Below are 54,589 nucleotides of genomic sequence, written 5' to 3'. Positions count from 1 at the left end.
CGATCGCCGTCTGCGCGCCAGTCTTCTCCTTCAGATAGTGAGCGGCGGAGAAGTGGTCGGCATGGGGATGGGTGTCGAGAATCCACTCGACGGTGAGCCCCTCCTTGCGGACGTAGTCGAGGATGGCGTCGGCGTTGATAGTTGCCGTCGCGCCGGCCTTCTCGTCGAAATCGAGCACAGGATCGATGATGGCGCACTTCCCCGTATCCGGATCCGAGACCACGTACTGGACGCTCCAGGTGCGCTTGTCGAAGAAGCCCTTCACCTGCGGCCTGCGTTCGGCGTGCTTCTGAAGCCATGCGTCGGCGGCGCCGGTGTCGAAGCCGCGGCTGCCTCCGAACTCGACCACCTCGTCGGCAGACATGCGACCGTCAAGGACTTCTCCGATGAGGTAGAGGATCAGCGACCGGGTGCCGGTCTTGCAGTGGGCGAAGACGGGGCCTTCAGATTCATCCACCGCGCGCTGGAATGCGCGCACGTCCGCCTCGGTGATGGTGGCTCCGGTTACCGGAATGAAGGCATAGGACAGGTTGCAGTGCTTTGCTTCCTGAGCTTCGGCCTCTGTTCCCGGCTGTCCGGACTCTTCGCCATCCGGCCGGTTGTTGATAAGCGTTGCGAACCCGTTTTCGTGCAGCGAGCGGATGTCTTCGGCGCTTGGCTGGGACGAGACCGAAAGCTTCTCGGATACTCTGGTTACAGGCATGACTGGCTCCGTGGTTATATCGGTATACGTTATAATATATTATATAACAATTGGGGTTCAAGGTCGGTGACGGAACTTTGTGTTCACCTCGTGGTTCCCGCGCAGAGGAGGCTAAAACCATGGCCACGACAGCAAACCGAGTCAGCGCCCAGACACCCACTGAGATTAACCGACATCTTCGCTGGGAGATGGAGAAAAGGCTCGCCTACTACGAAACCCACCCCGACCAGATCCCGACCCGGCTGGAAGAACTCGATCGCGAATGGGACATCGAGCGAACGCTCGAGGCGAATGCTTCCACCTTGGCATTCACGGGAACCATGCTGGCGGCGACGGTCGACAGGCGATGGCTTGCACTCCCGGCGATCGTGACTGGCTTCCTCTTCCAGCACGCCATGCAAGGCTGGTGCCCTCCGCTTCCGATCCTGCGCCGGCTGGGCTTCCGAACGGCGGAGGAGATCAATCAGGAGCGCTATGCGTTGAAGGCGCTCAAAGGTGATTTCGACGTCAAGGGCGGCAACAAGCTCGATACTGTCCTGCGAGCCGTCGGGATCAGGTGAGGCGGGGCATGACGGCAGCCATCAGACCGAACGAAAGTGACAAGCAGGGCTTCCCCGCGACACTAATATGGGCGGGTTATGCGCTTGGTTTCGGACTGGGCGGCTTCTTCGACGGAATACTGCTCCACCAGATCCTCCAATGGCATCATCTCCTAAGTGGGGTCGAAGAAGCACGTCAAGACATTCGCGTACTGATCCTGACAGACGGACTTTTCCACGCGCTGATGTACGTGGTCGCCGCGGCGGGGCTTTGGCTGCTGTGGCGGTCGAGACACTCTTTTGCTGCCCGCGGAGCAGACAGACTCCTCTTCGCAAGCGCGTTGATCGGCTTCGGCGTCTGGCACATTCTCGACAGCGTTCTTTCCCACTGGATACTCGGAATCCACCGGATCCGTATGGACGTGGAAAACCGCATGTTCTGGGATCTCCTTTGGTTCGTCGTTTTCGGCCTAGTGCCTCTCGCCCTGGGCGCCTACTTGCGCCGGAACGGCATGAGAGGCGACGGGCGCCGGATTTCGAAAGGGCCGGTCGGACTGGCCTTGGCAGTTCTGATCGCCGGGCCTCTCGCCGCGCTACCCGCGCCAAATGAGGGACCTATCATGATCGTATTCGGCCCTGGCTCCACCGCCGCACGGGCGATGCAAGGGCTCGAAGCAAGCGGCGGGCGCCTCCTGTGGTCCGATGCGTCCGACATGGTCTGGGCCGTCGACATGTCTGCTGGAGGCGATGTGAAGCTGTTCTACAAACATGGTGCGATCCTGATCAGCAACTCCATCTTCCCAGCCGGGTGCTTCAACTGGACGCGCGTCTGAGGCGGTCAGATTGGGAAGGAGGCTCTCGCGACGAACCATGTACCGCCTCTCTCAAACGTCAGGTTGCCGCCGAGACGATCGAGCGCCATCTGGACGATCGACAATCCGAGGCCGCTTCCATGACCAGAGGCCTTCGACCCTCTGAAAAAGCGTTCCGTCACCCGCGCCTCGTCGGCAACAGGAATCCCCGGCCCCTGGTCCAGGATCTCGACAACGACCTCGCTTTGACTTTCGCTGACCCGGCACCTGACCACTGCACCCTTCGGCGAGTGCTGAATTGCGTTCTCGAGCAGGTTTCGGATCGCCAGACGCAGGAGGATTCTGTCGGCCTCAAGAACTGCCGGCTGCGGGGTTCGATCTGCGTGCTCCATCGCGACGTGAACCTCGTTGGCCGCTAGCTGCGTCTCCAGTTCCGAAGCGATCTCGCCAACAAGTACTGCAACGTCGACTGGCTCATCCTTGGCGGCGCCCTGCGACGCATCGACGGCGGCAAGATCGATAAGCTGACGGACCATCCGGCTGGTTCGGTCGACACTTGTGGAGATGCGGGAGAGGGCCTCGCGCTGGATCGTGGAATCGTCGGTCCTGAGAGCGATCTGCGCCTGGGTCTTGAGACCAGCAAGCGGCGTCTTCAGTTCATGCGCAGCATAGGCGGTAAAGCTCTGCTCCCGGTCACGCGCTTCGGCCACCCGGCCGAACAGGCTGTTCAGCGCTCGAATGACCGGCCGCACTTCCCGCGGCACGGTTCCGTCATCGATCGGATGGAGTTCAGATGCGGAACGCCCGGCAAGTCCCTCGGCAATGCGCGTCAGTGGGGCAAGACCGCGGCCGACGCTGACCCAGATCAACACCGCCAAGACGGGGAGGATGACGATGCCGGGAACAAGAAGCCCCTTGATGACGTCGCCGATGAGTTGGTCCCGTATCTCAAGGCTGTCGCCGACCAGAACACGAACGCCGAGCGTCGGGTTGACGACCGCGTAGACACGCCACCGTTCTCCGTCGATCTCAGTTTCTTCGAAGCCATCCGTGTGGCTGGCAAGCGAAGTTTCGGGCGCACTCTCGGAGCGGCTGACGAGGCTGCCCTGAAGCGACCAGATCTGGCAGGAGAGCTGGCGGCTGTAGCTGCCGTCAGCTTGCTTGAACGGTGGAGGCGGAGCATTCGCGATTGCAGCGTCTACCGCCGCAGACGGCTCGATCCGGTGATCCGTGATGAGCGAGCTCACCATGCGTGCCGCTTCCATCAAACGGGCGTCCAGCACCCGCTCGACTTCGGCTTGTGTGCTTGCGTAGATCCAGGCCGCGGCGAGAAGCCAGACGGCGCCGGTCGTGGCCAGCAGGATCACAAACAGTCTGATCCGTATCGAATTCATTGCGATGTCCTCAACCGGTAGCCCGCGCCCCGCACGGTCTCGATGAACGACGCACCGAGCTTGGATCGCAGCTTGTGGATGTGAACCTCGACGGTATTGCTCTCGATTTCCTCCTGCCACCCATAAAGCTTCTCCTCGAGGTTCGACCGCGACAGGATGACGCCCGGCGTCTCCATCAACGCCTGGAGGATCACGAACTCCCGTCGGGAAAGGGAGATCGTGATCTCGTCACGCGATGCGGACATGCGTGCTGGGTCGAGGCTGACGTCCTTCCACTCGAGAAGCCCGGCCGCACGGCCGTGTCCACGGCGGACGATGGCGCGCAGACGGGCCGCAACCTCGTCGAGATCGAATGGCTTGCCGAGATAGTCGTCTGCCCCCGAATCCAGTCCAGTGATGCGATCCGCGACCTCGTCCTTTGCCGTCAGGAGGAGAACCGGCGTGCGATCGCCGGAGCGGCGCATCCGCGACAGCACATCGAGGCCTGATCCGTCAGGGAGCATGAGGTCGAGTATGATCGCGTCGAAGCGGTCGGCCTCGATGGCCGCGTCGGCGTCGGCAACCGATGTCACGGCGTCCACCGTAAAGCCGCACATCTGCAGCCCGACCTTCAAGCCGTCCAGCAGGATCTCGTCATCTTCCAGCACAAGTAGCCGCATCACATCCTCGTCTAGCTTCGCATCCTCCCTGCGCCCGCCACCTTAAGGCTGCCTTAAGGTTGGGAGGAGAGACCGCCGCTCCAACCCAACCAACGGAGCAGCCCTTTGCGTTTCTTCCTGTCGGCGTCATGTTTCCTCGCGACCATAGCTGTGTCGGCCGTGGCGTTAGCCATCGAACCGCCGCTCCCCATGGATCAGGCTTTCCGCATGGAGGCCGGCCGCGATGGTTCCGACATCGCAATAAGATGGCAGCTCGAGGACGGCTACTACCTCTACCGGGAATACCTGAGTGTGACCGGCGTCGGCGGCAAGCCACTCGAAATGGCAACTCCACCGGGTGTCATCAAGGAGGATCCAGGATACGGAAGCACCGAAGTCTACTACGGCACTGCCACGGCCACGGTCGCCGGGCCGGTCACGGGCTCTTTGAACGTGACCTACCAAGGCTGCCAGGATGGCGGACTTTGCTACCCGCCGACGACCGTCGAGATCGACGCCGCGACGCTTGAACCCAAGTCGGACACAGGAAAATCTGGTCTCCAGACTGCGCTTCGATCGCAGGCAGCCTTTCCTCTCGTGTCCAAAGGGCCGAAAGCCGCCGACAGCTCCAGCATCCGGATCTCGGATCCGTCAACCAACGGTGTGGTCAGTTCTCTCCTCGACCGCGGCGGCGTCCTCTTCCTGATTGTCGGCTTCCTTGGTCTTGGCGTCCTGCTGGCCTTTACGCCATGCGTGTTTCCCATGTACCCGATCCTGGCAGCGACACTGACGAGGGAAGGCGAGAGCCTGTCGACCGGACGTGGATTCGCCCTGTCATCGACTTACGTCCTCGCTCTTGCAGCGGCCTTCAGTCTCTTCGGCGTGGTCGCTGCATGGTGGGGTCAGAGCTTCCAGATCGCGTTGCAGTCTCCCGCTGCCACACTCATCGTTGCCGCCATCTTCGTAGCGCTGGCACTCTCCAGTTTCGGGCTGTTCGAACTGCAGCTTCCGTCCTTTCTCAGGAACCGGCTTACCGCGCGCCGCGGTTCAGGAGGTTCACTGGCGTCGTCGGCAGCACTCGGGTTTTCATCCGCTCTGGTCATTGGACCCTGCGTCACGGCTCCGTTGGCGGGCGCGCTTCTCTACATTGCGCAGACAGGAGACGTCGTCCTCGGCGCGACGGCCCTGTTTGCGCTCGGCGTCGGCAAGGGCATCCCGCTGATCCTGATGGGAACCTTCGGGTCGGGCCTCCTTCCCCGTGCAGGACAATGGATGGAACGCGTCCGGCAGGTCTTCGGCTTCCTCTTCTTCGCCACCGCCGTCTGGCTCGTGGACCGTCTGCTGCCTGCCGGAACTGGTCTTCTGTTGTGGTCCGTTCTGGCGATCACCTTCGCAGTCTTCATAGGAGCTTTCGATCAGATGCGACCCGAGGTCGGTGGCGCTGCACGGCTTGCCAAATCCGCGGGCATACTGGTCGGTCTCTACGGCGTCATCCTGGGGATTGGCGGCCTCTCCGGCGCGACGGACCCTTTGAAGCCTCTCGCGACGATTGCTGCCGCAAGCTCCGGAGACGCGACACCCGCGAGAGTGATCGGCAAGGACTCGTTCCAGTCCATCGCCTCGGCAGCCGATCTGTCCTCGTTGCTGAGAGCCGATGGGCCCGCCGCCCCCACGCTTGTCTACTTCACGGCCGACTGGTGCGTCACTTGCCGGGTGATCGAGCGGTCCGTTCTTCCGGACGCGACCGTGGCAGACGCGCTCGACGGCATCCGTCTGGTCTCGGTCGATCTCAGCGAGATCACCGAGGCAAACCAGTCGTTGATGAAGGAGCTGCAGGTCGTCGGGCCGCCGACGATGCTGTTTCTGGACCGGGACAACCAAGAAGTCCAAGACACTCGACTTGTGGGCGAGATCACTGCGGACACCGTTACGGTCTCGGCGTCGAGCGCGAAGGGGCAGCTCCGATGAACGCGGTGTCGCTTGGTCCATTTGCGTTCGATGCCGAGCGTTTCGCAGCAATCATCGGCATGGTCGCGTTCGTTGCCGTGGCCTCCGTTCTCGCACATCGAGTCGACGACAGGCTCGGCCGCTGGTCGTCGTGGACGGCGGTCGTCGCGCTTGCGGCGGCGCGCCTGGGGCATGTTCTGCAGCATGCATGGAGTTTTGCTCCAGAGCCTTGGCGGATCCTTTCTGTTTGGCAAGGCGGCTTCTCCTGGAGCGGAGGTGCCGCAGGCGTCGCCGTGATGCTGGTCGTCCTGTTCCTGAGGAGCCGAAAGCTTGTCGGATGGGCTGCGGCAAGCGTCGCGGCGGGAGCCGTCGCGACAACGGCGACGCTGGCATTCACCTATTCCGATACGCAGCTTCCGGCTGTTACCTCAACCTTCCGGACCCTTGACGGTGCAGAAAGCAGGATCGGTGACAACGGTCGCCCGACGGTTCTGAACCTATGGGCGACGTGGTGCCCACCTTGTCGCCGCGAGCTGCCGATGATGGCGGAACTTGCTGCAAGCACTGCCGATGTCGACTTTGTCTTCGCGAACCAGGGAGAGCCCTCGGCAAAGATCGCTGACTACCTCCGGAGCGAGAACCTCAACCTGGCGCAGGCGCTGCTCGATCCGCAACTTCTGCTCAGCCGCCATTACTCGGCAGTCGGCCTTCCCGCGACGCTCTTTCTCGCAGCCGACGGCACGCTTGCCGGCTCCCATCTTGGCGAGATCTCCCGCGAGGTACTCGCGCAGAAGATTCAGGAACTCAAATCTGAAGAAGGAATATCCGAATGACACCTTCCCGAGCGGCCGCTCTGTGGCGACCGTTGACCGCCTCGATTTTCGTCATGGGCCTGTCCGCCTGCGCGCAGACGGCCCCAGAGCCACCAAAGATCGAAGATCCGAAGGTGGATACGTCACTGGCCAGCATGTACGCCCCGATCAAGGATGGAGATGAGACCATCCCCGGCGTCGATGTCTCCAAGATGGACCCGAAGAACGTCCGCCAGGTCGTCGACTACAAGACCGGCTATTCGGCGGGCACGATCGTGGTCGATCCCCATTCCCGTTTTCTTTACCTCGTCATGGAGGGTGGCAAGGCGATGCGCTACGGCGTCGGCGTGGCCAAGGCGGGTATGGAGTTCGAGGGCGAAGCCGACATCTCGCGCAAGGCGCAATGGCCGGGCTGGGTGCCGACCCAGAACATGATCCAGCGCGATCCGGAGCGCTACGGCCCTTTAGCATCGGGCCTGGAGGGTGGCATCAAAAACCCTCTGGGAGCACGTGCCCTGTACCTCTACCAGGGGGGCAAGGACACGCTCTATCGCATCCACGGGACCAATGAACCCTGGAGCATCGGCAAGTCGGTCTCGTCCGGCTGCATCAGGCTGTTGAACCACGACATCATCGACCTCCACCGACGCGTGCCGAAGGGGTCGAAGGTCGTCGTGCTCGGACCCACAGAATCCGGAAAAGGAGAAGTATGACATGATCACTCGTAGAAACCTGCTCGCCGCCGCCGCCGGCACTGCCGCATTCGCCGCTATCTTGCCTCGGATGGCGTTCAGCCAGGAGATCACCGAAAAGTCAGTCTTCTACGACCCAGACGCGCCCGTTCTCGGAAACCCGAAGGGAGACGTCACGGTCGTCGAGTTCTTCGACTACCAATGCCCTTACTGCAAAAAAATCCATCCGATGGTCGAAAGGGTGGTTCGCGAGGACGGCAATGTCCGGCTGGTGCTGAAGGACTGGCCTGTCTTCGGCGGCGCATCGATCTTTGCCGCCCAGGCCGTCCTTGGAGCCGCACAGATGGGAAAGTACGAACCAGCCATGGAAGCGCTGATGAAGACGACGGGAAAGCTGACGGAGGAAGAGGTGGAAAAGGCGCTCACGAGCACCGGCCTCACCATGCAGGAGATTGCTGCCGCTGTGAACAAGCATAGTGCCAAGATCTCGGGGCTGCTCGACCGCAATTACAGTCAGGCACTGGCCTTCAACTTCGCAGGCACGCCCTCCTTTGTCATTGGGCGGACGACTTTCGCCGGCGTCCTCGACGAGAAAGGGCTGAAGGGCGCGATAGCAGAGGCCCGCGCGGCATGAGTGGACGGATTTTTGGAGCCGGTCTTGTTCTGCAAGAAGCACCGGCAGAGCCTTCAGGGTGCCTTAAGGCTGCCGGGCTTGGAAGAGGTCGAAGAAATCAACGAAGAGTCGCCGCATGACCAATGAGATCCAGACCAAAAGAAGAACTAGCTGCTCAACCGCGAGCCGCATTGGCGCAAGCTTGCCGAGGCGTTCATTTATCCTTGGGATTGGAGCAATCGCCGTTTCAGGCTGCGTCTCGACCGAGCCCCCGCCCGTTTTGGCGACGCTCCCGGAACCCCTGCCGGCGCCCACACCAGTGGTGCCGCCGATGTACTATGCCATGCCGAATGAGCGTTTTCCGGTCCCGGAAATCGATATCACTCAACTCGACCCGCAATTCTGGCGGACGGAGGTCGATTATCCTACGAGCGAGAGACCGGGAACCCTCGTAGTCGATACGCCAGGCAAGTATCTTTACCACGTCAAGGCCGATGGCCGTGCCATGCGGTACGGGATCGGGGTCGGACGTGAAGGATTTGCCTGGGCGGGACAGGCTATCATGGCCTACAGGCGGGAATGGCCGCGCTGGACGCCGCCCGATTCCATGGTCGCGCGGCAACCGGAACTGGAACCCTACAGCATTGCAAATGGCGGCATGCCTCCCGGACTGAAGAATCCGCTCGGCGCGCGGGCGCTCTACATCCATGAGGACGGGAGGGACACCTTATATCGAATCCACGGCACACCTGAGGCCTTCAGCATTGGGAAGGCCGTTTCCTCAGGTTGCATCCGGCTCATCAATCAGGACGTGATTCACCTTCACGACGAGGTAAGAGATGGCAGCCGCATCGTGGTCATTCCCGACCCGGCAATGAGCCATCTGCTCGTAGGTTGAACTTCAGGTTGATCCGCAGGTGACATCACCAGCGGGTTCACCCGTGATCCTGGGGCAGGAATGGCCGCGTTCGGCTCGCGAAACGGAGAGTGTCGCTTTAGAGATTGCCGCAACGCAGCCGTATGCGTTGGACTGCAATGTCCGCTGTTGGCGCGAAGCCGCCTTCTTGCCCTACGATGATGCGGCTTCTCTGAGGGCGCGATACACGCTTGCACGACCTATGTTCAGCGTCTTGGCAATTTCTGTTGGTCCCATCCCGTCGGATTTCAGTCGGCGGATCCCAGCAACATCAACATGAGGCTTCCTGCCTTTGTAGACCCCTCTGCTTTTTGCAGCGGCGATGCCTTCCATCTGTCTTTCTCTACGAAGGTTCGTCTCGAACTCAGCGAATACGCCGAGCATATCGAGGAAAGCCTTGCCGGCCGCCGAGCTCGTGTCGATCGGCTGTTCCGTCGCCTTCAGGGTCACCCCTTTCTGCTTAAGCAGCCGTATGATGTCCTGCAGATCTCCAACTGACCGCGCCAGCCGATCGACCCGCGTCACGACCAGGCTGTCGCCGTCGCGCATGAATTCTAGAAGCGTGTTAAGCTCCCTCCGATCCTGCTTAGTTGATCCGGATTTCTTTTCCGCCCGGATGACCGTGCACCCGGCCGCCTTCAAAGCCGCCTCTTGAATTGCCAGATCCTGATCGATGGTGCTGACACGCGCGTACCCGTAAATTGCCATGAAACGTCTCAATAGGTTCTAGACCTTTAATGGGTAGCGTCTCATAACTTCAAAATCAACCCAAATGATACACTGATATGTGTCTCACGCAGATTGTCTCAGAAGGTATACCTAAATGCTACATTCCCTGCGGCTTTGCACCAGCTGCGGCCATCAGGAATTTTCCTTTCAGGTCATGTCATGCAAATGGATGCTAGCCGGTTGGTCTGCCTTCAAAGGGCGCTGTTCATGCGGGTGAGCGATTTGTCGCTGATGACCTTTGAGGTGCGAACTGATCAATACGAGGAGAAGGAAGCCGTCCTACGGTACTGGTCAACCTTAGACTGCCACCACATCACCTGCCAGCATGATTACAGGACGGAATTCGCCGTCTGATAAACTGAAGATGCTCAACTGATCCTAGATGGACCAGCACACGCGGCTGTTGCAAATGCTCCAGGTGTCCGATCTGTGCCACCTAGGCAGTGCGACGAGTAAGTAGCTGATGCGCGGGATCTGATAGCGTGGCAGAGGAGTCGGTGACATCGATAGCCCACTTGTCCGGAGCTCATTCGCCGAGAGTCAATCTAGCGGTGCAAACTGCCGAGGCCAGTTGATTTGCCGGAAGCTGTTCCGCTTCTAGCTTTTCGTCCGAAACTCCTCGGGGCGCGGATCCGGCTCCACAATCAGAAGACGGCGCTGGCGACGTATTGCAAAAAGTGTCTGGCCTTAGCGCTGTCCGGGGACGACATGCAACCGTTCTGGAAACAGCGGTATCATACTCTTGAGGAAGCAGGAGGAAGAGCGGTTGGACCTCGGTAAGCCGACACTGCTGCATGTTCACGTCAGCAGAAAGAAGCTGCCGCGCAACGTTTTCCTAACGGGCTTGACTTGAAGTTAAAAATGGTTTAACATAGAAAAACCGACGTCTGCCCTAACGGCGTCGTCGTTATAACGGCATCCTGTGCCAAAGCAAGTTCGTTCTCTACGGTCTCTAACTTGCATATTGGGGCAGTCTTGTCAACAGCAACAGGAAACAAGGAAACCTAATATGGAAGCATGTAATGTCTGGTAATGCCCTCATGATCGAGTGGGGTGAAAATGCCCTCGAAGACGTCAACGAAATGGTTAATTTCATTAGTGAATTTAATCCACCGGCAGCAAGGAAGCTGGTTGATCAGATTGAGGAAAGCGTCGATCGCCTGCCGAACTTCCCTTTTAGCTACAGGGCTGGACGTGTAGCCGGAACTCGCGAAATGCCGGTTGGGAGCTATGTTGTAATCTATACTGTGAGCGAGAGTGAGATTCTCGTTCTCAGGGTTCTTCATTCTGCAAGGCAGTGGCCTTAAAAGATGGACCTCCGGAGCATGTTTGCTCCGGAGCTCTTTTCATTTTGTTTTCGTGTCGAGGTTGGCTCTGATCGCAGCCATAGCTTTAGCATGCGATATTTTTGGACGATCGTCCTCCATGGCTTCTTTGACTTTGTTGCGAAACCACTCATCGTACGCTTCAGGGTCAGTTGTCAGGCCTACAGGAAGAGCACCTTCTTTTTCGACTCGGGTAAGTAGAATCCTTACCGCGTCTGAAATTGTGAGGCCGAAGTTTGCTAGGATCGCTGCAGCATTTTGCTTCAACTGATCGTCAATACGCACATGAAGCATTGAACTTTGAGTGCTCATCTTAGTCTCCTTGTTGCCTAAGAATGTATCTCATTTGAGATACGAAGGCAAGGAGAAATGTCGAATAGCATCTAAAGGTTCCAAGCTGAAATGGTCGGCCTCAGCCTCAGACTGCGGCTCCATGTTGAAAGTAGGCCCTACTCCGCCAGCCCCGCGGGCGGAAGTGGCCGGATGGAATCGAAGCCGTTCCTGCATTGAAACGCCAAGCGAAGGAGGCGAGGGGAGGGTGTCTCACTACAAAGCTGACTTCCTCCGATCCGAGGTATGTAACAATTGGTGGATTTCGTACTAGCGGTATTGCACCAGTAATGGTGGAGTGCCCATATTTAGATCGACCTTCAGTATGCTTCCGCCGGCGGTATTGCCCAGTGACGGTCGCTTGGAGCTACTGCTAGTTCGAGACTACATGCCCGTAGATCTACTACAGAGGCCTCGGCAACCCGAGGCTCCTGTTTCTAATTTCGAACAGCACAGGACCCGGCTATGGCTGCAAATCTTACTTTCTATCCAGTAGGTAACGGGGATATGGCACTTGTCACCCTCGACAACGGCCAGAATATTCTCATCGATATCAATATTCGTGCGTCGGCGGATGGTGAGGACGAGGATGTTCATGACGTCGCGCAGGATCTTAAGGACCGGTTGCCACGAGACGATGAGGACCGGCCATACGTTGATGCCTTTCTCGTCTCGCATCCGGACGCGGACCACGTTAGCGGGTTGCGCAACCACTTCCATCTTGGGGCTCTAGACGAATATCCGGACGAAGAGGACAAAGACCGGATAGTGATCCGGGAAATGTGGTCTTCCCCGATCGTATTCCGCCGCGCGAATTCGCAGCACAAGCTATGTGATGACGCAAAGGCCTGGGCAACGGAGGCGAGGCGGCGCGTTAATTTGTTTAAGGAAAAAGGCATGGATGGTACGGATAGCGGCGACCGTATCCTGATCCTTGGCAAAGACCGTGACGGCAAGACAGACGACATCATGGATATCGTTGTACTACAGGACGAACTAATCACCGCCGCCAATCGAGAGGAAGACGGGCAGTTTGAGGCCCGTCTTCTGGCTCCCATCTATATTGATCCGGACCAGGAGGACGCCGAAGAACTGATTGATTTGCTCTCGAAGAACAACTCATCGGTGATCCTGCGGTTCGCGATCATGGCCGACGGAACGGAGGATGCGTGCCGATTCCTTTCTGGTGGGGATGCAAGCGTTGCGATCTGGGATCGCCTCTGGCAGCGGCACAAGGACAGCAACTCGGACTGGCTTAGCTATGACGTTATGGAGACACCGCATCATTGCTCCTGGCGGACACTGAGCCATGATCGATGGTCGGAAATGGGCGAGGATGTGAAGGTCTCGCCAGACGCTCGCAACGCGCTATCGCAGTGCCGGGAGGGCGCGCACATCGTGGCCAGCTCCAACCCGATCAAGAAAGAAGAGCCTAACCCTCCGCATGAGCGCGCCAAGCGCGAGTACGTCTCAATTACATCCGCCGACCGTTTCCATTGCACGGAAGAGTTCTGGGAGAAAAACTCACGCCCGATCGAGTTTACGATCTCCCATCAGGGCCCTTCATTTAGTCATCGGGTTGCGGCGAAGAAGGTCGCAGCGGCAATTGGTATTTCGGCAATTCCCACTGTGGCTCGAGGCCATGGCTCACGGGATGGCGAGTAATACGATATGGCAGAGGCTGATATGCGACGACACGCGGAGCATTTCCTGCGTGTCGTTGGCGGCTATCCCTACGTCAGCAATGCTGGCATAGCCTTTGTTGGCGAGAATGAGGCAGTTTTGGCTCTGGAGCTCGCGGTCGAGCTGCCCAATGGCGCCCGCCTTGCGGGTCGTAGCGAAACGGGCGTACGAGCGGTCGAACCAGTCGAGGTAGTACTGCAAACCGGCTATCCAGGACGATGCCCATCGTTTCGCCTTCGTCATGACTTCCCGGTCATGCCGCACTTGGCGCCGAGTGATGGCAAATCGCTGCCTGTGCCGTGCCTCGTCGACGGCTCACCTGACGAATTCTTTACCCAGCACGACCTAGTCGACGCGGGCATCATGGCGATCGTCGATCAGATGTGCATCTGGTTAAAACGAGCGGCTACTGGGCGCCTTGCCAATGCAAAGCACGGGTGGGAACCGCTCAATCGAGCTGCTGTACTGGGTACGATCTTTATCGACCGCGAACACATCCTTGGCGAGCGCATTCGCAAAGACGCAGGTTGCGTCTGGCTGCGCTCCCGCTATCTCGAAAAGCTTTACAGAGCTGAGGAGGAAACACCTGGATTTTGGGTCAGCAACGATTTGGCTCCCAGTCTTGCTGCCTTGGAACAAACATTCCCCTTCGAGTTCGAGACGCGGAAAGATCCCGGCCGCACTGTCGCTGCTGTGCTTTGGCCCAGTCAGAAAGCAGTTAGTAAGGATCTTTTAGCCGATGATGTCACCACCTTAGGTCAGCTTGAGGCTCGAGCTGACCTCTACGGCATGGGGGACCAGCTTCGCCACTTCGTAAAAGATCTTGAGCGGCGTTTCGAAGCTATGTGGGTTTCGGCGCCTCTCCCGGTAGCAGTAGTCCTCTGCGTACGCAGGCCTTTCGTGCTGATGGGTAGAAGCTCGAGCATCGAGTGCGTAGCGTACTCATTGAATGTCCACCGGCCGAGATCGGACAATCCCTCTCCAGCGTTGCGCCCAGACATCCCCGTCTTCCCTTTGCGGCAGGTTGACATGCCCTCCCAAGGGTTATTCCGGAGCATGAGCGGTGCATTGGCGATCCCGAATACGAGCATCATTGGCTGCGGGAGCGTTGGATCCAAAGTTGGGATGCACTTAGCGCGCACTGGAGCGCGCATCCTCGCCGTAACAGACAGCGCCTTTCTACAGCCGCATAACATGGCGCGTCATGCTCTGGCGCGAAGTCCGTTCCCGCAGTTCAAGGCACCTGAGCTCGCGTATGAGCTGGGGAGGCTTGGCGCTACCACCAGATCGTTCATAGGAGACATCATTCCTGCGCTCGACGAGCCGGATGACCTGCTTCGTGCCGTTCCAACCCAGTCGGGGCTACTGGTAAACACCACGGCCTCGCGTCTTGTGCGGGAAGCCTTGTCGGGCTGCGCCGGGGGAAGGATAAAAGCCAGGGTAGCCGAGGTAACACTGTTTGGCCGCGGCGACGGCGCGTTCGTTTTCGCAGAAGGTCCCTTAGGCAATCCTTCTCTGTCGCAGCTAGAGGCGAGCCTCTACGCTACCGTTACCAAGCGCGAACGGCAGCTGCTATTCGATCCAACACATGGGCTTACGCAGGTGCAGATCGGAGACGGATGTGGTTCCCTGACCATGCCTATGACAGATGCAAGGCTTTCAGCCATGACAGCCATGGCAACCGAAGAGCTTTGCCGGATGGTTGGGATTGAGGCGTCTGTTGGAGGGCAGATCGCGATCGGCGTCAGAGACCGTACCGGACTATCTACCAATTGGCGCAGGATAGCGGTTCCCGCCTTCCACAACGTCAAGGTTGAGGGGGGTGACTGGAGCCTCGATATTGCAGACGATGTCGTCCGCTTGATCCGCAAGGAGATCGCTACGTATCCCACTGCCGAAACCGGAGGTTTGCTCATCGGCACCTGCAACTCGCGCCTTCGCAAAATAACTGTCGTAGGTACTCTTCCGGCGCCCGAAGACAGCAAGCGTAGCGCTACCTCGTTCGTGCTCGGCACCAAAGGGCTGAAGAAGATGATCAGTCAGCGATTTCGCGACAGTGGCGGCAGTCTTTTCGACGTTGGCACGTGGCACAGCCATCTATCCGATCAGGGAGCATCTGCACTTGATTGGCACACCGCAAACTCACTCGCTCGAGAGCGGCCTCCGCCAGCGGTACTGCTTATTTCCACCCCACTTCGTTTCCTTGCCATAACAGGCACGAGCAGTCATTGACCATGGATTTTCTCGACATGTATGCCGTAAAGGCACGGCTCTTCCCAGCTATCCTCGCAGTGGCGCCAGCCCTCATACTATGCCTGCTCTGTGCAAGCTGGGTTGATCCCGGCCTGCCTGAAGCGCTCGCAACGGTGGCGGTAGGGGTTCTTTTTTTCGCTGGCGCGAATTTGGCAAGGCGATTTGGCATAGCTAAGGAACGGGAGATCTTTGCAAGCACTGGAGGACGTCCGCGGAATACGGAGCTTACGCATAGTGACTCTACACTGCCAGCTAGCCAGCGCGACCGTTACCGTACCTACGTAGCGGGCCAGCTTGGTCTTCCGGCCCCTACGAAGGAGGGCGAGGAGAAGGATCCTATCGCTTCGCAGGCCTTCTACGACCAAGCCTATACCTGGCTGCGTGAGAGCACGCGAGACACGCAGACTTTCAATCTGCTTTTCAACGAGTTGATCAGCTACGGCTACTACCGAAATCTTCTCGGTCTAAAGCCGGTTGGCATCGCCCTGAACCTTCTGTCGTTTGGGGCAGCTGCGGCGATCGTTTGGTATCAGCCTACTTTTGCCTCCCTTAGCACAGGCAAGCTAGTGTTTCTGTGCGCTCTGTCGGCGGTCCACCTCCTCTATTTCCTTTTTGGCGTGACAAGGAAGGCGATGTTGGACGCATCGGCGATATACGCTCGACAGTTGGTCTTGAGCACAGAGCTGCTCATTAAGCAGGGCTGAGCTTGCGATCAAAGCGCGTCCTTCAAGCTAGTGCGGCGACACAGGCCGGCTTGCACTCGGTCAAAGTGACGACGGGAGGAGGGAAGCCACATGAGAGAGCTATAGGCGAATACCATTAGCCGGCTAATGAAAATGGCGTAAGAGTTATTATGGAACTTGAAGACTGACCATCAGCCAAGCTTGTCCGTGAGGCTTTCTCCGTCCCTTGTTCATAAGCCCGTGCCATCTAAGCCAACACCAAGACGAAAAGGCAGATTGTCCTTGTCTGCTGCTTAAGGCGGCACAGATGGAACTCCCTGTCGGGAGCCATCTTCACGATCATCCTGGAAGGCAATCATCTCTCCAGTTTCCTTGATGACGCAACCATTACGACGGCTACGCATGCACCATGCCATGGGCTCGCAGTCCTTACCGCTGCAGCGGAGCTCGCGAAAAGAAAGGTTACGAACCGAGAGGTGGCTGCATGGGAGTCGAGGCTCCAGCCGCTTCCCGCTGTCGCTAGATTGCATGTGTCAGTCATTGCATCTCCTCTCGAAACACTGGCTACGTCGCTTGGAGTCCAAAATGGAAGCGACCCTGCATCACAACTCGGCGAACCCGGGACGCAGTGTAGATCAGGCTATTGACCTTCCCATTGCTGTAAGCCTCATGTTTGATTAGCAACACCCAGAGGAGATTTAGATGTACGAATTCGACATTCCGAACATGACCTGCGGCCATTGCGCCGGAACCGTGAAGAAGGCGATCGAGCAAGCCGATCCGGCCGCGAGTGCGATGATCGATGTCGGCAGCAAGAAGGTGAAGGTTGAGTCTTCTGTTGCGCCTGAAGCCATCGCCGCAGCCATCGTGGAAGCGGGCTATCCCACGACCTTCAAGTCGGTCTGACGGAGTAGCTCGACGGCTCTAACCCCTCCTTGCGCATTTTTCTAATATGGCGGGACGAAAGAAAACTTTCCGACTCAACCCGATGCTTGGTGCGCCATCGGGCCACCCTCCCCGAACACGACTGCCACGCGCGACACGCCGCCAGGCCAAACTTGCGTTTGTCGTCGTGGGCTTCATCATTGCCTGCGCGCTCGCACTCACGATGACGTTCGTCAGGGCGGTCCGGGGCATATAGGTCAGGGCTTCCTGTACTTCGCATGACAGCTCGTGCAGGTCTGAAGCATGAGATGGTAAGCGTGCTCAGCGGGCACCGCGGACGCGTCGTGGGATGGATCGAGCTTTCGTCCAAACGGACTGCCGATTAGCGTGCTGCTCATCCGCGTGTCTGGTCCAAGCTCGACCGCATTCTGATCTGCCGCGGAAGACAGGGCCGAAGCGTAGATCTGGAGATCATGGGCTAGCTTTTCGAACTCGCCGGCCGATGACGCAATCGCTCCCGCATTGGCTTTCGAGTCCGGCTGCTGCTCGCCTTGGAAGCTGTCGATAAGGTGGTCGCCCGCTCTTCTCCGGATGACTTCCGCCGCCGACTTGAACTCTTGCTGGCTGTAGGGCCGCTTGCCGCTGAACAGCTCTCCAATAGCCCTGGCCGCCTCCGCCATCGCCTTCATGTCGAGCTGCCGTTCCCATGCAGGTGCGGCCAAAACACCACCTGTCAGGATGAAGACGAACGCCGTTGCGAAGCACGTGATCCTGCACCAGGTCATGCCCGTTGCTCCTGTGGGAGCGTTTCGCGAAGCCGCCATCCCTTGACCACGCCGTAGACAGCCGGGATCACAGCGAGCGTCAGGACGGTCGACGAGATCATGCCCCCGATCATGGGGACTGCGATACGCTGCATGATCTCTGAGCCGGTCCCGGTGCTCCAGAGGATGGGCACGAGTCCGGCCATGATGGCGACGACGGTCATCATCTTGGGGCGAACCCGTTCGACCGCGCCGACGACGATGGCCCGGTGCAGGTCCCCGCGCGAAAGCGTTCGGCCTTCCTCCGCACAGCGACGGCGTTCCTCTTCCAAGGCTTGGTCGAGATAAATGAGCATGATCACTCCCGTTTCGGCGGCGACGCCCGCCAGCGCTATGAAGCCGACCGCGACGGCGACCGACAGGTTGAACCCGAGCCACCACATCATCCAGATTCCGCCGACGAGGGCGAAGGGCAGCGACAGCATGACGATGAGGGTTTCCGTCACGCGTCGGAAGTTGAGGTAGAGCAGCAGGAAGATGAGGGCCAGCGTCAGGGGCACGACGAGCGCGAGGCGGGCCTTGGCGCGCTCGAGGTATTCGAACTGGCCGCTCCATCCGAGCGAGTAGCCCGTCGGCATCGCGACGGACTTCTCGACGGCGGCCTTCGCGTCTGCGACGTATCCCCCGAGATCGCGTCCCGCGATGTCGACGAAGACGTAGACTGCGAGCTGGCCGTTCTCGGTCCTGATGGAGGTCGCTCCCCGGTTCCGCTCGACGCGGGCGACCTGGCCCAGGGGGACGGCGCCGCCGCCGGAAAGGTCGACCTGGACGTCGCGGGCGATCGCATCCGGATCGCTGCGGTAGTCACGCGGATAGCGTATGGCCACCGAATATCTCTCCCGGCCCTCCACGGTGGCCGTCAGCATCTGCGATCCGAGCGCCATGCCGACGACGTTCTGCACGCTGTCCACCGTCAGTCCGTAGCGGCCGAGGGCCGCCCTGTCGGGCACGATGTCGAGGTAGTATCCGCCGATGACGCGCTCGGCATATGCGGAGGACGTGCCCGGCACGGTCTTGAGAACGGTTTCGATCTGTCTTGCGATCTTCTCCATCTGCGTCAGGTCGCTGCCGAACACCTTGACGCCTACCGGCGTCCTGATCCCGGTCGAGAGCATGTCTATGCGAGCCCGGATCGGCATCGTCCATGCGTTCGAGACCCCCGGAAACTGCAGGGCGGCGTCCATCTCCTGCTTCAGCGTGTCCGCCGTGACACCGGGCCGCCATTGATTTTTGGGCTTCAGGGTGATGATGGTCTCGAACATTTCGGTCGGCGCGGGATCGGTCGCGGTGAGGGCCCTGCCCGCCTTCCCGAATACGGTCTCGACCTCTGGGAACGACTTGATGATCCTGTCCTGCACCTGCATGAGTTCGGCCGCCTTCGTGACGGAAAGTCCGGGCAACGTCGTCGGCATGTACATCAGCGTGCCCTCGTCGAGGCTGGGCATGAACTCGGTGCCGAGCTGGCGGGCCGGCCAGACCGTGACGGCGAGAGCGGCCACGGCGACCAGGATCGTCAGGGTCTTCGCTCGCAGCACGCCGCTTATGATCGGCCGGTAGAGCCAGATCAGCATGCGGTTCACCGGGTTCCTGTGCTCAGGCATGATCCTGCCGCGCACGAACACCACCATCAGAGCCGGGACCAGCGTCACCGACAGGATCGCGGCGGCCGCCATGGCGAATGTCTTGGTGAAGGCGAGAGGCCCGAACAGCCTGCCCTCCTGGGACTCCAGCGTGAAGATCGGCAGGAACGAGACGGTGATGATCAGGAGGCTGAAGAAGAGCGGAGGTCCGACTTCGGAGGCCGCCTCGATGAGGACGTCCACGCGGCTCTTCTCGGGCGGAGCACGTTCGAGATGCTTGTGGGCGTTCTCGATCATGACGATGGCGGCGTCGATCATCGCCCCGATGGCGATGGCAATCCCGCCCAGGCTCATGATGTTCGCGCCTATCCCCAGCAGCCGCATCGCCATGAATGCCATGAGGATGCCGACCGGCAGCATGATGATCGCCACCAGGGCGCTGCGGACATGCATCAGGAACACGATCGTCACCAGGGCGACGACGACGGATGCCTCCAGCAAGGTTCCCTTCAGCGTCTCGATCGCCGCCTCTATCAGGCGCGAGCGGTCGTAGACGGGGACGATTTCCGTGCCTTCCGGCAGGCTGGCCTTCGCCGCGTCGATGCTCTTTCTGGTGTTTTCGATGACGGTCAGCGCGTTCGAGCCGTACCTTTGAAGCACGATGCCGCCGGCCACCTCGCCGTCGCCGTTCATCTCCGTGATGCCGCGGCGCTCGTCCGGAACGATCTCGACTGCGGCGACGTCCGCCACGCGGAGCGGAACGCCTGCCTCCGACCTGAGCACGATGTTTCCGATATCGGAAGCGCCCTGAAGGTAACCCCTTCCACGGACCATGTATTCAAACTCCGAAAGTTCGACGGTGCGGCCTCCGACGTCGCGGTTGCTCGCCTTGATGGCGGAAGCGACGGCGTCCAGCGTTATGCCCTGCGCCTTGAGGCGTACGGGATCGACCACGACGGAGTACTGCTTGACGAAGCCGCCGACGCTCGCCACTTCGGCGACGCCTTCGGACCGGGAAAGGGCGAACTTCACGACCCAGTCCTGGAGCGAGCGCAGCTCGGCGAGCGACATCTCCTTCGCGACGACGGCGTACTGGTAGACCCAGCCGACGCCCGTCGCGTCGGGCCCCAGCGTCGGCGACACGTCGCCTGGCAGGCGGCCGGCGGCGGCGTTGAGGAACTCGAGGACGCGGCTGCGCGCCCAGTAGGGATCGGTGCCGTCCTCGAAGATCACGTAGACGAAGGAGACGCCGAAGAAGGAGAAGCCGCGCACCACCTTCGATTTCGGGACGGTCAGCATGGAGCTCGTCAGCGGATAGGTGACCTGGTCCTCGACCACCTGCGGTGCCTGGCCGGGGTATTCGGTGTAGACGATGACCTGCACGTCCGAGAGGTCGGGGATTGCGTCGAGGGGAAGCGTCCGCAGCGCGTGCACGCCCCCGGCCACGGCCAGGGCCGCAAGCACGAAGACCAGCAGGAGGTTGCGGGCGGACCACGAAATGACACTTGCGATCATGGCTGCACGTCTCCGGCGGAGAGCGAGTTCAGGGCGGAGTTAAGGTTGCTTTCGGCGTCGAGCAGGAAGTTAGCCGAAACCACGACGCGGTCGCCCTCCGAAATCCCCGTCTTCACCTGCACCCTGGACGGTCCGCGCGCGCCGAGCGTTACGTCCCGAGGTTCGAACCTGCCCTCGCCCTTGTCGACGAACACGATCCGTCGCGTTCCCGTGTCGACGACCGCGTCGTTCGGAACCGAGAGGACAGGATCGGACGGACCCCTCTCGATCCGGACGTCGCCGAACATGTTGGCGAGAAGCAGCCCGTCCGGGTTGGGCACCCGTATGCGGACCTTCGCGGTCCGCGTCTGGTCGCGTATCTCGGGATACACGAGTTCCACGGTGCCAGTGACATGCCCGCCCGGATGGGCGGCGACCTCGACCGTGGCGGCGGCCCCGACTGCTATATCCCGGAGTTGGCTTTCCGGGACGTCGGCGACAACCCAGACGTCCGAAGTGTCGGCGATCCTGAAGAGCACGTCCCCCGGTTCGGCCATCGCCCCCGGCACGGCGTTGCGCTCGACGACGACGCCGTCGGTGGGGGCGTCGAAGGTCATCTTCGTGGGAACCTTCCGGTCGCGCCGGATCGCCTCAATCAGGCTTTCGGAGGCGCCGAGGTTGCGGAGCCGCAGCGCGCTTCCGGCGGTGTCGCCGCCGCTGGAGACGACGTTGGCGAACTCCGACGCGGCCGTGGCGAGTTCCTTCGAGTAGAAGCGGAAGAGAGGGTCGCCCTTCCTGACGCGGCTGCCGGAGGTGACGTCGGCCACGTCTTCGACGAAGGCGTCCGCGCGCATGCTGACCGCGCGGATACGGCGGTCGTCGAACGCCACGACGCCGGGCGCGCGGACCGTCTGCCGCAGCACCTCGACCGTGGCCGGCGCGGTCTTCACTCCGGTGCGCTGGAGCTTGCCCAGAGCGACCCGGACGTCGGAGCCGCCGTCGGACTCGCCCTCGTAGACGGGAATGTAGTCCATCCCCATCGAATCCTTCTTGGGCACCTTCGATACATCGGGCAGCCCCATGGGGTTGCGGTAGTAGAGGATCGTCCGTCCCCCGCCCGTCTTCTCGACTCCGGCCGTCTCCTGGTCTCCGGTCCTCTGGGAAGCCGTCTCATCAGCCGGAGGAGCGTCCGCGAAGCTGACGTCCTCGCTCGCACGCACGGCAAGGAAGTCGCGCCCGTCGGACGTTTCCGCGGGCGACGGCGACCATTTCGGTTCGCCGTCGGGATGGCGGTAGTAGACGACGGGTCCGGTTCCGGCGGCCTGGGCGGGAGAGGTCTCGGCTTCCGTCGCGATGAAAACTAGGCGGACGACGCCGTGCAGATCGATCCGGCCGGCGCCGAGCAGATACCCTCCCCCGCCGCCGATGGCGAGGGAGGATGCGACGAGCAGTAATGTCGCGGTCTTCACTGGAGCGCCTTCAGCACGAGTTCGCCCTGCACCGTCTGGGGCTCGCCCTGGACCTTTGCGGCGACCTTGAAGCGCCAGCCTCCCGCCATCGAGAGATTGGTCCTGAAGCGGTAGACGCCCGGCTCCTGCTCTGAAAGCCCTTCGACGGAGGTGGTCATCATCTCCATGCCGTCGGGGGCCATGTCCATGCGGGTGGTGAAGATGACCGCGCGCGGCACGGGAGAGCCCGTGCGCCTGTCGACGAGCCTGACGGCGACCTCGGCCTGCGGGCCGTGCTTCACCTCGGAAGCGACGAGCTGGAACTCGTAGTCCGCGGCGCCTGCGAGGACGCCTGTCGCGGGCGCGGCGAGGAAGGCGAGCGCGGCGAGCGCCGCGCGGTAGGATGTTCTGTTGTTCATGATTCGGATCCCGACGTGTGCGAGGCACACTTGATTGCACGCGCCGACGCTCGTCCGCCGGAACGGAAGCATCGGCAATTCGATCAAGACGCAATCAGGCGCTCGGCGGTCTCGGGGGCGGCTCCACCAGCGCGGACGCGAGGTCGGTCTCCTGGTGGATCAGGTATGACAGCGGCAGGGCGTATGCGACCGGGTCGCCGCCGGAGAACGGCCCGCTGGCGACGATCGCAGTCGAGCAGACGAGCGCCAGCGGACAGGTCTTCATGCAGTCCGGCATCTGGGGAGTTTCGGCTTTCGGACAGCAGTCCATGTCGGCCATCGCCGGCGAGCCGGACGACTGCTCCCTCGTGTCCATGTCCGTGCCCATGCCCATTGTCGCGTCCGGGGACTGCATGGATGCGGACGAAGCCATCGCGGCCGCAGCCGTCGCCACGGCCGCAGGTCCGATCAGGACCGCGACCATCGCGAGCGTGCACAGGACGCGCTGGAGGAGCAGGACAGGCTTCATGCGCCGATTGTTGCACGAGGCCGGCCATGTTGTGAAGTGGCCCAAGGCGACCGACGTCTGGCCGCCTCCGGCCATAGCCCCGAACGGCCGGAATTCAGCCGTTCGGTATGACCGCCTGAAATCAGGCCGCCATCTTCTCGCAGCTATCGGCGCACTTCCGGCAGGCGTCGACGCAGCTCTGCATGTCCCCGACGCGCTCGCAGTCGTCGGCGCACTGCCGGCAGATCTCCGCGCACTCCCTGCAGGTATGCCTATGGTGCTCGGTCCCGATCAGCATGAAGTGGGCGGAAGTCCGGCACATTTCGGCGCATGCCATCATGAGCTTGAAGTGCTTCGGCTCGACGTGCTTCCCGCCCATCTCCAGGCAGTGGCCCATCGCCATCGACAGGCATTCGCGGTAGCACGCGAGGCAGTTGTCGATGCATTCCTTCATCTGCGAAGACATGTGGTGCATCACTTCGCCTCCTTCTCGACCCAGGCGGTCAGTTCCTTGATCTCCTTGGTCTGGTCATCGATGATCTTCTGCGCCTTGGCCTTCGTCTCGGCGTTGTCGCCATATTTCAGCTCGACCTGGGCCATGCTGATCGCTCCCATGTGGTGGGCGATCATTCCGCAGGCGAAGGACACGTCCGGATCCTTCTTCATCATCCCCTGCATCATGTTCATGTTCATGGCCTTCATGCCGTCCATCGACTCCTTCTGGTAGTCGGTCATGTCAGCCATCTGCATGTTGTGACCTTGCATGGCCATGTCGCCGCCCGAGGACATGTCGGACTTGCACTTGTCGGGATAGGCCATCGCCGACTGGGCGGACGCCGGAGCGGCGATCGCGAAGGTCCCTGCGGAGAGCAGCGAGGCGGCGAGTACGGTCTTCAATACGTTGTTCATCTTGAACTCCTGTTTCGTGAGGTTGTCTTTGGTAGGTCTTCGGCGGTTCACGAAACTGCGGATCGTGGAGGCGGATCGATCGAAGTCACGAGGAGCAGAGGCTGCTCGACCTTGAGCACGGGATGATGCTGGTGACGGATGGCGACAGGGACGTCGGGCGCTGGCAGGCACGGCAGCATGGGACAGCAGTGCGTGGCGTCGCAGCAGCCCTGCGGGACCTCGGCGCCTCGATGCTGGCCGACGGCGTTTGCGGCGTGCGTCACATGGCACGTTTCGGATGATGCGCGTGCAGGACTTATGGCGAACAGGTTCAGCACCACCACCGCCACGGCAAAGGCGCAGAAAACCGACCTGGGGCCAATCTTGAAAATCATCAGGCGCTCCCGAAAACTGCTCCGGAAACACCGCTAAGGGGATAAAGTTCCAAGAAGGCGCGCCTGCGCAGCGCCATTCTTCCGTCAACGATCTCTGCAGGAAACTCTTTTCCACTGGACGGATGTGAGGTCGATTCGTCTCTCTAAATTAACTATTTCTTGAATATGACAAATAATAATCGACAACTGTGACATTTATGACATTCTCCCGCCACATCGGAATCGGATGAACCCGCTGCGGCGGCGGAGACAGGAACCAGCTCTTGAAAATCGATCTGAAGAAGGAACTGAGGCGCGTGGCGTCCTGGATGATCCCTTGTACGGACTCTCGTCTTGCCTCCGGTCTGCTGGCCGGCTGTCTTCTGACGCTTCTAGGATCGGCGGGCGTCGCCGCCGCCGAGGAACGGACGCTGAAGCTCTACTCCGGACACACGGGCGAGCGGGCCGTTATCACATACAAGAGGAACGGCGTCTTTGACCAGGCGGGCCTGAGCCAGCTCAACCAGTTCCTGCGCGACTGGCGCGCGGACAAGAGCATCAAGATGGATCCCCGTCTCTTCGACATCGTCTGGGACGTCTACAGGCGCAGCGGCGCGACCGACTACATCAACGTCGTCTCCGGCTACCGCTCCCCGAACACGAACGCGATGCTGCGCACGCGTTCGGCCGGCGTGGCCAAGGAAAGCCAGCACACCCAGGGCAAGGCGATGGACTTCTTCATCCCCGGCGTGAAGCTCGCGACGCTTCGTGCGCTGGCGATGCAGGAACAGGGCGGCGGCGTCGGCTACTACCCGACCTCCGGCTCACCCTTCGTCCACGTGGACGTGGGCGGCGTCCGGGCGTGGCCGCGGATGAGCCGCCAGGAGCTCGTCCAGCTCTTCCCGAACGGCAAGACCCTTCACATCCCGAGCGACGGCAAGCCGCTCCCCGGATACGAGACCGCGGTCGCCGAATACAAGCGCAAGGGCGCCGGCCCGGCGGTCGAGATCGCCAGCTTCGGCGGGGCCAAGCGCAAGGGCGGCTTCCTTGCCGCCCTGTTCGGAGGAAACGATTCCGAGGAAGAGGACGACGTCGCGGAAACCACCGTGGCGACGACCGCCAAGCGCACGCCGCAGCCCGCCAAGGCCGCGGAGGCCGTCGCGGTCGCATCCGCGGAGCCGGCCGAGAAGTTCACCGCTCCGGTTCCGGCCAGGCGTCCTGAAGCCACAACGCTCCTGACCGCGCTGCGTCCGACGACGCCGACCGAGCACGAGGTCTTCGCCGCCGTGACCACGGCCGCGGCAGGCAAGGTCGAGGAGCCGGCCGGATTCGAGGATCTTGCCGGCTACAGGATCCCGGTTCCGGTCTTCGCCTCCCGCCCCGCCCAGGCCGACAAGGTGATTACGGCGTCGACCTCGCGCTCTGCAGAGATCGTACAGGCGTCGGCGGCATCGGCAGCGCTGCCGCGCGGGGAGCTTGCGGCCGCGCTCGCCGCGCCTCCTGAAATGAACCCCGTTGCGAAGACGTCCTTCAGCGCAAGCTACACGACCGGGTATCCGGCGCAGAAGGACTCGAGGCCCGTCGCGGCGGCGGCCTCGTTCGATTTCGGTCGCTTCGGCGACGCTCTGTGAAGCGGCGGGCCGCTAGCTGATTTAGGCCGCAGGAGCGGGGAAGATGATCCGCACTCTCAGGCCGGGGGCGTTGTCCGAGAGCTCGATCCTGGCATCATGCAGTTCGCAGATCGCCTTCACCATGCTCAGGCCGAGACCTGATCCCTCGGTTGTCCTGCTCTTCTCGAGGCGGTAAAAACGTTCGAGCACCCTGAGGCGCTCCGCCTCTGGAATGCCCGGGCCGTTGTCGCTGACGCAGAGGGCAGCACCCTGCTCATGTCGCTCCACCTCCAGGAGAATATGGCTTCCGTCAGGCGTGTGACGCATTGCATTGGCAAGCAGGTTCGTCAGCATCTGCCTGATCAAGTCGGGGTCGCCTCGAATCCAGCACGCTTCTTCAGGTGTTTTGGTGCTAAAGATATTCCCCTCTTCCGATGCGATGACCTCGTACGTCTCTTGGATGTCACGGACGAGATCGGCTAGGTTGACCTCTACAAACTTCGCCCTCCTGCTTCTGGACTCGATCTGGGCGATGCGCAGAAGCGCATCGAAGGTGCCAGCAAGCGTTGACAGCTCCTGAAGCGCCGCCGCAACGGCAGTTTTCACTTCCTCGGCGTCTTCCTGGTTCAAGGCATCGTCGAGCGCGAGGAAGACCCGCCCGATCGGAGTCTTGAGATCATGAGCGATGTCCGTGGTCACCTGCTTCAGTGCGGTGACACTGGCTTCCAGCCTGCCGAGGGCGACATTCACTTCAACGGACAGCACATCGATCTCGTCCATACGTGACGATACAGGCAGTCGCCGGGACAACTCGCCATGGCCAATCGCCTGGGCGGTTTGCGTCAGGGCGAATATCCGGTTGCGCGCACGATACCTGAGCACTGCCGCCCCAAGCAGGCCAACGGCAAACACAATGGCAGTCGTCCATCCAAAGCTGAGGAGCACGATCCTGGCCAACTGTTCCGTGTCGCCCTCGCTCGTTCCGACAATCAGATCGCTCTCGCCGAGTTGACCCTTGTAGAGCTTGTATCCCGTCACTCCCTCGTGCTGGCTGTCTGGCGGAAGGTAGGAGAAGCCGTTTGGGACGTTTGTGAGAGCAGCATTGCCCGCCACAACCTTCCCCCTCCCATTTTGGAGCGTATAGATCGTTTCCTGGCCCCTGATTGCCGGGCCGTGGCTGTTGATCATGTCGATCGCACCCGAAACGCCACGGGTTGAAAACGCCGACTCGATCTCGCGGTAGCGCTCCATGACGGCGGCCACGAGACGGTCGTCGAGATAGCCAAGCACCATCTGGTAGGCAATGACGTTCGCCCCAAGGTAAGCCAGGACGAACAGCGAACTGTAGATGATGGCGAGCCTGACGGCCGTGCTTTTGAAGAAACTACCGCCGCGCATGGAGAGAATAACCGGTATTGCGGACGGTATGTAGCAACGGGAAATCGAAAGGTCTGTCGATCTTGGCCCGCAACCTGCTGACATGGGTTTCTACCACTGAGCTTTGCGGGTCGAAGTTGAAGTTCCAGATTTTCTCCAGCAGCATTGTCTTGGTCAGCACCCTGCCCTCGTTACGCATGAGAAGCTCCAGTAGAGCAAACTCGCGCGGTAGCAGATCGAGCGGAGTGCCAGCTCGGTCCGCAGTGCGCTTGACCAAGTCAATCTCAAGATCGCCCACCCTGAGCTTGGTCTTTTCTGTAGATATAGGCGGTCGCCTGACGAGCGCATTGACCCTAGCTATCAGCTCCGAGAAAGCGAATGGCTTGACCAGATAGTCATCACCCCCGGCCTCCAGGCCCTCGACACGATCATCAACGCCGCTCATCGCTGTAAGGAAAAGCACAGGCGTACGGATCGAAGCCGCGCGAAGGCTCTTGACCATCGTCAACCCGTCGAGCCCCGGAATCATTCGGTCGACAACCATTACATCATAAGAAGCGTCGAAACCTGCGTTGAGGCCGTCTCTGCCGTCACGAAGCCAGTCTACGACATAGCCCGCTGACGTCATTCCCTTCGCGATGTATGTCCCGGTCTTCTCGTCGTCTTCAATGAGAAGGATTTTCATGTCGTATCCAGATGATTTCTTCACGGCACCCGAAGGCACTAATTCCGGCTTTGTTGCGGCGACGGCGCTTTTGCAAGTTTACAAAGATGTAAAGTGCCGGAAAGGTAGCTGACAATCCCGCAATCTAACTTCCTCATGCTGCACCTCCGCAGCGTACACAGAGGAAAAGATCATGAAGTTTCAGCTCGCCATCGCTTTCATAGCACTTGCTGCTGCCACCTCCAACGCATCAGCAAACGGTCCGATCAGCCCACGCGCATCTGACGTCGACAAGATTGTCCAGGGTCATGGGAACCCGGGCGACACGGCAAACGCGAAGTCGGACGCAGTTACATTCGAAGTTCTCGGCAATGGTTTGGTCAAGCGGACCAACACCAAATACGGCACAGTGTCCGTTTTCGATCCCGCCGAAGAACTCCGCAAGTCGCGCACCAATCGCTGATCTTGCGGCTCGCGCGAGAGCACCTGAACCCGCAGCCCAGAGGAGACTTACTGAAATGGTGACAACACGGTTCAAAACCGCCGCTGGTGCCCTGGTGAAGGTCCTTTCCCTGATGGTGGGACCGACTGCTTGGGCAGAGCATGAGAGAACCTGCCGCTCCGAAGGACCTAAGGCTTCTGGCCGAAGCTCCGAGATGGGTCGGATCCGGCTTTAACGATTGAAACAAGTCGAGCCCGCTGTGCTCAGAGCAGCGGGCCGCCGCCTTACAACCAGAAAGCGTTGTGGCAATGCCACACAAAGGACGCGAATACATGGTTAGAGATGGCAGCGATTGACAACCTTGAAGGCTCTGGCGATCCTCTTAGGCATGGGCGGGATGTTTCGAATCACATCTAGAGCATTGGCACTGCTGGTAAGACTGGTGATGGTTCTGTCACTGGCCGGGTACAGCTTTTCTGCCGTCAATGCCGCAATGCATCCCGATGCCTCTGTTCAAGTCTCGCAGTTGGATGAACATTCGTCTCACCACGGAGATGATCATGTCACTGTAAGTGACACAGGTCATCACGGTGACCAGCACGACCACAGCAAGCCGGGAAAATCGAAATCCTCCTGCTGTCAGGATTATTGTGGCGTGGCCGCAATCACCTGCCCCGGTTCCTTGATGTCCCATCCAGCGGTCATATCGATCCGCGAGTTCATTGACGACACGGACACTGTCGGCGAAGCGCCGAGCCTTCATCGCCCACCTAATATCTGAGAACTAGCACCCGCACGGCGGGGCTTGCTGTGCCTTTGCGCAACCATGCGCGGCGGCACAATCGCGAACTTATTCTCGGATTTTCACCATGAAACGTTTGTTCCTGTTGGTTGCCGTGCCGCTCGTCGTCAGCGGATGCGCTTCCACATTGCCCGAAGTCGTAGCTTCGGCCGACACCCCTGACACCGTGTCCGACGTCAGGCCCGTTCGGTATCAAAGCCCTATTGGCGGCTACACCCATCGTATGCCCGTTGATCCGAAGCCTTGGCGCAGCCTTAACGACGCCCAAGCGCCGAAGAAGGGATGACCATGATGACTATGCGTCACATCAAGCTCATCTCAGCCGTCGTTCTGCCGCTCATTGCAGCAGGCTGCGTCACGACAGAATATGCTGCCAAGGATGCTGGCTTCACTAATGCATCGCTCAAAACCAACGAGGCGACCGGGAAACAGACAGTTTGGGTGCAAAATCGACAGCAAGCCGAGGCTGTGCGATCCCGCGTGAAGTCGCTGATGGCAAAAAAGACCATCGACGTCGAGACCGCCGTACAAGTGGCGTTACTAAACAATAAGGGCCTCCAGGCTGCTTATTCTGAGCTTGGTGAAAGTGCCGCAGACGTCTGGCAAACCCAGCTGTCCGTCTTCCCGACTTTCTCGGTTGGCTTAACGGGCATCGGAAGTCCGGGGCTCGAAGCCTACCGCGTTATCGAGGGAGCTATCGCCGCCAACATTCTAGCACTGGCGACGTATGACAAGAACATCAAACTTGCGGAGACTCGCTTCCGCCAAGCTCAGCTAACGGCAGCTCTGGAAACTATTTCTCTGGCTTCAGAAACTCGCCGTGCCTGGATCACGGCTGTCTCCGCCTGGGAAAATGTCGGTTACCTTAACCAGGCTAAGGTGGCGGCAGACGCCGCATCTGACCTTGCCAAGAAAATTGGTGAAGCTGGGTCCTTACCGAAAGCAGATCAGGCCCGCGAGCATGTCTTTTATGCCGAGCTGACGGGGGAGACCGCAAAAGCACGGCTTGAAGCAAAGCTGGCCAAAGAAGAACTCGTCCGGTTGATGGGTCTCTCAGGGTCCGACATCGACTTCCAAATTCCAAACCGCTTGCCGAACCTGCCGAAGGCACTGATCAAGCGTGACGACATCGAGGCGGAAGCCATTCGCAAACGGATGGACCTCCAGGTGGCTCGCCTGGAACTTCAGGCCACGGCGCAGTCCTACAAGCTGGAGGATGTCACCCGTATTGTCACCGACATAGAGCTGGTCGGCACCTGGGAAAAAGAGCGTGAACGAGAAGACGGTCGGATCGTCTCCGATATCAGCAGAACAGCTGGTCTCGAATTCACAATCCCGATCTTCGACTCTGGCCAGGCGCGGCTCCGCAAGGGCGAGCTTGCCTACATGCGAGCGGCAAATCAGCTGGCGGAGCGAGCCGTAAACGTCCGCTCTGAAGCCCGCTCCGCTTACGTGTCGTACAAATCGAACTACGACATTGCCCGCCATTACCGCAACAGCGTCCTGCCGCTGCGCAACGCAATCGAAGAGCAATCGATGCGCAGCTACAACGGCATGATCACCAGCACCTTTGAGCTGATCTCGGACACCCGAGAGAAGATTGAATCCACCATCCTCGCCGTCAACGCAAAACGCGACTTCTGGCTGGCTGAAGCAAACCTCGCCCCTGTCATCTACGGCGGCAGCGAATCTTCAGAAGCAGAAGAGACCGAAGTCGCGTCGGCTGATGCGGACTAAGAAAGGAAACACGATGTTTAGCAGACGACAGTTACTCGGAGCGGGTGCAGCCAGTGCTGCCCTCGTCTCCTCCCAAACATGGAGCCAGACCTCCAACATGGGCCTGCCGGAAGCGGCAGTCATGGAGTCCCCTACAACACAGAAGCCTTTGAAGCCTTCAGTCGGTCCCGACTACAACCCGGTCGTTACATTGAACGGCTGGACCGCACCTTTCCGGATGAACAACGGCGTCAAGGAATTTCATCTTGTCGCCGAGCCGGTAGAGCGAGAAATGGCAGAAGGCATGACTGCCTATCTCTGGGGTTATAACGGTCAGTCTCCGGGTCCGACCATCGAGGCAGTTGAAGGTGACCGCGTACGCATCTTCGTTACCAATAAGCTTCCGGAGCATACGACCATCCACTGGCATGGCATGATCCTGCCATCTGGCATGGACGGCGTGGGCGGGCTGTCGCAGCCGCATATTCCGGTCGGAAAGACCTTCGTCTACGAGTTCGACCTCGTGAAGTCCGGCACCTTCATGTACCACCCGCACTCCGACGAGATGGTACAAATGGCCATGGGCATGATGGGCTTCTTCGTTGTCCATCCGAAGGACCCGACGTTCATGCCCGTGGACCGCGACTTCGTCTTCCTCCTCAGCGCCTTTGACATTGACCCAGGCACCTATGTGCCAAGAGTGATGGAGATGACTGACTTCAACCTCTGGACCTGGAACAGCCGCGTGTTTCCAGGAATCGATCCGCTGGTGGTCTCTAAGGATGACAGGGTTCGTGTACGCGTCGGCAACCTGACGATGACCAACCACCCGATCCACATGCACGGCTACGACTTCGAGGTCACCTGCACCGACGGCGGCTGGGTTCGACCGGAAGCCCGGTGGCCGGAGGTCAGCATCGACCTGCCAGTCGGGGCGATGAGGGCATACGAGTTCGACGCAAAGTATGTCGGCGACTGGGCGATCCACTGCCATAAGTCGCACCATACGATGAACGCCATGGGCCACGAAATCCCAACCTTCATCGGCGTCGACAAGAAGGAAGTGACCAAGAAGATCAGACAGTTCCGTCCTGAGTACATGCCCATGGGTACCGCCGGTATGGCGGATATGGGCGAGATGTCGATGGAAATCCCGGAGAACACCGTGCCGATGATGACAGGCTGGGGTCCGCACGGCCCCATCGAAATGGGCGGCATGTTCTCCGTCGTCAAGGTCCGCGAGGGTATCTCGGCGGGCGATTACAGCGACCCTGGTTGGTATGAAAACCCTCCCGGTACGCAGGCATGGGAGTGGACTGGAAGTCTACCGGACGCCCCTAAAGCCAAAGACGCAAAAACTCAGCTTTCACCTAAACACTCAAACCATGGCTGATCACGCCGATTTAAGGAATCAAAAGATGAAAACCTTTATAACTGGACTTCTCCTCGCTGCTTTGGCAACGCCGGTACTGGCATCTGGCAACCATGCGGGCGGACATGACGAGCCGATGGCCGTAGGGGAACCGGGCGAGAAGTCCAAGGTCACCCAGACCATCCGCATCAGCATGAAAGAAACGCCAGACGGTAAAATGGTCTTCACCCCGAACAACTTCAAAGTTCGCAAGGGCCAAACCATCCGCTTCACTGTCAAGAATGATGGTGAGCTTGATCACGAATTTGTCCTAGACCGCGAAGACAAGGTGATGGAGCACAAAGCTGTCATGGAGAAGTTCCCGGAGATGGAGCATGACGACCCGAACGCGATCCGCCTGGCACCAGGCAAGAGCGGCGAGATCGTCTGGAAGTTCACCAACGACGGCGTATTCAAGGTCGCGTGCCTGATCCCCGGCCACTACGACGCCGGAATGCACGGCGACGTGGCTGTCGCCAAGTAGTAAAAAACGGCAATCTGAAAGGAACCCGAACATGAAGAACATCGTAAAAATCGGCCTTGCCGCCGCCATCGCCCTGTCCTCCACGGCCGGCGCGTTCGCCCAAGAGTTCACGAACGGAACCGTCAAGAAGGTCGACGCCAAGGCGAAGAAGGTCACGCTCGTCCACGAGGAGCTGAAGACCCTCGAGATGCCGGCGATGACCATGGTCTTTGCGGTGGAGGACGATGCCCTTCTCGCGAAGCTGAAGGAAGGCGCGAAAGTTCAATTCGTCGCCGAGCGCAAAAATGGAAAACTGACCGTCACCCAGGTCAAGTGAGCGACCAACCGCCGCGTCTTCTACCTGAAGGCGCGGCGGGTAAGGATCATGACGTTGGCTGCAGGCAGAGAACCTTCCACAGATCTCGCATCCAGTCTCCAGGCTCTAACGACCGCGGCATCATGTGAACGATAACGCCGACTTTCACGGCTCCGGGCGCTTCGCAACGCACGCGGACGGCGTGTGCGCCATGATCTGCGAAGATGATGTTTCCATCAGCGGAAAGCTCCGTCAGGCCGATATCGACCTCGAAATCATACTGTCCGTCGAAGGGAGTGACCGATGAAGTGATGGCGAGACTGATGGTGCGGCTATCCGAGAAGGTGGCAACGTGAAAAGGATATCGATCCTGCGCATGTGCGCCAGGCACAACCAAAATGGATAGCGCAAAACCGATCCCGATGCGTCTCACGGGCACCTCCCGGGTACCATGGATCATCATAACATGCTGGCCGTGCGCGGAACAGAGACAATGGATGGCGCCGATAGGGCGCAGCTCAGGACGAGGAGGATAAGCATGAAACGGAGAGCATTCTTCTGCTTCGCCATAGGCGCAGCGCTCACTCCGCGGGCAGCGGCGGCCAACGAGCCGGAAATGGTGGTTCACAAAGACCCATACTGCGGATGCTGCGAGGCATGGGCTTCGGCATTTGCAGATGCCGGTTTTGCAGTCGATGTCAGAGACGAGAAGGACATGGAGGCGGTCAAGAAGGGCCTCAAGGTGCCGCCCACGTTGCAGGGATGCCATACGGCCACAGTTGAGGGCTACTTCCTCGAAGGGCACGTACCACTAGACACTGCCTTCCGGTTGCTGAAGGAGAAGCCAGCTCTTGCAGGCCTCGCGGTCGCTGGTATGCCAAAGGGCTCACTTGGTATGGGCACTGATCCTGGTGCATCATACGACGTGATGGCGATACCTAAGAACGGAGGACTGCCTTACGTTTATGCCTCTGTCAGACCGACTTGACCATTGCCGTCAGATCCCGAAGGACGACAGGATCGGGCACGGCCCTGTCCTGCCGGAGGCGCATTCGCCCACGAGCTTCCTGAGCGACCTTCTTGCCTGCTCGAGTTCCGCGATGCGCGCATCCAGGGCCTGGAGGCGGACCTTCGCTAGCTTCCGCGCGGTCTCGCGGTCGTCGCCGGCGTCGAGCTCCAGAAGCTCTCCGATCTCCTCGAGGGTGAAGCCGGCCGTCTGCGCCTGCCTGATGAACTTCAGCCGACGGAGGTCCTCCGGGCCGTATCGCCGCACGCCGTCGTGCCCCGGCGGCGTCGGAAGAATGCCGCGCCGCTGGTAGAAGCGGATGGTCTCGACGCCGACGTCGCCGGCCTTTGCAAATTTCCCGATCGTCATGTCCATGGGCTATTGACTCCGTACCACGGTACGGAACGTATGATCGTGCCAACGGTGTCGCAAGACAGAAGGAGATGTGAAATGTTGGACAGGGTCCAGAACAAGAAGGCGGACATCTACCGCATGGTGATGCCCGGCCACACCTGCCCCTACGGGCTCAAGGCGAAGTACCTGCTCGAGCACGAGGGCTACGAGGTCGAAGACCACCACCTGACGACGCGCGAGGAGACGGACGCGTTCAAGAAGGAGCACGGTGTCGCGACGACGCCGCAGGTGTTCATAGATGGCGAACGCGTCGGCGGCCACGACGACACGAGGCGCTTCCTCGGGAAGAAGGTGGTCGATCCCAAGGCCACGACGTACCGCCCGGTCGCCGTGCTCTTCGCCATGACGGCGCTGACCGCGATGGCCGCGAGCTACGCAGTTTCGGGCGATCCCTTCACTCTGAAGGCAGCCGAGTGGTTCGTGGCGTTCTCCATGGTGGTGCTTGCCATGCTGAAGCTTCAGAACGTGGAGTCGTTCGCCACCATGTTCCTGAACTACGACCTGCTGGCGAAGCGCTGGGTGCCGTACGGCTACGTCTATCCCTATGCGGAAGGACTCGCGGGCGTCCTGATGGTGGCGGGCGCGCTGAACTTCGTCTCGATCCCGGTGGCCCTGTTCATCGGCACTATCGGAGCGGTTTCGGTCTTCAAGGCGGTCTACATCGACAGGCGTGAGCTGAAATGCGCATGCGTGGGCGGATCGAGCAACGTTCCGCTCGGCTTTGTCTCGCTGACCGAGAACCTAATGATGATCGTGATGGCGGTTTGGATGGCAGCGGTGTCGCTGGGTTTCGTAGGCGGCCATGCGATGTAACGCAGCGGCGCTCCGTTCGGGGTCTCCAGAAGAGATTCGCCCGCTGATAGCGGCTCTCGACAAAGCACTGGATGCAGCAGTTTGCTATTTGACGCTCAGGTAGCGATCAAGATCTGTGGCCGCGTCACGGTAGAAGGTATTGAACGAAGCAAGCTGCGGGCTCCCGTTCGTCTTCTCGGCCCATTCCGTCAGAACCGGCTGCTGCGCGCGCGCAAAGCTCACGATGTCGAGGTTCCTGTTATGGCGGAGGTATGATACAAATCCTACCACGACCCGGCCCGGCTGGGCACTCTGCGCCGCCTTAGTGAGCCGAGTCGCCGTTACCGGATCGTACTTGAGCAAGAGATCCACATAGCGTTGCAAGCCCGGAGTTTGCTCTGCCAACGCGGCACGCTCGTCGTCGAAGTCGCGGCGCTCGACAATTGAGCGATCGCGGTACACCACTGGCGCATTCGGTCCCGTGTCACATTTCCACCCCAACTTCGGGACCAGAAGGTCGCTCTGGCTGCTCTCGTCCTTGAAGGCCATGAACGGCATTGCCCGGCAACGGACCGGCTTATGCTCCTGGATAGAGCAGAGGTTGTCCTGCCCCAGGGCAGGACAGGGCATTGAGGGAGGTACGAATGCCGGACGATAAACGTCACCAGCCACAGCACCACCAGAACGACAAGGCCAGTGGTCAGCATCGAATAGATGTCCTGGGGGATGTAGGCGTCGATCGTATCCATGGCGTCCTTATACACGGAACGGTTTTGCCGGGGGAGGTCGTCCCGCGTCCCGCTTCGCGGCGCTATGCTAAGCCTCCTGCGGCTTCTCTTCTTTCGTCAAAACCGTGTCGAGAATTCCCGCTTACCCGCCCCTGAAGGAGGGGCGGCGCTATGCTGAAAGCTCCGATGTTCTTCATTGTCCTTCTCGGATCTCGGACTGGCGCCGATCGATCCGAGCGATGTCTTCGCCAGAAGTGCCGGAAGAGGACGCCGCATGAGCGCCAGCTGTTCGCCAAAGCGGCCGGCGCGCGGCGGAAACCAAAGCCAACCCGCTGAGTGTCATGGCGCGGCTTTCGCCGCGCCATTCCTTTTCTGCCTACCAATCGTCTGGGGCTCCACGGCAATCACCAGGTCATGCACCATCTTCAAGGCTGAATCATCGAGCTTTTTGAGGTGATCGACCGTTTCTTCCATCAGCTTGTTTCTCACGTCTTTGAGCGACTTGCCTTTGGAATGAGTCGGTCGTTCGTTGACGAAGGGATAGAAGAACTCTTTTGGAGTGATATCCAGGACCTCGAAAACGTGGATCAGCCGTCCGACGGTCATCAAGGAAGAGGCGTTTTCGTAACGAGAATACGTCGCCTCCTTCACCCCCAGCAGTGTAGCGACTTTGGCTTGCGCAATCTGTCGGTCGGTTCGCAGGTCACGCAGTCGCTGAGCAACAAGCAGATCCAGTTCCTTGAGATCGATGATCTTTCCGTCGAGCCGCTTGCGATAAACGGGATAATCTTTGTTCGGGTCGTCAACGCGTTCAAGTCCGAGATAGCTTACCCACTGCTCGAGTCCGAAACCTGCCATTGCCACCAACCACACTGGAAATTAATCGTTATTCCTCTGGAACAAATAAAGATGGTACCTCGAAAGTCTACCCTGAATAGCTACTTTAGCGCATCGCTTGCGACCCCGCTCTATGCCTTCGGCACGGAGCCAGCAGGCGCTGTCTCCGCCCATTCGGGTGACGATCGGTTGCGCTGCGGCTTCGCCTTCAATCACATGCATCATGGGCAAAAATCGGTACCGACATTTACAGCCTCTCGCGATCGACCCATATTGGCTACTGATCAAGTCAGGTCGTGGCAAGTCTCTAGCCCTTTCTTGTCGCGTGCCTACGGAGGCCGCCCCGCCTGATCGGGGCGGCCTTTCCGCATCTTGAAAGCTCCTCACAGTCATCAGCACCAGTCACGGTGAGTCCGGTCCCCGTCACGATGAAGCAGTGACGCCGGAGGCGTCCTGTCTGTCTCTTTGATGAGGGAAAGAGGAGCGCCGCCCCCTCTCCCTCACAAGGGGAAAAAACGGTCTCCCCGTCCTTCCTTCGCGCAGCCTTAAGGCCGCGCTTTCGTGCAGGATCGCCGCTGACGCGCCGCCCCTTCGGCTCTGCCTCGGGCGGGCGAACCCCCTCCGTTTTTATCCCCTTGCCACCCTCTCCCCCGCTGCTCCGCGCGAGCTCGGGAGCAGGAGCGGGGCTCCTGCCCACGAGGGGCACGAGAAGACCGCTTCGCGGAATTGGAGAAAGGGCTAGACTATGACCACAACCGCAACCGTTTACCTGCTGGACCCGGAAGCCGGGACCATTCAAGCCGCAGAGGTCGCCGCGCCGAGAGCGTTCTCTCAGACCTACGGGCTGATTGGATGCCAGCTTGTCGAGGTGGTGCCATTCGACACGAACCACGTTCTTATCGTCGATGAGGAGGGTTTGCGGGACGGCTTGACCGCGTTCACTGTCTTTGACGGCTACCCGCAGCCATTGGCTGGAAAGATCGTTCTTGCCAGCCTGGACGGCTCGCATGTCCTACCGCCGCAGATTAGCATTGAGGAAGCAGCGGCCCGCCTGAACGTCTGCAAGCCGGTTCTTGATCCGGTCTTCGCCAAGGCAGACGACCATTCCCCCAATGGGATCATTCTGGGCGGCACTTTGATCGGGTTCCAGACCCGCATCACCCGCACTCACCCAACCGTCATGGCGGGGGTAGTCCGATGATCATCGCTGTTGTCGAGGACCGCACCCTGTCCATTCTCGCCGGAACCTTTGCCGCGACCATCGCGGCGAAGGACATCGAACATAGCTTCCATGCCCTTACTCATTTTCCGGAGCGGCGCACCCTTTCCAAACTGGAGGGGCTGGCGGAGCGCCTGAACGGCTTTGCCGCGTACATGGTGGAGCTGTGGCAGCAAGCAAAACTGCCCTTGCCGGACGCTGAACTAGAGGCGTTTGCCCGCCGTCATGTCGAGATCACCCGCAAGTATTGGGCAGCGGAAGGCCGTTGCATGAACTGGTTGATCACCGGTCCTGCCCGCTTTCCCGTCGCCCGCAACGAAAAGCGGATGCGAGTTTCAGACGCCCGCCGTGCTGACATCTCGGCCCATATTGCGACTGCGAAAAAGGCAGTGAAGCGCAAGGCGTTTCCGCACGGAACCGATGACGAGCCAATCCGCTCCGGCGATCCGGCCGCCATGCAGCGCATCGCCTTGCGGATCGAAGACCTGGCACTGTCCATCGACCGGATGAAACGGGCGAATGTCATCATTCGCCGGATGGAGAAGGATCAGGCGAGCGAAGCCAACATTCTCGCCCGCGTGGTGGCAGAAACCGGCATGGACGAGGAAAGGGCATCGCGTGGCGTTACCCTTGCCCTTTGGCAGAACCGACGCGGCTTTTCCACCACCAACACCCGCGCAGAGTTGCGCCGTATGCAATCCCGCCTCGCTTCGCTTGCTGCGATGAAGAAGCGCCGCGACCGCGCCGAGGACGTCGAGACGGAGGCAGGAGCCGTCACGGTCAAGGAAAACACCGACATGGCCCGCATTCAGTTGCTCTTTCCCGGCAAGCCCGACGAGCAGACGCGACGCACCCTGAAATGTCACGGGTTCCGCTGGTCCCCGTCGCAGGGGGCGTGGCAGCGCAACTTGAACGAGGCCGGACGCTATGCGGCCAAGTGCGTTTTGAGATCGATCAGCGGCGACAGCGCCGCTTGATCAGTCCCGGAAAACAGAGGATCCCCTACATGAATGAGCAGATTTTTACAGTCATGGAGTTTTCCGGCCGAGGCGACGCCATGTTCGGCGGCAGTGCCGACGACTGGAGCCTATACACCCAAGAAGACGGCTCAAACGCTTTCATGAGTGCCGCCGACGCGCAGCGCCGCCAGCTGGTGAAAGCCTATTTCCCGACCAAGAAGGAGGCAAGTGAGGCCGGAGAGGCAGCCAGTCAGCGCAAGGGTCTGATTTCGGCCCTGCCTGTTCGGCGCGTTGACGAGATCCCGTATGCGCAATTGCGCTGGATTGTCGGAAACATGCACATTGGGACCAGCGATAACTACTTGAAAGCCGACATCAAGGGACGCGCGAAGTCGGGCATGACAGAGAATCCCGACCTTCTCGCGCAGGCGTGCGCCTATGCACTGGCAAGCCACCGAGCCAATCAGGGCTTGGTTGCCCATTTCCGGCTGTAGGAGGCGAAGCATGGAAAGCAACGGCCAGCGCCGAAGCGTTGAGGTCTTCGACACGCCCTCCGGTCTAGGAGGGAGCCACACGGTCGAGGTTGTCGAGGACCTTGGAAACAATAACGTCAGGGTGCGCGTCTGGTATGGACGCGCCACCGCGACAGGTTGGGAAGCGTGGAAGGATTGGGACGGCTACCGCTTTGAGACCGACCGCGCCAGCCTGACCAACAAGCGGTCAATGCCGCTGTTCAAATAGGACCTGGGCCGCATTTCGATGCGGCCCGACATCAGGAGGGACACCATTGAGCCGCTACACCGTGACCGTGAAAACCGACGAAGAGACCGACGAGAACGCCGTAATCGGCTATGACCCGCCGTTGCGCACCTTCTTTCTGCAGGCATTTCCCGATGAGGAAACCGACGAATATGCACTGTGGTTCGGGACGCTTCTTGAGCAGCACCCAAGCCTTGAATCGATCATCGAGAGCGCTCGCCGTTTTGGCTATGAGATCGAAGGGCTGTCACAGAACGTCATCGTCGCCATGACAAAGGAAGCAGGAACGCCGACGCCGCCAACCCTTGGCGAACGGTTAGGATTGGTACGCTGACAGTTGTTGGATGCCTTGTTGCGGGGCTGGTTCGGAAGAACTGGCCCCGTAGCCATTTTGGCAGTTGCGAACCTGGCCGCATCGAGCGGGCTGCGGTCCGCCCGAAGGGAGCCCATGCCCCTCCCCTCGGCTCCCCTCTCGCCCGGCATGCTGCCGCCGTTGGCGGCGCTTTGATCATCTCGCTCAGGAGGTTGATCGAACCGGGCGATCCGCCAGCAATGAACTCATTTCCTTGGCGGAAAGCGTGCTTTTTGTCGCAATCAGATAGGCCGCGAGATAGGTCAGCTTCAGGTTGGCTTCTCCCTCTCCCTTTGGCTTGTAATTGATGATTGCCAAGCGGCGTGCCGTCGCCTTTTTCCCCCTTGAACGGCTGCCGAGTGCTGATCGATCAACTCACGAAGCGAGGGGCCTTCTCCAGTCGCACTACCTGCGGTTTCCGTTCCAACCTGCTTGGACGACAGCTCGTCCGAGGTGAAGCTTGTGCGCAGAGTGGCTGTTGCCCGATGCGACGAACGCGAACTGGATAACGACAGTAGCATGGTGGATGCCTCACCGATCAAGTTGCATTGGAGGGGCTTTAAGACCATTGAACTTGACGAAACGCACGATAGGATGCGAAACGAAACGAAATCCGAGCCTGCAAGTAATTGGAAAAAAACGGTAAGATTTTTGTCGCGCCGCCTAACGACGGAAGCGATTTCAAGGAGCTGTTCAAGCAGATGGCCGCTGCAGGAGCTGGTCGGCCCTTGGGTGATGATGGTTTTCCGCAAGGTCCCTGGACGCCGGAACTGCTGGCGGATGCCATTTCAAAGATCGACTCCAATCGCGGCGGGGTGGATCTCCGCACGGTCCAGCTCTGGTTTCAGGAGAACGACAAGGGCATCAGCACCACCAACATCCGCTGGCTCGCACGCATCTTTGGTTGCGGCGACAAGGAAGCGACGAATGATTGGATGAAGGAGCTTAGTGCAGCGCAAGCCCGCCTGACTGCCAAGCGACGGGATAACAAGAAGACTGGCGGCGCAGCTACTTCGCAAGTGCCGGACATGCCGGCGCCAGCCGCAAACCAGATTCCGCTAACGCCGGTCGTCTCGGTGGATCTTCAACCCATGTCGACGGAGCGGCCATCTGGTTTAGCGATCAGGACCGAGGCGATTTTCTCTCACGGATCACACTTGAATCTGCCGTCTTCGGTCTTTGCCGGTTCGTCCGCGCTTGGGTTCCTGTCCTATATCCTTGGGATCCACACCATCACCTATATGCGCGAGGACGGTATCGAAAAACAGGTCGGCTTTCTGTGGGCGCCGAACTGGACCTTCCTTTTCATGGTGCTGCTGCCGCTGTTCTTCGCCATAGTCATCGAGCTTCTAGTTTTCTGGAAACATGATGCACGTCCAAGGTTTCTGGCACATGCCGATCGACCTCAAAGCGGGAATGTCTGGGTTCAAAACCTGCAGGCGAACTCCCATACCTATTGGGCCGTTTTCCTGATCTGCATCTTGTTTGCCGGCCTGGCTCAATGGATTGGGGTGCAGCTGATCCCGCTGTTAGAACAGGCGCAGGATTTTGCCCCAAGTTGGGGGACGATTGGCATCATACGGCCTGACAGAATCTCGACCCCGGCGGCCATCGTATTCACCGCCCTCGCCTACCTCTATATGTCCGTCACCTTCTACCTGCTCTTCGCGGGCCTGATCATTCTGCATACGATCATCCATGATCTATGGAAGCTCGACAGCCAAGCGAAGCTTCAGACTGATCAGGGATCAGGGCCGGGGGTCAGTGAGGCCGCTCTGAGGATCATGCGGGGCGTGTTCCGATGCACAGTTCTCGTCGTCCTGGCCGCCATCTGCATGAAAGCGCAGAGCGCCTATCTCGCTTCACAAGGCCCAGACATCATAACGTGGATGGTTCGTGACGTGTGGGCTGCCCTCGCCAACTACGACGACGGCGATCATACCTTCAGCTATCGAATGCCAACCCACTACAGCAGCCTCCTCGTCGCAATATCGACCTGCAGCGTCTTCCTGTATGGAGCAATCCGGTTGGGCAGTGACAGACGTCTGCGAGCGCCCTTGTGGAAGATGTCTTCCGCGATTGGATTGCTCCTGATCTCGTATCTGACGATCGATGCCTTTGACGGCTTCTCAGTCTTGCTGATGGTCGCCGCATTGATCGCCACATACGGGCTATTTGATCCAGAGTTTGGAGCCGGCTGGCGAGCCGGCGATATGGAAGGCGACAGCCATGTTTCATAGCTGGCTCGATCGTTGGGACGAGGGCCGCGCCCAACGCGGCGAGGAGGCCAAGAAGACCACGGACCTCATTCTGGACGCCGATCGTGCATTCCCCGGCATGGGAGCGGCTGAAACGCTAGAGGGGTTTTGCGTACTCGCGGAAACGGCCGCGGCTGATCCGGGTTTCTTTGATCCGCCTGATTCAAGCGACCAAACCTTCGAGCCGCGGGATGGCTGGCTGAAATTCCCTTCGGACATCTCAACGGATGTCGCGGAAAACAACATCGTGTGGGCCAGGATCACGGAGAGCGGAAAACGCGATCAGGCGGTGGTGATCTTCCATCACTGGAACGCCGAAAGTCGGAACCGGCAGATTGCCGGGTTCCTCTCCTGGCAAGGGATCACGGTCATCGAGATCGCCATGCCTTACCACTTGGAGCGCAAGCGCCCGGGCTCGCTCTATGCCGATTACATGCTCAGCGCCAATCTCGGCCGAACGGTGCAGGCCGTCAGACAGGCTGTATGGGACGGGCGCAAGCTTATCCGTTGGCTGAAGCGCGAGGGGTATCGGGATGTTTCTGTCCTCGGGATGAGTCTGGGTTCCTGGATAGCCGGACTGGTCGCGGCGCATGAGACCGCCGTTTCTCGGGCGTCGCTCTTCCTCACGGCAGGAAGCCTTGCCGAAATGGTATGGACCGGGCGCGCAACCCGATCGATCCGGAAGAGCCTCGAGCCGCATCTTACGCTTGCCCAGCTGCAAAGAGCGTGGGCACCACTCAATCTTGAAAACCATGCAGACAGGCTGGCGCGGCCAAGCCTCGAACTTCATGTCGTCCTAGCATCGAGGGACACGGTTGTTTTGCCGGACCTGTCAGAACGCCTGCTAGGGCGGCTGCAGAATGCCGGAGCCAGAGTGGGCGTGCTGCGGCTGAATTGCGGGCACTACTCTCTTGGGCGGCCACCCTACATCTTGGGAGCCGGATGGAGCCTGAAGCGGTTCCTGTTGCGCAAGCGCGAGGCCGCCCAGGTTTAGGAGCGCTTGAGCGCCGCATCGAGCGGCACCCAACCGCAATGAGGGGAGCCCCTCGGCCCCTCCCCTCAAACTCCCCTTCCCCCTCACGACGGAAGCGCCCCGCAAGCGGGACGGCTCACTGAGGCTTGTTGTCGCTTCCGGCTAGAGCGTCGACGCGAGCTCAACCACCGCTGCAGCATCACGGCGATGGAGATCCGACCTAGCGGCCGGATCACGATTTGCCGGTTGAAGGCAAAGACGACGGCAGGGGCTACGAAGGCCGCGTTTTCAGGCCGCTCCTTAGTGGCCGTACGTAATCTAATGCTGCGCACGATACGTCAGGCCCCGCCTTGGCGTGAAACCCTAAAGGGTTCTCCTCTCCGCTTCGCTCCGTTGCGATCGCTGCGCGATGCACTCGGCGGTTCCAGCCGTATTCGAGCTTCGCGATTACGCACAACCACTAAGGAGGAACCTCTGATGAAAACGCTCGTAACCTTCTGCCAGAAAACCGGCCGTCGCCTTCGCCAGTTCATCAACCGGCAAATCGCGAAGTTGTCCCGCAAGGGCCAACTTCGGTTCTCCATCGCCGTGATGCTTCCGCTCATCGCCAAGGTCGAGTTCAGCTATCAAGTCGAGCTCAACAGCAAGGCCGGAAACGACAACAAGCCTCAGTGAAGTACGGCCGCACCCTGCCCTGCAGGGTGCGGCCTATCCGTCGTGATCCCGAACCCGCGGCCTTGCACGCGCCCGCAGGAAGCATATTTGCTGGAACATGACCGACTTTCCAAATGCGCCACCCGAAAAGGACGAAAGCCGCTACATCGCTTGTCAGTTGGCGGTGGAGACTGTTTTGCAGGACCTGGTAGAGTATGCCGTGCGCCGAGGTTGGGAGGAGACGGAAGTCCTCTCCGCCATTACAGAGGTTGCGGACAACCTCATGCTGGCGGCGGATGCCAATCGGGATCTAGACCTGATTCTCGTTACTCTGAGAAGAAATATGCCCCCGCCCAATCTTGCCGGTTAGGCGTCTCCAACATCGAGCGAATATACTGCCGCTGCGTCTTCAGGGTCGCGAAGTCCCTTGAACGAGGCGTGGCGCAGTTTCCCGTCGGACGTCCATCCCCGGAAGTCGATTTCAGCGATCAGGCCTGGATCTGTCGCAATGCGGGTGTTCTCTTTGAAGCGGATCACCGGCTTGTTCGTTTTCAGCTTGTCGAGCTGCTTTCGCAACGCTCGCGCTTGCTGATGTTTAAAGCCAGTTCCGACACTTCCGACATAGACATACTCACCTCCTCTGAGAGCTCCGAGAAGGAGGCTTCCAAAGCCATCTGGCATAGCTGACGACAGTTCGTAGCCGAGGATGGCAAAGCTTTCGCGCTGGACGCACTTGATCTTAATCCAGTCGCCAGTCTTGCCCGGTCTGTAGGGGCGATCACGATGCTTGCCGATGATGCCTTCCAGGCCCAGCGCGCAAGCGTGTTCGATCAGCCTTTCGGGATCCTCGTTGATTTCCTCGGACAAGCGGATCGCCCCTGTGGCCTCATCAAGCAGATCCTCCAGGATGTGCCGCCGTGCAGCAAATTCCAGCTTACGCAGATCATGCCCGTCGAGGTACATGAGATCGAACGCGAACATGAGCGCGGTTCCAGCCTGCTGTTTTCCGGTCCGGCCCCCAAGCGAGCCCTGCAGCAGCCCGAAGTCTGATCGCCCCATCTCGTCGAGCACGACGGCTTCACCATCGAGGATGAATGTCGCCGGACCAAGAGCGGCCGCCGCTGACGCAATGGCCGGGAATCTTTCCGTCCAGTCAAAGCCGCCGCGTGTCAGGATCCTCACCTTGGATAGCTCCCGGTGGACAGAAATCCGGTAGCCGTCCCACTTGATATCGTAGGACCATTCAGGCCCCTTCCGCGGGCGGTTCTTCAAGACGGCTAGGCAAGGTTCGACGCGATCCGGCATGGGATCGAACAGGAGGCGCGGCTGTTCAGGGTCGCGAGGTCTCAGGCGTCCGCTTCGCAGCGGCGCCTTATCTTCCGTCAGAAGCGGTTTTGGCGGCTTTCGCGGTCCTTTTACCATTCCGCCATTTCAGCAGAGACAGCTTAACAACCCGCTTAGGAAGCCTCTGGACCTCCGTCCGCTTGCTCCATAGGGTTTCGGTGCCCGGAAACGACGTAGGACAGGCACTGGTGGATCAGGCAACCGCCCAGGAGCTGCTGAAGCTCATTCACAGTATCACAGATCCTTGCGAGGATATCATCGCCAAGGCTGGCGATCTCGCCGGCGATCCGTCCCAACCGCCAGAGATCCAGCAAGCCTCTGCTGACCTGGCTGCGACTGTTGAACAGCTGTTTCAGATCGCCCACTACATCATGAACGCAACGCCCAGGCTGTAGAGGCAAGGCACGGTTTTGCCGGGGGAAGTCGGTCCCGGCTTCCGCTTCGCGGCGCTATGCTAAGCCTCCTGCGGCTTCCCTTCTTCCGTCAAAACCGTGTCGAGAATTCCCGCTTTCCCGCCCCTGAAGGAGGGGCGGCGCTATGCTGAAAGCTCCGATGTTCTTCATTGTCCTTCTCGGGTCTCGGACTGGCGCCGATCGATCCGAGCCGAGCGGCTAACCGCCGCTATCGACACATTGAATCAAGTTGAAATGGAGAGCTGCCCGAGGAGCGGAGCGCTCATCACTCGGAGCGCAGCGGGCAGATCCATCGTTTTATAACCTGGTGAAGACGGAGAACCGGCGTCGCCGATTCGCATCCGCAAGGAGCGGCCGGGATCGGCCGCCCATCGATCCTACTCTGTACCGCTCTTACGATAGGTCGCCGATCGCGCCAATGGGCAAGCGCGCAGGCGCTGTCGCTCGTCAGGAAAAACGGCTTTCGCCGTCAAGCCGGCAAACCTTCCGTTTTTCCTTCCTCCCGCCCCATGACCCGATCCGCGTCCTAACGGGAGCGGGCTGCGCCCTCCCCCTTCGTTCCGCCGGATGTGGGGGCACATCCTTCGAAAACGAAGGCAGAGGCTTCGCCCACTAGCGGGGCTTGCTCCCAAGGGAAACGGGAAAAACTGGAGCAAGAGACCATGAGCAACATCATCGCGATAGCATTGAACAAGCTGGACGCAGACCCGAAGAACGTCCGCAAGACTTACACCAAGGAGAGCATCGACAGCCTGTCGGCCTCGATCCTCGCCAATGGCGTCATCCAAAACCTTGTGGTGCGCAAGGCATCCAAGGGAAGATACCTCGTAACCGCTGGCGGTCGCCGCCTTGCAGCCCTCAATCTTCTGGCCGAACGGGGCGAGATCACGGCTGACTACGCTGTGAATGTCATTGTCCGGGAGGCGGGTGACGCCACGGAACTAAGCCTGACCGAGAACGTGATGCGGGAGGCCATGCACCCCGCCGACCAGTTCGAGGCATTCAGAGCGTTGTTCGATGAGGGCAAGTCAATCAAGGACATCGCCGCCCGGTTCGGGACAACCGAAATCATCGTCAACCGCCGTCTTGCGCTGGCGAAGGTTTCCCCTGTCTTGTTCGCGGCGTTCCGCGCCGAGGATATGACCTTTGAGCAGCTTGCCGCCTTCACCATCACCGACGATCACGCTCGACAGGAAGAGGTGTGGAATGCCCTCCCCTCATGGGATCGCAGCGCCAACACAATCAAGCGCCGTCTCGCCGTGGATGAAGTCCCCGCAAGCGACAAGCGGCTCGCGCTGATCGGCGGGTTAGAGGTTTATGAGGCGGCTGGCGGTCCAGTGCGCTGCGACCTGTTTGCCGAGCAGGGAGGAGGCTTTGCATGCGATAGCGGCTTGCTTGAAAAGCTGGTTGCCGAGAAGTTGGAGGTCGAGGCGGAAGCTGTGAAGGCCGAAGGCTGGAAATGGGTCGAGTGGTGCGCTCAGCAGCCGGACAACATCTATCAGATGGCCCGGGTTTACCCGCAGCGCGTGGACCTCCGCGACGAGGATCAAGCCAAGCTTGACGCACTGACTGAGCGTTATGACGAACTGGCGGCGCAGATCGATGCGGATCAGGAGGATGAAGGTGCAGAGGCCGCCTTGTCCGCCGTCGAGCAGGAAATCGCCGTCCTGCAGAAGCGCGAAGAAGCCTATCGCAGCGAAGACCTCGCAATGGCAGGGGCAATCGTCACAATCGACCATTGGGGCAAGTTGTCGGTGCTGAGAGGCCTTGTCCGCGACGAGGACAAGAAGAAGGCCGAGGCCACGGAAGGGAAGCAAGGCGGGGCGACCGAGGAGGCTGACGGCGCTTCGAAATCTACGGGGCTGACCCATTCAGCCGCATTGATTGAAGACCTGACCGCTCAGAAGACGGCGGCACTTCGTGTCGAGCTGGCGAACAATCCCGACATTGCGCTTGTGGCGGTCGTCCACGCAATGCTGCTCAAGGTGCAGTACCGTACGGCATGGGGCATTCCCGGCCACCAGAGCGCGCTTGAAATCTCTGTCACCCATGAAGTGCTGGACGGTTCGATGAAGCGTCCCGCCGAGAACAAGGCCCTTGAGGCGTGGGGAAGCCTTGAGGAAAACTATGGGCATCGGCTTCCCGGCGATCCTGCTGACCTTTGGGAATGGCTGATGGATCAATCACAAAGCGAATTGTTGCAGCTTCTGGCCTATGCCGCCGCCCATTCCGTCAATGCGGTTGAGAAGAAGTTCAGCAGTCGCAGCCAAGCGCTGGCCCATGCCGACCAGATGGGCCGCGCATTGAACGTGGACATGCATGACTGGTTTGAGACCACGGCGGAAAGCTATTTCAGCCACGTCAACAGGCCGACCATTCAAGCCGTTGTTGCCGAGGTGCGCGGCGAGGATTTCGCCGCTGGTGTCGGCAACATGAAGAAGGGCGAGGCTGCGGAGTATGCCGCCAAGTCCATCAAGGACAGCGGTTGGCTTCCGCCTCACGTTCGGATCGCGTCTGACCCCGACGCAGAGGGTGAGGCTGAAACCTCAGAGGACAAGAACGAACACTCGTTCCCGATGGCAGCGGAATAATCCCGCCGCTGCTTTCCGCCGGTCACGTCCTCCAGCGTGACCGGCTCCCCTATTCCAGAGGACAAGCCATGCTTGATTCCGTACCTGATCCGACCCTTGCCGCCGAAAGCTGCTGCCAGCTAATCAACGCCTACCTGAACGATCCGGAGCATGTTGATTGGGATGACGTGCAAAAGGCACTCGATACAGCGCAAAAGGCCTTCGATCTGCCACCGACCCACTTTGAGGAGGCTATTCAGCGCGGCTGAGTTTACTGCAAGATCGCACCTTAGCGCCCGCTTTGGCATCGAGCCAATGCGGGCGCTTTCGCAGGTGCCTGGGAGGCAGAAACGTATCGGGGAACGGCACATCAGGCCGCTTGTTGAGAGGAGGCCCGCGCCCCCTCCTCTCAAACTCTCCTCCCCACCCGGTTGAATTTCCCCAACAATAACGGGGGGTAAATCCTACTCTGGAAACGTTCAAGATTTCAGCGTGAAGAGAGGGAAGACGCGGAAAAGCATGCTAACAAATTGAAACGTAAGCGCTATTTCAGATGCCGGCTGAATCGGCGCAGCAGCGCGGAAATGTGTCAACTTGCATCAATTCGGTATCTCAGGCTACAAATCGTAACGAGCGGAACCGTAACCGATTCCGACTCACACATTCTAACAGCTTTTTGGAGATCACACCCGGCCCAGAAAAGAAAAACCGCTCCCGAAGAATCCGGAAGCGGTCTGCAGTTCGGTAATAATAAGCCAAAACCATTCTCGCAGACCTCCCCTCCGATGTCAATAATCAAAACACCTTTTCGGTGAACGGCGGAGCTTTGTCTGGCCTCTGACAGGAGACGGACGATGGGGGAACCCACACAACACAAGCGGCCGACAGGTCGCAGAATGACGAAGGAGCGAGCCGAATTCCGGCGACTGGCGCAGTCAACGGAAATCGGAACGGTGACGCGCGGCCAGCTGGCGGTACTTGCAAGAAACCTGATGACAATCGGGATGGTTACGACCGCAGAATATGCGTTGCTGGAAGCCATCATAACGACCGCCAAGGCAGACGCCTTCGACAAAGGAGGGCGGCCGATCGTCTACAAGTCGAACCGACAGCTCGGCTATGACATCAACAAGTCGCCGGGACGCGTAAGCCGAATTCTCTCCCGATTGTACGACCTCGGCCTTGTCACCATGCAGGACAGTGCGAATTTCAAGCGCTACCCGATCCGGGACGGCGAAGGAGATATTGCCGACGCCTGCGGCATTGATCTGCGTGTCCTGATCGCTCGGCACCATGAACTTGATCAGCTGGTGCGCCAGAAGCGGGAAGAGATTCGAGTTCGCGACAACGCGGCGCGTCGCTTCCGGGACGCTCTGCGTGCCGCGAGATATGCTCTCGCGTCCTCAACCGAGCGAGGGGAAGCCATTCTCGGGCGGATCGGGTCCCGTGTTGAGAAGATCGCGGCCTTCATAGGATCGGCCAAGCACGCACCGGCCCATGTCCTCCGGAAGGCAACAATGCTTTTGGAGTGGCTTGCCGACCGATTGCGCAACGTGAATCGGTCCCCGCAAGCGCCCGACATAGATGCAAATCTGACATGCGCGGATGTCGAAAACGACATGCACATACAGATTACAACCCCAAGACCTTTTGAAGCTCGTAATGATGAACGGCGTTCGCCTAACGGCGAACAAATCAGTTCGTTAAGGGCTGGCTCCGCCAGCAAGAGGGCTTTTGAGGAAAGCCTGGGGAGCCGTTCGCGCCAAAGCAATAGGCAACTGCAAGTGCGGCCTTCACTTGTGGCGCTGAAAGATGTGTGGCGGGCTACGCCAAGCCTTGCCGAATATGGCTACGAGCCCCCGCGTAGCTGGGCGGACCTGGACCGGATCGCTCCCAAACTTTGCCGCATCGCCGGCGTGTCCGAGGATGCGCGCCTGCGGGCCGTGGAACGAATGGGCCAGCAGGCGGCTGCGGTTGCGATCGCTCTGACCTTTGAGAAATACACGCGCGCCGAAATCAGCTCGCCTGGCGGGTATTTGCGGGCCATGACAGACCGAGCCGCGATCGGAGAGCTTCATCTGAACCGCTCGGTATTTGGGTTGGCAGCCCGCAATTCTATGGAGGCGCGCGCTTGATGAATATTCGCTTGGTGGGAGCCGCGCTGGCTGCGCTTCTGTTCACTGCCTCCGCTGCGTCGGCCGATTTTTCAGGCCAGGCGCGCGTGATTGATGGAGACACCTTCAGCATTCGTCAGCAGAGGATCCGCATTGCGGCTATTGATGCTTGTGAGCGCGATCAAACCGGCTTCAGGAATGGCGCGATATGGAGGTGCGGCATCGAGGCACGACGGTTCCTCGCCAGCTTGATCGATGGCAAGCATGTCCGCTGCATTGAAGTCGATCGAGACCAGTACAAACGCCTTGTCGGCCAGTGCTTCGTCGATGGCTCGGATATTGGCCTTGAAATGGTGAAGGCGGGGCCAAGCCAGCCTCCTGTTGCGTTATCTGCCAAGATCCCACCCGATCGATCTGGACCAGTATCGCCGCGCCGAGGCAAGAGCTCGACAGCGAGGCCAAGGCTTGTGGGGCGCTCAGGTTGAATCGCCCTCCTCCTATCGCCGCAGCCATTCCGGCAACTGAACGACTGGCAGCGCTCAAATGGGCAACAGATGGCGAGATCTCATGTTTTGGCGAAACCATCGGTTACCCCAGCCTCTTGTTTCAGGCTGCTGGTTCGGCTGCATTCAGCACAATCCCGCCCTTGACCTGTGCCGATGTCCCATTTGTCGAGGTGACGTATTGCTGCAAGCGCTCAGGCCCCACACCTCCAAAGTGGTTGCTCTTGATGCCCGTTCGCACGGCGACGCGGTTGGCGCAAAGCCGTTCGTCTCCAAATTTCCCCCGCCTTCGGCTTCCTCGCGAAACAAAATTTGTCCCCGGCCAGCCTCCTTCGCTGCGCTCCGGCCTACGGTGCGCACCGCTTTTCGCCGTGCCTAATGAACGATCATCGCAACCACCATAGAGGAGTGATTAACATGAGCATGACCAACTTCATTCAGTTCGACAAAGACGACATCGACAACGCCAAGGGAACCGGCCTCATCTCCACCATCGACCGGGACCTGGACATCAAGGTTACACCTTTCGACTCCACCAACGAAAAGGCTCCGACGCATCGCGTCTATGCCAAATCACCTCGCGGCCACGACATCGAAGTTGGCGGCATCTGGAAGAAGACCAGCGGAGAAGGGAAGCCGTACTACACCCTCTCCATCAAGCGCCTCGGCTTCAACGCCAACTTGGGCCGCTACCCCGGCCAAGATGACGTGGCACTGCAGGCCATCATCGAATGGGAACCCCGCGATTGATCGCCCTGGGAGGCCCGATCTCTGATCGGGCTCCCACCATAAGAAAGCCGCTTACCCCGCATTCGCTGGATATTCGGCTCTTTTTGTGCTAAGTTGAATAGTAACTGGAGGCTCTGCCAATGAACGTTCATGCCCCTCGCCCCGATCGCTCTCCGGAAGCTGTTGCAGCCCGACAGAAAGCCGTCGATCAGGCTCGTGCCGCCAATATGCGGCAGGGTTACACTGGCGATCCGGTTTTGGAAGAAGCAAACGGCCGTTACGTTGCGGGAGACATCACTTCCGAGGAAATGCGCCAAGAGTTGCTGGCCCGCTTCAAGCGGGCTTGATCATCACTTAGATATTTCTCGCGGCCGCCTGTGATCTCAGGCGGCTTTTTTGCATGAGGTTTCGCTTGGCCCGCGATGATGAAGCCAAAGGCTCCTACACCTATCCAAACACTTCAGAGGATAAGGATTTCAGGGATGTTCTGAAGAACAAGCTGAATATCAGGAGCCATTCGGCGCTGCGTGAGGCCGAATACGCTTTCACGGCTTTGAGGCAAACGGAGCTGGCTGAGGGAAAAGGCCCGACCGGTAATCACGACGCAGCGCATCTGAAGGCTCTGCACGGCTACATCTTTCAAGATATCTATGAATGGGCAGGACATACGCGAAATGAAAGTCCTGTCGTCGATGGCCAGCGGGTAGAGCCGGTAGGTGGGCTTTCGAAGGGCGACACGACTTTCCTCCCCGGCTCGCGCATCGAAATGGGTCTCAACGAGGCGCTGAGGCCCGCCAGAGACGATCAGGGCCTGAGAGCTGCGACACCTGAGCAATTTGCCGAGAAAGCCGCGCACGTTCTTTCTGAGCTGAATTACGTTCACGCTTTTCGGGAAGGCAATGGAAGGGCAAACGAGGCGCTAGTGGTCTCGTTGGGCCGCACCTACGGTCATGACATCGATCTTACCGTCATCACCAAGCCTCGCATGATCGAGGCGTCCATTGAGACCACCAATGATCCGTCCAGTCCGGCGATGAAGCATCTCATCCAGGATGCGATGGATCCTAACCGCCGCGAGGCTATCCGCAGTGCCATGTCAGATCTTGAGCAGGCTGGCGAGAATCCGTTCGAGCACAACATCCGCACGGCCCGCCCAGGCGAAGTGATCGAAGGGCAGGTTCTCGGGCACGACAATCGCGTGGCGAGCCTCGTGACCGACAGGGGGATTGTGGCCGTTGACCGCGCTGACCTTCCCGAGCGGATGCCTCCCGACGACGAGGAGGTGAAGTTCACCGCTCGATCTGATTTCAAGACTCTGGGGCGGCCGGAGCAGGTCCAAGATGCCCAATCGCCGCCAGGTCAGCAAAAGGCCCAAGAGCCTCAGTCGCAGCACATCAACGCCGAGCTTAAGGCTATCAAAGCGCAGCAGCTTGCCGATCGCCAGCGAAACCGCGACCAAGACGACCGAGAGCGCTGACCTGCGGCTCCGTCGCTGCAGTGAGGGCCTGTGTCGTTGGCCGGGGTGCCGGAGCTCTGCGCCCTCCCCTGTCCGTTGGATGATTTGACGGACAAACTACGATAGCCCCTCCCCCATTCAACCGCTTGCGCGGTCCTACACTCCGTTGCGGCCCTACGGGTGCATGGGGTCGTTTCGCTATCTTCGGATCTTTGCCGTCAACCAACGAACAGGAGACGGCGATGCAGAGCGGAAAGGACACCTACCAGCGGATCACCGACACCATCATTCAGCAGCTCGAGGCCGGCACCAAGCCTTGGATCCGGCCATGGCGCGGAAACAGCCGCAGGTCGGCTACGCCGCTCCGCGCCTCCGGCGAAGCCTATCGCGGCATCAACGTGGTCATGCTGTGGCTCTCCGGTCAACTCGCCGGCTACGACGAAAACACATGGATGACTTACCGGCAGGCTCAGGAGCTTGGTGCTCAGGTCCGCAAGGGCGAACAAGGAACCCTCGTCGTCAAGTACGGCACCTTCACGCCGAAGGAGCAGGAGGCGGACGATCGTGCAATCCCCTATCTCAAGGGGTACACCGTCTTCAACGTCGAGCAGATCGACAACCTGCCTGACCGCTTCAAGAGCCCGGCCGAGGCGGCGCCGATCGAGCCGGTTCTGGTTATCGATCATGTCGAAACCTTCATTCGGGCCACAGGCGCAAAGATAGCCTACGGCGGAAAGCAAGCCTGCTATCGGCCTGGCCCCGATGACATCCAAATGCCGGAGCGCGGTCGGTTCCTCAGCGAGGTTCATCTTTACAGCACGATTTTTCATGAGCTCGGGCACTGGAGCGGCGCAAAATCACGCCTTGATCGTGACCTTAGCGGGCGGTTCGGGAGCGAGACCTACGCAATGGAGGAGCTTATTGCCGAACTCTCAGCCGCATTCGTCTGCGCCGATCTTGGCATTGAGCATGATCCGCGAGACAACACCGCGACTTACGTTGAAAACTGGCTCAAGGTGCTGAAGCAGGATTCACGTGCAGTCATCACTGCCGCCGCGAAGGCTCAGGCAGTCGCTGACTATCTCCGACAGTTCAGCTCTTCTACAGGGAAGGGGCCCTAGCAAAACTGTCGGGCCTCATGCGCATCGACCCAAAACTTTACAACTGTAAAGTCGGGCATCCTTGATGCGTTAACTTCTTGTTAACGAAAAACGCCTTGAAGAATCGGAGTCAGTCTGGC

General features: G+C 59.9%; 61 protein-coding genes (1 of these 61 cut by a window edge). 41 read left to right on the top strand and 20 right to left on the bottom strand.

The window, feature by feature from the left end; translation table 11 throughout:
* A protein-coding gene (blh, locus tag ACQY1P_RS22830) for a bifunctional sulfur transferase/dioxygenase Blh (RefSeq protein ID WP_052820529.1) crosses the window boundary here: on the bottom strand, positions 1–703 show its 5' portion. 596 nt of this gene lie to the left of the window's left edge; the window shows 703 of its 1,299 coding nt (coding positions 1–703); it begins with the start codon at positions 701–703; its stop codon lies beyond the left edge, outside the window.
* A 119-nt stretch (positions 704–822) separates the two neighbouring features.
* Between blh and ACQY1P_RS22825 the strand changes: the two genes are divergently transcribed.
* On the top strand, positions 823–1,263 hold the full coding sequence (locus ACQY1P_RS22825; RefSeq protein ID WP_052820528.1) for a hypothetical protein: 441 nt from the start codon (positions 823–825) through the stop codon (positions 1,261–1,263).
* 8 nt (positions 1,264–1,271) lie between these two features.
* Complete coding sequence (locus tag ACQY1P_RS22820) at positions 1,272–2,075, top strand: DUF2243 domain-containing protein (RefSeq protein ID WP_052820527.1); 804 nt, start codon at positions 1,272–1,274, stop codon at positions 2,073–2,075.
* Between the two features lie 5 nt (positions 2,076–2,080).
* Here the strand turns inward: ACQY1P_RS22820 and ACQY1P_RS22815 are convergent, their stop codons facing one another.
* Entirely contained in the window at positions 2,081–3,448 is a 1,368-nt protein-coding gene (locus ACQY1P_RS22815; RefSeq protein WP_430256760.1) for an ATP-binding protein, read from the bottom strand.
* A complete protein-coding gene (locus ACQY1P_RS22810; RefSeq protein ID WP_052820525.1) occupies positions 3,445–4,107 on the bottom strand; it encodes a response regulator in 663 nt (220 codons plus the stop codon). Before ACQY1P_RS22810 ends, ACQY1P_RS22815 begins: the two co-directional genes overlap by 4 nt.
* A gap of 150 nt (positions 4,108–4,257) precedes the next feature.
* Between ACQY1P_RS22810 and dsbD the strand changes: the two genes are divergently transcribed.
* The 5 genes from dsbD to ACQY1P_RS22785 all read left to right on the top strand — a co-directional run bounded on the left by dsbD (position 4,258) and on the right by ACQY1P_RS22785 (position 9,048).
* The gene (gene dsbD, locus ACQY1P_RS22805; protein WP_331251708.1) at positions 4,258–6,054 is read left to right on the top strand and encodes a protein-disulfide reductase DsbD; all 1,797 of its coding nucleotides are present in this window, start codon (positions 4,258–4,260) and stop codon (positions 6,052–6,054) included.
* On the top strand, positions 6,051–6,866 hold the full coding sequence (locus tag ACQY1P_RS22800; RefSeq protein ID WP_062653996.1) for a TlpA disulfide reductase family protein: 816 nt from the start codon (positions 6,051–6,053) through the stop codon (positions 6,864–6,866). The genes dsbD and ACQY1P_RS22800 overlap by 4 nt, the downstream gene beginning before the upstream one ends.
* The gene (locus tag ACQY1P_RS22795; RefSeq protein WP_062653995.1) at positions 6,863–7,558 is read left to right on the top strand and encodes a L,D-transpeptidase; all 696 of its coding nucleotides are present in this window, start codon (positions 6,863–6,865) and stop codon (positions 7,556–7,558) included. The genes ACQY1P_RS22800 and ACQY1P_RS22795 overlap by 4 nt, the downstream gene beginning before the upstream one ends.
* A 1-nt stretch (position 7,559) precedes the next feature.
* Positions 7,560–8,171: a DsbA family protein gene (locus ACQY1P_RS22790; RefSeq protein WP_062653994.1), complete on the top strand. Its 612-nt coding sequence runs from the start codon at positions 7,560–7,562 to the stop codon at positions 8,169–8,171.
* Between the two features lie 115 nt (positions 8,172–8,286).
* Positions 8,287–9,048, top strand: coding sequence for a L,D-transpeptidase (locus ACQY1P_RS22785; protein WP_062653989.1), 762 nt, complete (start codon positions 8,287–8,289; stop codon positions 9,046–9,048).
* 171 nt (positions 9,049–9,219) lie between these two features.
* Here ACQY1P_RS22785 and ACQY1P_RS22780 read toward each other — a convergent pair whose 3' ends face one another.
* Positions 9,220–9,774, bottom strand: a complete 555-nt coding sequence (locus ACQY1P_RS22780; RefSeq protein ID WP_062654064.1) for a recombinase family protein — start codon at positions 9,772–9,774, stop codon at positions 9,220–9,222.
* A gap of 1,043 nt (positions 9,775–10,817) precedes the next feature.
* Here ACQY1P_RS22780 and ACQY1P_RS22775 point away from each other — a divergent pair.
* Complete coding sequence (locus tag ACQY1P_RS22775; protein ID WP_234888296.1) at positions 10,818–11,102, top strand: type II toxin-antitoxin system RelE/ParE family toxin; 285 nt, start codon at positions 10,818–10,820, stop codon at positions 11,100–11,102.
* Positions 11,103–11,141: 39 nt separating this feature from the next.
* Here the strand turns inward: ACQY1P_RS22775 and ACQY1P_RS22770 are convergent, their stop codons facing one another.
* Positions 11,142–11,432: a type II toxin-antitoxin system RelB/DinJ family antitoxin gene (locus ACQY1P_RS22770; RefSeq protein WP_145162229.1), complete on the bottom strand. Its 291-nt coding sequence runs from the start codon at positions 11,430–11,432 to the stop codon at positions 11,142–11,144.
* Positions 11,433–11,915: 483 nt separating this feature from the next.
* Here ACQY1P_RS22770 and ACQY1P_RS22765 point away from each other — a divergent pair, with 483 nt between their 5' ends.
* The 4 genes from ACQY1P_RS22765 (at position 11,916) to ACQY1P_RS22750 (ending at position 16,975) form a co-directional block, all read left to right on the top strand.
* A complete protein-coding gene (locus ACQY1P_RS22765; protein ID WP_145162226.1) occupies positions 11,916–13,115 on the top strand; it encodes a hypothetical protein in 1,200 nt (399 codons plus the stop codon).
* Between the two features lie 6 nt (positions 13,116–13,121).
* Positions 13,122–15,365, top strand: coding sequence for a hypothetical protein (locus ACQY1P_RS22760; protein ID WP_430256782.1), 2,244 nt, complete (start codon positions 13,122–13,124; stop codon positions 15,363–15,365).
* A gap of 2 nt (positions 15,366–15,367) precedes the next feature.
* Positions 15,368–16,090 (top strand): hypothetical protein, encoded by a 723-nt coding sequence (locus ACQY1P_RS22755; RefSeq protein ID WP_145162222.1) that lies wholly within the window; start codon positions 15,368–15,370, stop codon positions 16,088–16,090.
* Between the two features lie 681 nt (positions 16,091–16,771).
* Positions 16,772–16,975, top strand: a complete 204-nt coding sequence (locus ACQY1P_RS22750) for a heavy-metal-associated domain-containing protein (protein ID WP_145162220.1) — start codon at positions 16,772–16,774, stop codon at positions 16,973–16,975.
* A 236-nt stretch (positions 16,976–17,211) separates the two neighbouring features.
* Here the strand turns inward: ACQY1P_RS22750 and ACQY1P_RS22745 are convergent, their stop codons facing one another.
* From ACQY1P_RS22745 to ACQY1P_RS22715, 7 genes are all read right to left on the bottom strand, one after another.
* Positions 17,212–17,739, bottom strand: a complete 528-nt coding sequence (locus tag ACQY1P_RS22745) for a cytochrome c (RefSeq protein WP_430256780.1) — start codon at positions 17,737–17,739, stop codon at positions 17,212–17,214.
* The gene (locus tag ACQY1P_RS22740; RefSeq protein ID WP_145162216.1) at positions 17,736–20,873 is read right to left on the bottom strand and encodes an efflux RND transporter permease subunit; all 3,138 of its coding nucleotides are present in this window, start codon (positions 20,871–20,873) and stop codon (positions 17,736–17,738) included. Before ACQY1P_RS22740 ends, ACQY1P_RS22745 begins: the two co-directional genes overlap by 4 nt.
* A complete protein-coding gene (locus ACQY1P_RS22735; RefSeq protein WP_145162214.1) occupies positions 20,870–22,321 on the bottom strand; it encodes an efflux RND transporter periplasmic adaptor subunit in 1,452 nt (483 codons plus the stop codon). The genes ACQY1P_RS22740 and ACQY1P_RS22735 overlap by 4 nt, the downstream gene beginning before the upstream one ends.
* Positions 22,318–22,719 carry a FixH family protein gene (locus ACQY1P_RS22730; RefSeq protein WP_145162212.1) on the bottom strand — a complete coding sequence of 134 codons (402 nt, stop codon included), beginning with the start codon at positions 22,717–22,719 and terminating at the stop codon, positions 22,318–22,320. Before ACQY1P_RS22730 ends, ACQY1P_RS22735 begins: the two co-directional genes overlap by 4 nt.
* Positions 22,720–22,813: 94 nt before the next feature.
* Complete coding sequence (locus ACQY1P_RS22725) at positions 22,814–23,227, bottom strand: hypothetical protein (RefSeq protein WP_153423397.1); 414 nt, start codon at positions 23,225–23,227, stop codon at positions 22,814–22,816.
* A gap of 121 nt (positions 23,228–23,348) precedes the next feature.
* Positions 23,349–23,681 (bottom strand): four-helix bundle copper-binding protein, encoded by a 333-nt coding sequence (locus ACQY1P_RS22720; protein WP_145162208.1) that lies wholly within the window; start codon positions 23,679–23,681, stop codon positions 23,349–23,351.
* The gene (locus ACQY1P_RS22715; RefSeq protein ID WP_408021741.1) at positions 23,681–24,103 is read right to left on the bottom strand and encodes a DUF305 domain-containing protein; all 423 of its coding nucleotides are present in this window, start codon (positions 24,101–24,103) and stop codon (positions 23,681–23,683) included. Before ACQY1P_RS22715 ends, ACQY1P_RS22720 begins: the two co-directional genes overlap by 1 nt.
* A gap of 134 nt (positions 24,104–24,237) precedes the next feature.
* Here ACQY1P_RS22715 and ACQY1P_RS22710 point away from each other — a divergent pair, with 134 nt between their 5' ends.
* Together ACQY1P_RS22710 and ACQY1P_RS22705 are read left to right on the top strand one after the other, a co-directional pair.
* Positions 24,238–24,396 (top strand): hypothetical protein, encoded by a 159-nt coding sequence (locus ACQY1P_RS22710; RefSeq protein WP_430256778.1) that lies wholly within the window; start codon positions 24,238–24,240, stop codon positions 24,394–24,396.
* A gap of 356 nt (positions 24,397–24,752) precedes the next feature.
* A complete protein-coding gene (locus ACQY1P_RS22705) occupies positions 24,753–26,099 on the top strand; it encodes a DUF882 domain-containing protein (protein WP_234888294.1) in 1,347 nt (448 codons plus the stop codon).
* A gap of 21 nt (positions 26,100–26,120) precedes the next feature.
* On the opposite strand, the gene ACQY1P_RS22700 is transcribed toward ACQY1P_RS22705, so the two are convergent.
* Together ACQY1P_RS22700 and ACQY1P_RS22695 are read right to left on the bottom strand one after the other, a co-directional pair.
* Positions 26,121–27,476 carry a sensor histidine kinase gene (locus ACQY1P_RS22700; protein ID WP_145162202.1) on the bottom strand — a complete coding sequence of 452 codons (1,356 nt, stop codon included), beginning with the start codon at positions 27,474–27,476 and terminating at the stop codon, positions 26,121–26,123.
* On the bottom strand, positions 27,463–28,140 hold the full coding sequence (locus tag ACQY1P_RS22695) for a response regulator transcription factor (protein WP_145162201.1): 678 nt from the start codon (positions 28,138–28,140) through the stop codon (positions 27,463–27,465). The genes ACQY1P_RS22700 and ACQY1P_RS22695 overlap by 14 nt, the downstream gene beginning before the upstream one ends.
* A gap of 172 nt (positions 28,141–28,312) precedes the next feature.
* On the opposite strand from ACQY1P_RS22695, the gene ACQY1P_RS22690 reads away from it, so the two are divergent.
* From ACQY1P_RS22690 to ACQY1P_RS22660, 7 genes are all read left to right on the top strand, one after another.
* Positions 28,313–28,582: a hypothetical protein gene (locus tag ACQY1P_RS22690; RefSeq protein ID WP_145162198.1), complete on the top strand. Its 270-nt coding sequence runs from the start codon at positions 28,313–28,315 to the stop codon at positions 28,580–28,582.
* A 331-nt stretch (positions 28,583–28,913) separates the two neighbouring features.
* Positions 28,914–29,342, top strand: a complete 429-nt coding sequence (locus ACQY1P_RS22685; RefSeq protein WP_145162195.1) for a hypothetical protein — start codon at positions 28,914–28,916, stop codon at positions 29,340–29,342.
* Between the two features lie 88 nt (positions 29,343–29,430).
* Positions 29,431–29,649, top strand: coding sequence for a hypothetical protein (locus ACQY1P_RS22680; RefSeq protein WP_145162192.1), 219 nt, complete (start codon positions 29,431–29,433; stop codon positions 29,647–29,649).
* A 5-nt stretch (positions 29,650–29,654) separates the two neighbouring features.
* On the top strand, positions 29,655–31,100 hold the full coding sequence (locus ACQY1P_RS22675; RefSeq protein WP_145162327.1) for a TolC family protein: 1,446 nt from the start codon (positions 29,655–29,657) through the stop codon (positions 31,098–31,100).
* A 13-nt stretch (positions 31,101–31,113) separates the two neighbouring features.
* On the top strand, positions 31,114–32,472 hold the full coding sequence (locus ACQY1P_RS22670) for a multicopper oxidase family protein (RefSeq protein WP_145162189.1): 1,359 nt from the start codon (positions 31,114–31,116) through the stop codon (positions 32,470–32,472).
* A gap of 25 nt (positions 32,473–32,497) precedes the next feature.
* Complete coding sequence (locus ACQY1P_RS22665) at positions 32,498–32,974, top strand: cupredoxin domain-containing protein (protein WP_145162186.1); 477 nt, start codon at positions 32,498–32,500, stop codon at positions 32,972–32,974.
* A 31-nt stretch (positions 32,975–33,005) separates the two neighbouring features.
* Positions 33,006–33,290 carry a copper-binding protein gene (locus ACQY1P_RS22660; RefSeq protein WP_145162183.1) on the top strand — a complete coding sequence of 95 codons (285 nt, stop codon included), beginning with the start codon at positions 33,006–33,008 and terminating at the stop codon, positions 33,288–33,290.
* 46 nt (positions 33,291–33,336) lie between these two features.
* On the opposite strand, the gene ACQY1P_RS22655 is transcribed toward ACQY1P_RS22660, so the two are convergent.
* The gene (locus ACQY1P_RS22655; RefSeq protein ID WP_145162181.1) at positions 33,337–33,702 is read right to left on the bottom strand and encodes a hypothetical protein; all 366 of its coding nucleotides are present in this window, start codon (positions 33,700–33,702) and stop codon (positions 33,337–33,339) included.
* Between the two features lie 105 nt (positions 33,703–33,807).
* Between ACQY1P_RS22655 and ACQY1P_RS22650 the strand changes: the two genes are divergently transcribed.
* Positions 33,808–34,257, top strand: a complete 450-nt coding sequence (locus tag ACQY1P_RS22650; protein ID WP_145162178.1) for a DUF411 domain-containing protein — start codon at positions 33,808–33,810, stop codon at positions 34,255–34,257.
* Positions 34,258–34,266: 9 nt separating this feature from the next.
* On the opposite strand, the gene ACQY1P_RS22645 is transcribed toward ACQY1P_RS22650, so the two are convergent.
* Positions 34,267–34,650, bottom strand: a complete 384-nt coding sequence (locus ACQY1P_RS22645; RefSeq protein ID WP_145162175.1) for a MerR family transcriptional regulator — start codon at positions 34,648–34,650, stop codon at positions 34,267–34,269.
* Positions 34,651–34,725: 75 nt separating this feature from the next.
* On the opposite strand from ACQY1P_RS22645, the gene ACQY1P_RS22640 reads away from it, so the two are divergent.
* Positions 34,726–35,502: a MauE/DoxX family redox-associated membrane protein gene (locus tag ACQY1P_RS22640; protein WP_145162172.1), complete on the top strand. Its 777-nt coding sequence runs from the start codon at positions 34,726–34,728 to the stop codon at positions 35,500–35,502.
* An 84-nt stretch (positions 35,503–35,586) separates the two neighbouring features.
* Here ACQY1P_RS22640 and ACQY1P_RS22635 read toward each other — a convergent pair whose 3' ends face one another.
* Complete coding sequence (locus ACQY1P_RS22635) at positions 35,587–36,030, bottom strand: hypothetical protein (RefSeq protein WP_145162169.1); 444 nt, start codon at positions 36,028–36,030, stop codon at positions 35,587–35,589.
* A gap of 518 nt (positions 36,031–36,548) precedes the next feature.
* Positions 36,549–37,067 carry a helix-turn-helix domain-containing protein gene (locus ACQY1P_RS22630; RefSeq protein WP_430256775.1) on the bottom strand — a complete coding sequence of 173 codons (519 nt, stop codon included), beginning with the start codon at positions 37,065–37,067 and terminating at the stop codon, positions 36,549–36,551.
* A 724-nt stretch (positions 37,068–37,791) separates the two neighbouring features.
* Here ACQY1P_RS22630 and ACQY1P_RS22625 point away from each other — a divergent pair.
* From ACQY1P_RS22625 to ACQY1P_RS22605, 5 genes are read left to right on the top strand one after another with little or no spacing between them, the layout of a single operon-like run.
* A complete protein-coding gene (locus tag ACQY1P_RS22625; RefSeq protein ID WP_186447678.1) occupies positions 37,792–38,247 on the top strand; it encodes a DUF3846 domain-containing protein in 456 nt (151 codons plus the stop codon).
* On the top strand, positions 38,244–39,242 hold the full coding sequence (locus ACQY1P_RS22620; RefSeq protein ID WP_234888293.1) for a hypothetical protein: 999 nt from the start codon (positions 38,244–38,246) through the stop codon (positions 39,240–39,242). Before ACQY1P_RS22625 ends, ACQY1P_RS22620 begins: the two co-directional genes overlap by 4 nt.
* A gap of 29 nt (positions 39,243–39,271) precedes the next feature.
* The gene (locus ACQY1P_RS22615) at positions 39,272–39,718 is read left to right on the top strand and encodes a hypothetical protein (protein WP_145162163.1); all 447 of its coding nucleotides are present in this window, start codon (positions 39,272–39,274) and stop codon (positions 39,716–39,718) included.
* Between the two features lie 10 nt (positions 39,719–39,728).
* Complete coding sequence (locus ACQY1P_RS22610) at positions 39,729–39,965, top strand: hypothetical protein (protein ID WP_145162160.1); 237 nt, start codon at positions 39,729–39,731, stop codon at positions 39,963–39,965.
* Positions 39,966–40,011: 46 nt separating this feature from the next.
* Entirely contained in the window at positions 40,012–40,317 is a 306-nt protein-coding gene (locus ACQY1P_RS22605; protein WP_145162158.1) for a hypothetical protein, read from the top strand.
* A 183-nt stretch (positions 40,318–40,500) separates the two neighbouring features.
* On the opposite strand, the gene ACQY1P_RS22600 is transcribed toward ACQY1P_RS22605, so the two are convergent.
* Entirely contained in the window at positions 40,501–40,653 is a 153-nt protein-coding gene (locus ACQY1P_RS22600) for a hypothetical protein (RefSeq protein ID WP_430256773.1), read from the bottom strand.
* Positions 40,654–40,964: 311 nt separating this feature from the next.
* On the opposite strand from ACQY1P_RS22600, the gene ACQY1P_RS22595 reads away from it, so the two are divergent.
* The 4 genes from ACQY1P_RS22595 (at position 40,965) to ACQY1P_RS22580 (ending at position 44,590) form a co-directional block, all read left to right on the top strand.
* Complete coding sequence (locus tag ACQY1P_RS22595; RefSeq protein ID WP_145162156.1) at positions 40,965–42,575, top strand: RcgA family putative transporter; 1,611 nt, start codon at positions 40,965–40,967, stop codon at positions 42,573–42,575.
* Complete coding sequence (locus tag ACQY1P_RS22590) at positions 42,565–43,587, top strand: alpha/beta fold hydrolase (protein WP_145162153.1); 1,023 nt, start codon at positions 42,565–42,567, stop codon at positions 43,585–43,587. The genes ACQY1P_RS22595 and ACQY1P_RS22590 overlap by 11 nt, the downstream gene beginning before the upstream one ends.
* 456 nt (positions 43,588–44,043) lie before the next feature.
* Positions 44,044–44,241, top strand: coding sequence for a hypothetical protein (locus ACQY1P_RS22585; protein WP_153423356.1), 198 nt, complete (start codon positions 44,044–44,046; stop codon positions 44,239–44,241).
* Between the two features lie 97 nt (positions 44,242–44,338).
* A complete protein-coding gene (locus tag ACQY1P_RS22580) occupies positions 44,339–44,590 on the top strand; it encodes a hypothetical protein (protein ID WP_145162151.1) in 252 nt (83 codons plus the stop codon).
* Here the strand turns inward: ACQY1P_RS22580 and ligD are convergent.
* Positions 44,587–45,642 carry a non-homologous end-joining DNA ligase gene (gene ligD, locus ACQY1P_RS22575; protein ID WP_145162148.1) on the bottom strand — a complete coding sequence of 352 codons (1,056 nt, stop codon included), beginning with the start codon at positions 45,640–45,642 and terminating at the stop codon, positions 44,587–44,589. The genes ACQY1P_RS22580 and ligD overlap by 4 nt on opposite strands.
* 110 nt (positions 45,643–45,752) lie before the next feature.
* Between ligD and ACQY1P_RS22570 the strand changes: the two genes are divergently transcribed.
* The 9 genes from ACQY1P_RS22570 (at position 45,753) to ACQY1P_RS22530 (ending at position 54,470) form a co-directional block, all read left to right on the top strand.
* Positions 45,753–45,959 carry a hypothetical protein gene (locus ACQY1P_RS22570; protein ID WP_145162146.1) on the top strand — a complete coding sequence of 69 codons (207 nt, stop codon included), beginning with the start codon at positions 45,753–45,755 and terminating at the stop codon, positions 45,957–45,959.
* A 680-nt stretch (positions 45,960–46,639) separates the two neighbouring features.
* Positions 46,640–48,568, top strand: a complete 1,929-nt coding sequence (locus ACQY1P_RS22565) for a ParB/RepB/Spo0J family partition protein (protein ID WP_145162140.1) — start codon at positions 46,640–46,642, stop codon at positions 48,566–48,568.
* Positions 48,569–48,636: 68 nt separating this feature from the next.
* The gene (locus ACQY1P_RS22560; protein ID WP_145162138.1) at positions 48,637–48,816 is read left to right on the top strand and encodes a hypothetical protein; all 180 of its coding nucleotides are present in this window, start codon (positions 48,637–48,639) and stop codon (positions 48,814–48,816) included.
* Positions 48,817–49,401: 585 nt separating this feature from the next.
* Complete coding sequence (gene repC / locus ACQY1P_RS22555; protein WP_145162318.1) at positions 49,402–50,682, top strand: plasmid replication protein RepC; 1,281 nt, start codon at positions 49,402–49,404, stop codon at positions 50,680–50,682.
* Positions 50,682–51,146 (top strand): thermonuclease family protein, encoded by a 465-nt coding sequence (locus ACQY1P_RS22550; protein ID WP_331251707.1) that lies wholly within the window; start codon positions 50,682–50,684, stop codon positions 51,144–51,146. Before repC ends, ACQY1P_RS22550 begins: the two co-directional genes overlap by 1 nt.
* 435 nt (positions 51,147–51,581) lie before the next feature.
* Positions 51,582–51,914 carry a DUF736 family protein gene (locus ACQY1P_RS22545; protein WP_102022171.1) on the top strand — a complete coding sequence of 111 codons (333 nt, stop codon included), beginning with the start codon at positions 51,582–51,584 and terminating at the stop codon, positions 51,912–51,914.
* A gap of 119 nt (positions 51,915–52,033) precedes the next feature.
* Positions 52,034–52,240: an antitoxin VbhA family protein gene (locus tag ACQY1P_RS22540; RefSeq protein WP_037093580.1), complete on the top strand. Its 207-nt coding sequence runs from the start codon at positions 52,034–52,036 to the stop codon at positions 52,238–52,240.
* Positions 52,241–52,305: 65 nt separating this feature from the next.
* Complete coding sequence (locus ACQY1P_RS22535; RefSeq protein WP_234888299.1) at positions 52,306–53,370, top strand: Fic/DOC family protein; 1,065 nt, start codon at positions 52,306–52,308, stop codon at positions 53,368–53,370.
* Positions 53,371–53,591: 221 nt separating this feature from the next.
* Positions 53,592–54,470 carry an ArdC family protein gene (locus tag ACQY1P_RS22530; RefSeq protein ID WP_145162312.1) on the top strand — a complete coding sequence of 293 codons (879 nt, stop codon included), beginning with the start codon at positions 53,592–53,594 and terminating at the stop codon, positions 54,468–54,470.
* Positions 54,471–54,589 lie beyond the last annotated feature (119 nt).

Source organism: Neorhizobium sp. DAR64872/K0K18 (assembly GCF_050500175.1).
Taxonomy (GTDB): domain Bacteria; phylum Pseudomonadota; class Alphaproteobacteria; order Rhizobiales; family Rhizobiaceae; genus Neorhizobium; species Neorhizobium soli.
The sequence above is the reverse complement of the archived record's forward strand: the minus strand, read 5'-3'. Positions and strand labels throughout refer to the sequence as shown.

Bases quoted from the DNA above. Each gene is read 5' to 3' on its own strand.
- ACQY1P_RS22825 (WP_052820528.1), top strand. From the start codon at position 823: ATGGCCACGACAGCAAACCGAGTCAGCGCCCAGACACCCACTGAGATT.
- ACQY1P_RS22820 (WP_052820527.1), top strand. From the start codon at position 1,272: ATGACGGCAGCCATCAGACCGAACGAAAGTGACAAGCAGGGCTTCCCC.
- ACQY1P_RS22815 (WP_430256760.1), bottom strand. From the start codon at position 3,448: ATGAATTCGATACGGATCAGACTGTTTGTGATCCTGCTGGCCACGACC.
- ACQY1P_RS22810 (WP_052820525.1), bottom strand. From the start codon at position 4,107: ATGCGGCTACTTGTGCTGGAAGATGACGAGATCCTGCTGGACGGCTTG.
- ACQY1P_RS22800 (WP_062653996.1), top strand. From the start codon at position 6,051: ATGAACGCGGTGTCGCTTGGTCCATTTGCGTTCGATGCCGAGCGTTTC.
- ACQY1P_RS22795 (WP_062653995.1), top strand. From the start codon at position 6,863: ATGACACCTTCCCGAGCGGCCGCTCTGTGGCGACCGTTGACCGCCTCG.
- ACQY1P_RS22790 (WP_062653994.1), top strand. From the start codon at position 7,560: ATGATCACTCGTAGAAACCTGCTCGCCGCCGCCGCCGGCACTGCCGCA.
- ACQY1P_RS22785 (WP_062653989.1), top strand. From the start codon at position 8,287: ATGACCAATGAGATCCAGACCAAAAGAAGAACTAGCTGCTCAACCGCG.
- ACQY1P_RS22780 (WP_062654064.1), bottom strand. From the start codon at position 9,774: ATGGCAATTTACGGGTACGCGCGTGTCAGCACCATCGATCAGGATCTG.
- ACQY1P_RS22775 (WP_234888296.1), top strand. From the start codon at position 10,818: ATGTCTGGTAATGCCCTCATGATCGAGTGGGGTGAAAATGCCCTCGAA.
- ACQY1P_RS22770 (WP_145162229.1), bottom strand. From the start codon at position 11,432: ATGAGCACTCAAAGTTCAATGCTTCATGTGCGTATTGACGATCAGTTG.
- ACQY1P_RS22765 (WP_145162226.1), top strand. From the start codon at position 11,916: ATGGCTGCAAATCTTACTTTCTATCCAGTAGGTAACGGGGATATGGCA.
- ACQY1P_RS22760 (WP_430256782.1), top strand. From the start codon at position 13,122: ATGGCAGAGGCTGATATGCGACGACACGCGGAGCATTTCCTGCGTGTC.
- ACQY1P_RS22755 (WP_145162222.1), top strand. From the start codon at position 15,368: ATGGATTTTCTCGACATGTATGCCGTAAAGGCACGGCTCTTCCCAGCT.
- ACQY1P_RS22750 (WP_145162220.1), top strand. From the start codon at position 16,772: ATGTACGAATTCGACATTCCGAACATGACCTGCGGCCATTGCGCCGGA.
- ACQY1P_RS22745 (WP_430256780.1), bottom strand. From the start codon at position 17,739: ATGACCTGGTGCAGGATCACGTGCTTCGCAACGGCGTTCGTCTTCATC.
- ACQY1P_RS22740 (WP_145162216.1), bottom strand. From the start codon at position 20,873: ATGATCGCAAGTGTCATTTCGTGGTCCGCCCGCAACCTCCTGCTGGTC.
- ACQY1P_RS22730 (WP_145162212.1), bottom strand. From the start codon at position 22,719: ATGAACAACAGAACATCCTACCGCGCGGCGCTCGCCGCGCTCGCCTTC.
- ACQY1P_RS22725 (WP_153423397.1), bottom strand. From the start codon at position 23,227: ATGAAGCCTGTCCTGCTCCTCCAGCGCGTCCTGTGCACGCTCGCGATG.
- ACQY1P_RS22720 (WP_145162208.1), bottom strand. From the start codon at position 23,681: ATGCACCACATGTCTTCGCAGATGAAGGAATGCATCGACAACTGCCTC.
- ACQY1P_RS22710 (WP_430256778.1), top strand. From the start codon at position 24,238: ATGATGCTGGTGACGGATGGCGACAGGGACGTCGGGCGCTGGCAGGCA.
- ACQY1P_RS22700 (WP_145162202.1), bottom strand. From the start codon at position 27,476: ATGCGCGGCGGTAGTTTCTTCAAAAGCACGGCCGTCAGGCTCGCCATC.
- ACQY1P_RS22695 (WP_145162201.1), bottom strand. From the start codon at position 28,140: ATGAAAATCCTTCTCATTGAAGACGACGAGAAGACCGGGACATACATC.
- ACQY1P_RS22690 (WP_145162198.1), top strand. From the start codon at position 28,313: ATGAAGTTTCAGCTCGCCATCGCTTTCATAGCACTTGCTGCTGCCACC.
- ACQY1P_RS22680 (WP_145162192.1), top strand. From the start codon at position 29,431: ATGAAACGTTTGTTCCTGTTGGTTGCCGTGCCGCTCGTCGTCAGCGGA.
- ACQY1P_RS22675 (WP_145162327.1), top strand. From the start codon at position 29,655: ATGACTATGCGTCACATCAAGCTCATCTCAGCCGTCGTTCTGCCGCTC.
- ACQY1P_RS22670 (WP_145162189.1), top strand. From the start codon at position 31,114: ATGTTTAGCAGACGACAGTTACTCGGAGCGGGTGCAGCCAGTGCTGCC.
- ACQY1P_RS22665 (WP_145162186.1), top strand. From the start codon at position 32,498: ATGAAAACCTTTATAACTGGACTTCTCCTCGCTGCTTTGGCAACGCCG.
- ACQY1P_RS22660 (WP_145162183.1), top strand. From the start codon at position 33,006: ATGAAGAACATCGTAAAAATCGGCCTTGCCGCCGCCATCGCCCTGTCC.
- ACQY1P_RS22650 (WP_145162178.1), top strand. From the start codon at position 33,808: ATGAAACGGAGAGCATTCTTCTGCTTCGCCATAGGCGCAGCGCTCACT.
- ACQY1P_RS22645 (WP_145162175.1), bottom strand. From the start codon at position 34,650: ATGGACATGACGATCGGGAAATTTGCAAAGGCCGGCGACGTCGGCGTC.
- ACQY1P_RS22640 (WP_145162172.1), top strand. From the start codon at position 34,726: ATGTTGGACAGGGTCCAGAACAAGAAGGCGGACATCTACCGCATGGTG.
- ACQY1P_RS22635 (WP_145162169.1), bottom strand. From the start codon at position 36,030: ATGGCCTTCAAGGACGAGAGCAGCCAGAGCGACCTTCTGGTCCCGAAG.
- ACQY1P_RS22630 (WP_430256775.1), bottom strand. From the start codon at position 37,067: ATGGCAGGTTTCGGACTCGAGCAGTGGGTAAGCTATCTCGGACTTGAA.
- ACQY1P_RS22625 (WP_186447678.1), top strand. From the start codon at position 37,792: ATGACCACAACCGCAACCGTTTACCTGCTGGACCCGGAAGCCGGGACC.
- ACQY1P_RS22620 (WP_234888293.1), top strand. From the start codon at position 38,244: ATGATCATCGCTGTTGTCGAGGACCGCACCCTGTCCATTCTCGCCGGA.
- ACQY1P_RS22615 (WP_145162163.1), top strand. From the start codon at position 39,272: ATGAATGAGCAGATTTTTACAGTCATGGAGTTTTCCGGCCGAGGCGAC.
- ACQY1P_RS22610 (WP_145162160.1), top strand. From the start codon at position 39,729: ATGGAAAGCAACGGCCAGCGCCGAAGCGTTGAGGTCTTCGACACGCCC.
- ACQY1P_RS22590 (WP_145162153.1), top strand. From the start codon at position 42,565: ATGTTTCATAGCTGGCTCGATCGTTGGGACGAGGGCCGCGCCCAACGC.
- ACQY1P_RS22585 (WP_153423356.1), top strand. From the start codon at position 44,044: ATGAAAACGCTCGTAACCTTCTGCCAGAAAACCGGCCGTCGCCTTCGC.
- ACQY1P_RS22580 (WP_145162151.1), top strand. From the start codon at position 44,339: ATGACCGACTTTCCAAATGCGCCACCCGAAAAGGACGAAAGCCGCTAC.
- ligD (WP_145162148.1), bottom strand. From the start codon at position 45,642: ATGGTAAAAGGACCGCGAAAGCCGCCAAAACCGCTTCTGACGGAAGAT.
- ACQY1P_RS22565 (WP_145162140.1), top strand. From the start codon at position 46,640: ATGAGCAACATCATCGCGATAGCATTGAACAAGCTGGACGCAGACCCG.
- ACQY1P_RS22560 (WP_145162138.1), top strand. From the start codon at position 48,637: ATGCTTGATTCCGTACCTGATCCGACCCTTGCCGCCGAAAGCTGCTGC.
- repC (WP_145162318.1), top strand. From the start codon at position 49,402: ATGGGGGAACCCACACAACACAAGCGGCCGACAGGTCGCAGAATGACG.
- ACQY1P_RS22550 (WP_331251707.1), top strand. From the start codon at position 50,682: ATGAATATTCGCTTGGTGGGAGCCGCGCTGGCTGCGCTTCTGTTCACT.
- ACQY1P_RS22545 (WP_102022171.1), top strand. From the start codon at position 51,582: ATGAGCATGACCAACTTCATTCAGTTCGACAAAGACGACATCGACAAC.
- ACQY1P_RS22540 (WP_037093580.1), top strand. From the start codon at position 52,034: ATGAACGTTCATGCCCCTCGCCCCGATCGCTCTCCGGAAGCTGTTGCA.
- ACQY1P_RS22530 (WP_145162312.1), top strand. From the start codon at position 53,592: ATGCAGAGCGGAAAGGACACCTACCAGCGGATCACCGACACCATCATT.